Annotated in this window: 55 protein-coding genes (1 of these 55 running past the window's edge); 38 read left to right on the plus strand and 17 right to left on the minus strand. The window is 39.5% G+C overall.

What is annotated here, in order from left to right:
• Positions 1–244: 244 nt before the first annotated feature.
• Positions 245–916, minus strand: a complete 672-nt coding sequence (locus AEA09_RS18990) for a LytTR family DNA-binding domain-containing protein (RefSeq protein ID WP_053585539.1) — start codon at positions 914–916, stop codon at positions 245–247.
• Between the two features lie 211 nt (positions 917–1,127).
• On the opposite strand from AEA09_RS18990, the gene aceA reads away from it, so the two are divergent.
• From aceA to AEA09_RS19030, 8 genes are all read left to right on the plus strand, one after another.
• A complete protein-coding gene (gene aceA, locus AEA09_RS18995; RefSeq protein ID WP_053585540.1) occupies positions 1,128–2,411 on the plus strand; it encodes an isocitrate lyase in 1,284 nt (427 codons plus the stop codon).
• Between the two features lie 114 nt (positions 2,412–2,525).
• Positions 2,526–4,124 carry a malate synthase A gene (gene aceB, locus AEA09_RS19000; RefSeq protein WP_053585541.1) on the plus strand — a complete coding sequence of 533 codons (1,599 nt, stop codon included), beginning with the start codon at positions 2,526–2,528 and terminating at the stop codon, positions 4,122–4,124.
• Between the two features lie 312 nt (positions 4,125–4,436).
• Positions 4,437–5,606, plus strand: coding sequence for a pyridoxal-phosphate-dependent aminotransferase family protein (locus AEA09_RS19005; protein WP_053585542.1), 1,170 nt, complete (start codon positions 4,437–4,439; stop codon positions 5,604–5,606).
• Positions 5,607–5,703: 97 nt separating this feature from the next.
• Entirely contained in the window at positions 5,704–6,099 is a 396-nt protein-coding gene (locus tag AEA09_RS19010; protein ID WP_053585543.1) for a GntR family transcriptional regulator, read from the plus strand.
• Between the two features lie 6 nt (positions 6,100–6,105).
• A complete protein-coding gene (locus AEA09_RS19015; protein ID WP_053585544.1) occupies positions 6,106–7,203 on the plus strand; it encodes a DUF1648 domain-containing protein in 1,098 nt (365 codons plus the stop codon).
• Between the two features lie 55 nt (positions 7,204–7,258).
• Positions 7,259–7,930 (plus strand): response regulator transcription factor, encoded by a 672-nt coding sequence (locus tag AEA09_RS19020; protein WP_053585545.1) that lies wholly within the window; start codon positions 7,259–7,261, stop codon positions 7,928–7,930.
• Complete coding sequence (locus tag AEA09_RS19025) at positions 7,930–9,300, plus strand: HAMP domain-containing sensor histidine kinase (protein ID WP_053585607.1); 1,371 nt, start codon at positions 7,930–7,932, stop codon at positions 9,298–9,300. The genes AEA09_RS19020 and AEA09_RS19025 overlap by 1 nt, the downstream gene beginning before the upstream one ends.
• 81 nt (positions 9,301–9,381) lie before the next feature.
• A complete protein-coding gene (locus AEA09_RS19030) occupies positions 9,382–9,786 on the plus strand; it encodes a hypothetical protein (RefSeq protein WP_053585546.1) in 405 nt (134 codons plus the stop codon).
• Between the two features lie 43 nt (positions 9,787–9,829).
• Here AEA09_RS19030 and AEA09_RS19035 read toward each other — a convergent pair whose 3' ends face one another.
• On the minus strand, positions 9,830–11,794 hold the full coding sequence (locus tag AEA09_RS19035; RefSeq protein ID WP_245622915.1) for an SEL1-like repeat protein: 1,965 nt from the start codon (positions 11,792–11,794) through the stop codon (positions 9,830–9,832).
• Between the two features lie 223 nt (positions 11,795–12,017).
• Here AEA09_RS19035 and AEA09_RS19040 point away from each other — a divergent pair, with 223 nt between their 5' ends.
• The 4 genes from AEA09_RS19040 to AEA09_RS19055 all read left to right on the plus strand — a co-directional run bounded on the left by AEA09_RS19040 (position 12,018) and on the right by AEA09_RS19055 (position 15,998).
• On the plus strand, positions 12,018–12,731 hold the full coding sequence (locus AEA09_RS19040) for a glycosyltransferase family 2 protein (protein WP_053585547.1): 714 nt from the start codon (positions 12,018–12,020) through the stop codon (positions 12,729–12,731).
• A gap of 87 nt (positions 12,732–12,818) precedes the next feature.
• Entirely contained in the window at positions 12,819–13,079 is a 261-nt protein-coding gene (locus AEA09_RS19045) for a metal-sensitive transcriptional regulator (protein ID WP_053585548.1), read from the plus strand.
• 246 nt (positions 13,080–13,325) lie between these two features.
• Positions 13,326–14,513 carry a transglutaminase domain-containing protein gene (locus AEA09_RS19050; protein ID WP_053585549.1) on the plus strand — a complete coding sequence of 396 codons (1,188 nt, stop codon included), beginning with the start codon at positions 13,326–13,328 and terminating at the stop codon, positions 14,511–14,513.
• Between the two features lie 183 nt (positions 14,514–14,696).
• Positions 14,697–15,998, plus strand: coding sequence for a transglutaminase domain-containing protein (locus tag AEA09_RS19055; protein WP_053585550.1), 1,302 nt, complete (start codon positions 14,697–14,699; stop codon positions 15,996–15,998).
• Between the two features lie 74 nt (positions 15,999–16,072).
• On the opposite strand, the gene AEA09_RS19060 is transcribed toward AEA09_RS19055, so the two are convergent.
• The 7 genes from AEA09_RS19060 to AEA09_RS19090 form a co-directional block, all read right to left on the minus strand.
• Complete coding sequence (locus AEA09_RS19060; RefSeq protein ID WP_053585551.1) at positions 16,073–17,026, minus strand: N-acetylglucosamine kinase; 954 nt, start codon at positions 17,024–17,026, stop codon at positions 16,073–16,075.
• Entirely contained in the window at positions 17,023–18,537 is a 1,515-nt protein-coding gene (argH, locus tag AEA09_RS19065) for an argininosuccinate lyase (RefSeq protein WP_053585552.1), read from the minus strand. Before argH ends, AEA09_RS19060 begins: the two co-directional genes overlap by 4 nt.
• A 25-nt stretch (positions 18,538–18,562) precedes the next feature.
• Positions 18,563–20,284 (minus strand): ABC transporter permease, encoded by a 1,722-nt coding sequence (locus AEA09_RS19070; RefSeq protein WP_053585553.1) that lies wholly within the window; start codon positions 20,282–20,284, stop codon positions 18,563–18,565.
• 12 nt (positions 20,285–20,296) lie between these two features.
• Positions 20,297–21,367 (minus strand): ABC transporter ATP-binding protein, encoded by a 1,071-nt coding sequence (locus AEA09_RS19075; RefSeq protein WP_053585554.1) that lies wholly within the window; start codon positions 21,365–21,367, stop codon positions 20,297–20,299.
• Between the two features lie 93 nt (positions 21,368–21,460).
• Positions 21,461–22,552 carry an extracellular solute-binding protein gene (locus AEA09_RS19080; protein ID WP_053585609.1) on the minus strand — a complete coding sequence of 364 codons (1,092 nt, stop codon included), beginning with the start codon at positions 22,550–22,552 and terminating at the stop codon, positions 21,461–21,463.
• Between the two features lie 205 nt (positions 22,553–22,757).
• Complete coding sequence (locus tag AEA09_RS19085) at positions 22,758–23,651, minus strand: EamA family transporter (protein WP_053585555.1); 894 nt, start codon at positions 23,649–23,651, stop codon at positions 22,758–22,760.
• A gap of 17 nt (positions 23,652–23,668) precedes the next feature.
• Positions 23,669–24,232 carry a GNAT family N-acetyltransferase gene (locus AEA09_RS19090; protein ID WP_053585556.1) on the minus strand — a complete coding sequence of 188 codons (564 nt, stop codon included), beginning with the start codon at positions 24,230–24,232 and terminating at the stop codon, positions 23,669–23,671.
• A gap of 236 nt (positions 24,233–24,468) precedes the next feature.
• On the opposite strand from AEA09_RS19090, the gene AEA09_RS19095 reads away from it, so the two are divergent.
• The 5 genes from AEA09_RS19095 (at position 24,469) to AEA09_RS19115 (ending at position 28,041) form a co-directional block, all read left to right on the plus strand.
• Positions 24,469–25,416: a carbohydrate kinase family protein gene (locus tag AEA09_RS19095; RefSeq protein ID WP_053585557.1), complete on the plus strand. Its 948-nt coding sequence runs from the start codon at positions 24,469–24,471 to the stop codon at positions 25,414–25,416.
• A gap of 17 nt (positions 25,417–25,433) precedes the next feature.
• Positions 25,434–25,868 (plus strand): protein-tyrosine phosphatase family protein, encoded by a 435-nt coding sequence (locus AEA09_RS19100; RefSeq protein WP_245622916.1) that lies wholly within the window; start codon positions 25,434–25,436, stop codon positions 25,866–25,868.
• A 300-nt stretch (positions 25,869–26,168) separates the two neighbouring features.
• Complete coding sequence (locus tag AEA09_RS19105) at positions 26,169–26,372, plus strand: PLDc N-terminal domain-containing protein (RefSeq protein WP_053585558.1); 204 nt, start codon at positions 26,169–26,171, stop codon at positions 26,370–26,372.
• Positions 26,369–27,262 carry an ABC transporter ATP-binding protein gene (locus tag AEA09_RS19110; protein ID WP_053585559.1) on the plus strand — a complete coding sequence of 298 codons (894 nt, stop codon included), beginning with the start codon at positions 26,369–26,371 and terminating at the stop codon, positions 27,260–27,262. The genes AEA09_RS19105 and AEA09_RS19110 overlap by 4 nt, the downstream gene beginning before the upstream one ends.
• On the plus strand, positions 27,259–28,041 hold the full coding sequence (locus tag AEA09_RS19115; protein WP_053585560.1) for an ABC transporter permease: 783 nt from the start codon (positions 27,259–27,261) through the stop codon (positions 28,039–28,041). The genes AEA09_RS19110 and AEA09_RS19115 overlap by 4 nt, the downstream gene beginning before the upstream one ends.
• Positions 28,042–28,072: 31 nt before the next feature.
• On the opposite strand, the gene AEA09_RS19120 is transcribed toward AEA09_RS19115, so the two are convergent.
• From AEA09_RS19120 to AEA09_RS19130, 3 genes are read right to left on the minus strand one after another with little or no spacing between them, the layout of a single operon-like run.
• On the minus strand, positions 28,073–28,765 hold the full coding sequence (locus AEA09_RS19120; RefSeq protein WP_342667640.1) for a LutC/YkgG family protein: 693 nt from the start codon (positions 28,763–28,765) through the stop codon (positions 28,073–28,075).
• A complete protein-coding gene (locus tag AEA09_RS19125) occupies positions 28,762–30,189 on the minus strand; it encodes a LutB/LldF family L-lactate oxidation iron-sulfur protein (RefSeq protein ID WP_053585561.1) in 1,428 nt (475 codons plus the stop codon). Before AEA09_RS19125 ends, AEA09_RS19120 begins: the two co-directional genes overlap by 4 nt.
• Before the next feature lie 20 nt (positions 30,190–30,209).
• A complete protein-coding gene (locus tag AEA09_RS19130; protein ID WP_053585562.1) occupies positions 30,210–30,926 on the minus strand; it encodes a (Fe-S)-binding protein in 717 nt (238 codons plus the stop codon).
• A 495-nt stretch (positions 30,927–31,421) separates the two neighbouring features.
• On the opposite strand from AEA09_RS19130, the gene AEA09_RS19135 reads away from it, so the two are divergent.
• Complete coding sequence (locus AEA09_RS19135; protein ID WP_245622917.1) at positions 31,422–32,132, plus strand: CBS domain-containing protein; 711 nt, start codon at positions 31,422–31,424, stop codon at positions 32,130–32,132.
• A 23-nt stretch (positions 32,133–32,155) separates the two neighbouring features.
• On the opposite strand, the gene AEA09_RS19140 is transcribed toward AEA09_RS19135, so the two are convergent.
• Positions 32,156–32,875 carry a DUF421 domain-containing protein gene (locus AEA09_RS19140; protein WP_082332736.1) on the minus strand — a complete coding sequence of 240 codons (720 nt, stop codon included), beginning with the start codon at positions 32,873–32,875 and terminating at the stop codon, positions 32,156–32,158.
• Between the two features lie 106 nt (positions 32,876–32,981).
• Between AEA09_RS19140 and AEA09_RS19145 the strand changes: the two genes are divergently transcribed.
• Complete coding sequence (locus AEA09_RS19145) at positions 32,982–34,187, plus strand: MFS transporter (protein WP_053585563.1); 1,206 nt, start codon at positions 32,982–32,984, stop codon at positions 34,185–34,187.
• 54 nt (positions 34,188–34,241) lie between these two features.
• Here the strand turns inward: AEA09_RS19145 and AEA09_RS19150 are convergent, their stop codons facing one another.
• On the minus strand, positions 34,242–34,928 hold the full coding sequence (locus AEA09_RS19150) for an adenine nucleotide alpha hydrolase family protein (RefSeq protein WP_053585564.1): 687 nt from the start codon (positions 34,926–34,928) through the stop codon (positions 34,242–34,244).
• A 614-nt stretch (positions 34,929–35,542) separates the two neighbouring features.
• On the opposite strand from AEA09_RS19150, the gene AEA09_RS19155 reads away from it, so the two are divergent.
• The 9 genes from AEA09_RS19155 (at position 35,543) to AEA09_RS19195 (ending at position 44,648) form a co-directional block, all read left to right on the plus strand.
• Positions 35,543–37,957 carry a Na+/H+ antiporter subunit A gene (locus tag AEA09_RS19155; protein WP_053585565.1) on the plus strand — a complete coding sequence of 805 codons (2,415 nt, stop codon included), beginning with the start codon at positions 35,543–35,545 and terminating at the stop codon, positions 37,955–37,957.
• Positions 37,944–38,366: a Na(+)/H(+) antiporter subunit B gene (locus AEA09_RS19160; RefSeq protein WP_053585566.1), complete on the plus strand. Its 423-nt coding sequence runs from the start codon at positions 37,944–37,946 to the stop codon at positions 38,364–38,366. Before AEA09_RS19155 ends, AEA09_RS19160 begins: the two co-directional genes overlap by 14 nt.
• A gap of 3 nt (positions 38,367–38,369) precedes the next feature.
• The gene (locus AEA09_RS19165) at positions 38,370–38,708 is read left to right on the plus strand and encodes a Na(+)/H(+) antiporter subunit C (protein WP_053585567.1); all 339 of its coding nucleotides are present in this window, start codon (positions 38,370–38,372) and stop codon (positions 38,706–38,708) included.
• Positions 38,701–40,206, plus strand: coding sequence for a Na+/H+ antiporter subunit D (locus AEA09_RS19170; RefSeq protein WP_053585568.1), 1,506 nt, complete (start codon positions 38,701–38,703; stop codon positions 40,204–40,206). Before AEA09_RS19165 ends, AEA09_RS19170 begins: the two co-directional genes overlap by 8 nt.
• A complete protein-coding gene (locus tag AEA09_RS19175) occupies positions 40,206–40,688 on the plus strand; it encodes a Na+/H+ antiporter subunit E (RefSeq protein WP_053585569.1) in 483 nt (160 codons plus the stop codon). Before AEA09_RS19170 ends, AEA09_RS19175 begins: the two co-directional genes overlap by 1 nt.
• Positions 40,688–40,972, plus strand: coding sequence for a Na(+)/H(+) antiporter subunit F1 (locus AEA09_RS19180; RefSeq protein ID WP_053585570.1), 285 nt, complete (start codon positions 40,688–40,690; stop codon positions 40,970–40,972). Before AEA09_RS19175 ends, AEA09_RS19180 begins: the two co-directional genes overlap by 1 nt.
• Entirely contained in the window at positions 40,950–41,309 is a 360-nt protein-coding gene (locus AEA09_RS19185) for a Na+/H+ antiporter subunit G (RefSeq protein WP_053585571.1), read from the plus strand. The genes AEA09_RS19180 and AEA09_RS19185 overlap by 23 nt, the downstream gene beginning before the upstream one ends.
• A 308-nt stretch (positions 41,310–41,617) precedes the next feature.
• The gene (locus AEA09_RS19190; RefSeq protein WP_053585572.1) at positions 41,618–42,433 is read left to right on the plus strand and encodes a metallophosphoesterase; all 816 of its coding nucleotides are present in this window, start codon (positions 41,618–41,620) and stop codon (positions 42,431–42,433) included.
• A 217-nt stretch (positions 42,434–42,650) separates the two neighbouring features.
• On the plus strand, positions 42,651–44,648 hold the full coding sequence (locus AEA09_RS19195) for a methyl-accepting chemotaxis protein (protein WP_053585573.1): 1,998 nt from the start codon (positions 42,651–42,653) through the stop codon (positions 44,646–44,648).
• Positions 44,649–44,730: 82 nt separating this feature from the next.
• On the opposite strand, the gene AEA09_RS19200 is transcribed toward AEA09_RS19195, so the two are convergent.
• The gene (locus AEA09_RS19200) at positions 44,731–45,918 is read right to left on the minus strand and encodes a serine-tRNA(Ala) deacylase AlaX (protein WP_053585574.1); all 1,188 of its coding nucleotides are present in this window, start codon (positions 45,916–45,918) and stop codon (positions 44,731–44,733) included.
• A gap of 137 nt (positions 45,919–46,055) precedes the next feature.
• On the opposite strand from AEA09_RS19200, the gene AEA09_RS19205 reads away from it, so the two are divergent.
• The 6 genes from AEA09_RS19205 to AEA09_RS19230 all read left to right on the plus strand — a co-directional run bounded on the left by AEA09_RS19205 (position 46,056) and on the right by AEA09_RS19230 (position 51,849).
• Positions 46,056–46,343 carry a DUF6509 family protein gene (locus AEA09_RS19205; RefSeq protein ID WP_053585575.1) on the plus strand — a complete coding sequence of 96 codons (288 nt, stop codon included), beginning with the start codon at positions 46,056–46,058 and terminating at the stop codon, positions 46,341–46,343.
• 356 nt (positions 46,344–46,699) lie between these two features.
• Positions 46,700–48,037 (plus strand): FAD-dependent oxidoreductase, encoded by a 1,338-nt coding sequence (locus AEA09_RS19210; protein ID WP_053585576.1) that lies wholly within the window; start codon positions 46,700–46,702, stop codon positions 48,035–48,037.
• Between the two features lie 133 nt (positions 48,038–48,170).
• Positions 48,171–48,644 (plus strand): glutathione peroxidase, encoded by a 474-nt coding sequence (locus AEA09_RS19215; RefSeq protein WP_053585577.1) that lies wholly within the window; start codon positions 48,171–48,173, stop codon positions 48,642–48,644.
• A 221-nt stretch (positions 48,645–48,865) separates the two neighbouring features.
• Complete coding sequence (locus AEA09_RS19220) at positions 48,866–49,633, plus strand: ABC transporter ATP-binding protein (protein WP_053585578.1); 768 nt, start codon at positions 48,866–48,868, stop codon at positions 49,631–49,633.
• Positions 49,620–51,488 (plus strand): FtsX-like permease family protein, encoded by a 1,869-nt coding sequence (locus tag AEA09_RS19225; protein ID WP_053585579.1) that lies wholly within the window; start codon positions 49,620–49,622, stop codon positions 51,486–51,488. Before AEA09_RS19220 ends, AEA09_RS19225 begins: the two co-directional genes overlap by 14 nt.
• 1 nt (position 51,489) lies before the next feature.
• A complete protein-coding gene (locus tag AEA09_RS19230; RefSeq protein ID WP_053585580.1) occupies positions 51,490–51,849 on the plus strand; it encodes a YxeA family protein in 360 nt (119 codons plus the stop codon).
• Positions 51,850–51,946: 97 nt separating this feature from the next.
• Here the strand turns inward: AEA09_RS19230 and AEA09_RS19235 are convergent, their stop codons facing one another.
• Positions 51,947–53,341: a HAMP domain-containing sensor histidine kinase gene (locus AEA09_RS19235; protein ID WP_053585581.1), complete on the minus strand. Its 1,395-nt coding sequence runs from the start codon at positions 53,339–53,341 to the stop codon at positions 51,947–51,949.
• 15 nt (positions 53,342–53,356) lie between these two features.
• On the minus strand, positions 53,357–54,073 hold the full coding sequence (locus tag AEA09_RS19240; RefSeq protein ID WP_053585582.1) for a response regulator transcription factor: 717 nt from the start codon (positions 54,071–54,073) through the stop codon (positions 53,357–53,359).
• Between the two features lie 527 nt (positions 54,074–54,600).
• On the opposite strand from AEA09_RS19240, the gene AEA09_RS19245 reads away from it, so the two are divergent.
• From AEA09_RS19245 to AEA09_RS19260, 4 genes are all read left to right on the plus strand, one after another.
• Positions 54,601–55,167: a sigma-70 family RNA polymerase sigma factor gene (locus tag AEA09_RS19245; RefSeq protein ID WP_245622918.1), complete on the plus strand. Its 567-nt coding sequence runs from the start codon at positions 54,601–54,603 to the stop codon at positions 55,165–55,167.
• Positions 55,164–56,195 carry a DUF4179 domain-containing protein gene (locus tag AEA09_RS19250; protein ID WP_053585584.1) on the plus strand — a complete coding sequence of 344 codons (1,032 nt, stop codon included), beginning with the start codon at positions 55,164–55,166 and terminating at the stop codon, positions 56,193–56,195. Before AEA09_RS19245 ends, AEA09_RS19250 begins: the two co-directional genes overlap by 4 nt.
• A 186-nt stretch (positions 56,196–56,381) precedes the next feature.
• A complete protein-coding gene (locus AEA09_RS19255) occupies positions 56,382–56,996 on the plus strand; it encodes a PH domain-containing protein (protein ID WP_053585585.1) in 615 nt (204 codons plus the stop codon).
• Between the two features lie 117 nt (positions 56,997–57,113).
• Positions 57,114–57,671, plus strand: partial view of an acetamidase/formamidase family protein gene (locus AEA09_RS19260; protein ID WP_053585586.1) — the beginning only. 804 nt of this gene lie beyond the right edge of the window; the window shows 558 of its 1,362 coding nt (coding positions 1–558); it begins with the start codon at positions 57,114–57,116; its stop codon lies off the right edge, out of view.

Genomic DNA, 57,671 nt, shown 5'->3' on the forward strand with positions numbered 1-57,671 from the left:
CACATGAAACAGTCAACTATATGTTGGCTGTTTTTTTGCGTTCTATAATAATTATTAGGGTGTTCATACAATTTAGTGTATAAAGAATGATTTGTATTTTATCATTATTTTGGCGTTATTAATGAGAAAAAAGCAGGGATAATTTATCCTTATTCCCCTGCTTTATACTACATAATAGGAAATTTTAATCTAAATAAATGGCCAAGTACCTATTCTATTTAATTACTATTTAATAGAGGTATTTCTAGAATTCCAATACTGTTCGAAGATTATTAATATACGATTGGCTTATTGGTAGCTCAGTTCCATTTTTTAGCACCACTAGGAAATTAGAAGACAGGTCTCGAGTTATTTTTTTTATGAAATGAATGTTAATGATATAGGATCGATGGATGCGAATAAAAATACTTGGCAATCGTGTTTGAAGTTCTTTTAATGTAATTGTTGTTTTATATTGTTCTTCATTTACATAAAACCATGTTCGTTTTTGAAGACTTTCAATATAAGTTATTTCATTAATTGGGACAGGTGTCCAATCCTCATTTTGTTTACCAGTTAGAAACTGATAGGGCCCTTGTTTAGCCTTGATAAAATTTGGCGGAAGTACAATAACTAAGGCAGCGGGTTGCTGCGCAATTTCGATAGGGTAGCCTATCCCATAGTAAGGTGCATCAAATAATGAATTATCCATCATTGCATCTGTTTTACTTCTTGTAGTTAAAACCTTCTGTGCAATACTGTCCTCTTTCACTTTCTCCCCCACGGCAAGTTTTATCTGATGGTGACCTGAAGAAAAGAAAATGTACGCATCGTTAACGGCAATAGCTATCGATGCTGTTGCTGGAATCCAATCTTCTAAAATAATTTTGTATTGTTGAAGTACATCTTTCTCGAAATTTATATCATTGATCTCCATAACACAACTCCCCTTTAATTGAGTGTTTTACCATTTTTTATCCTGTCTATTCTTATTTCGTCATTATTTTCCAGTGTTTTATCTAAAAATAATGAAAATTTAGAATATCTGTTATATAGTAATTTACAACAAGTAGACCTGTTATGGAACAGTTATTAGGGAAGTTTTTTAACAGAGTATATTTAACACAATTGGAAGGTGGAAATTAAAAATGTCAACACGTCAAGAAAACATCAAAGCTTTAGAAAAACAATGGGCTGAAAACCCACGTTGGGCGGGTATTGAACGCGCTTATACTGCAGAAGAGGTAGTTAAATTACAAGGTTCTGTAGTAATTGAACAAACATTAGCAACTAAAGGTGCAGCTCGACTTTGGAATTCTTTACACACTGAAGATTTCATCAATGCACTAGGTGCTCTAACTGGTAACCAGGCGGTTCAACAAGTAAAAGCAGGTTTACAAGCAATTTATTTATCAGGATGGCAAGTAGCTGCTGATGCAAACCTTTCAGGCCAAATGTACCCTGACCAATCATTATACCCAGCAAACTCTGTACCAGCTGTAGTTAAACGTATTAACCAAGCGTTACAACGTGCAGATCAAATCGACCACACTGAAGGTCGCGACGATAACTTTGATTGGTTTGCTCCAATCGTAGCGGATGCTGAAGCTGGTTTCGGTGGTCCACTTAACGTATTCGAACTTGTTAAAGGTATGATCGAAGCTGGTGCTGCTGGTGTTCACTTAGAAGACCAATTAGCTTCAGAGAAAAAATGCGGTCACTTAGGTGGTAAAGTATTATTACCAACTCAAAACGCTGTTCGTAACTTAATCGCTGCTCGTCTTGCAACAGACGTAATGGGCGTTGATACAGTATTAATCGCTCGTACAGATGCTGATGCTGCTGATATGGTAACATCTGATATCGATCCACGTGACGCTGATTTCATTACTGGCGAACGTACACCAGAAGGTTTCTACCGTACAACTCCAGGAATTAAACAAGCAATCGCTCGTGGTTTAGCTTACGCGCCATATGCTGATTTAATCTGGTGTGAAACTTCTAAGCCATCACTTGAGGAAGCTCGTGAGTTTGCAGCGGCAATCCATGCTGAGTTCCCAGGTAAAATGTTAGCTTATAACTGCTCACCTTCATTCAACTGGAAAGCTAACCTTTCAGAAGCAGAAATCGCTGAGTATCAACGTGAGCTTGGCAAGTTAGGCTACAAGTTCCAATTCGTAACTTTAGCTGGTTTCCATGCATTAAACCATGCTATGTTCGAACTTGCGCATGACTACAAAGATAACGGTATGGCTGCATACTCTAAATTACAACAAGCTGAGTTCGCTTCAGAATCTAAAGGTTACACAGCAACTCGTCACCAACGTGAAGTTGGTACTGGTTACTTTGATGACGTATCACAAATTATCTCTGGTGGTACATCTTCTACAACAGCAATGGCTGGTTCTACAGAAACAGAACAATTCGTATAAGTCGTTAATTAGTACGTCAACTCCTAAATTCATAATCATAGATCAGTCTCCTCCGCCCCTCCTAAGCGGGGGATGACTGTACTTAGAAAACACAAAGGGTGGGGGATTATACTTATGGAACAAGCAACAACAGGCAAGCTTAAAATTGTTGGTGAACAAAACGAACAGACAAGAGAAGTGTTAACACCGGAAGCCCTTGAGTTTGTTCTTGCCCTGCATGAAAAGTTCGATGCGCGCCGTAGAGAACTTTTAGAAGCTCGTCAAGTACGTCAAAAGCGTCTTGATGATGGTGAGAAACTCGACTTCTTATCAGAAACAAAGGATATTCGTGAGGGAGATTGGACAATTGCGCCACTTCCTGCAGATTTACAAGACCGCCGTGTAGAAATTACAGGGCCGGTTGACCGTAAAATGGTCATTAACGCACTAAACTCTGGTGCGAAAATGTTCATGGCTTGCTTTGAGGATGCATCTGCTCCGACATGGGAGAACATGATTGGCGGTCAAATTAATATGCGTGATGCTATTAATAAGACGATTGAATTCAAACAAGAGTCAAATGGTAAAACGTATGCGTTAAATGAAGAAACGGCTGTGTTATTAGTACGTCCACGTGGTCTTCATTTACTTGAAAAGCACGTGCTTATTGATGGAGAGCCTATTTCTGGTAGCTTCTTTGACTTCGGTCTATACCTTTTCCACAATGCGAAAAACGCACTAGCAAAAGGCACAGGTCCATACTTCTACTTACCAAAGCTTGAAAGTCATTTAGAAGCACGCCTGTGGAATGATGTGTTTGTCTTTGCACAAGATTATATCGGAATTCCACAAGGTACGATTAAGGCAACAGTTTTAATCGAAACGATTTTAGCAGCATTTGAAATGGATGAAATTTTATATGAGCTACGCGAGCATTCGGCTGGTCTGAACTGCGGACGTTGGGATTATATTTTTAGCTATATCAAGCGCCTGCGCAATCAACCAGACGTAATCTTACCTGACCGTGGTCAAGTAACGATGACGGTACCATTTATGCGTGCCTATACGTCTTTATGTATTCAAACATGTCACAAACGCAACGCACCTGCGATGGGTGGTATGGCAGCGCAAATTCCGGTTAAAGGTGATGACGAAGCGAATGCTGTGGCATTTGCGAAAGTTGCTGAAGATAAGCGTCTTGAGGCAACGAATGGTCATGATGGTACTTGGGTAGCACACCCAGGCATGGTCGCAACAGCTATGGAGCAGTTTGATGCGATTATGAAAACACCAAACCAAATCGATAAAAAGCGCGAAGATGTAAATGTATCTGCGGCAGATTTAGTAGCTGTACCAGAAGGCACAATTACACTTGATGGTTTACGTATTAACTGTAGTGTTGGGGTTCAATATATTGCTTCTTGGTTACGAGGCAATGGGGCTGCACCGATTAACAACTTGATGGAGGATGCTGCTACTGCAGAAATCTCTCGTACGCAAGTATGGCAATGGATCCGTCATCCTAAAGGCATTTTAGATGATGGACGCGGTATCACACTAGCATTCGTGCTAGAAATCTTGGAAGAGGAACTTGTGAAAATTAAAGAGGCTGTTGGGGAACAAGCTTATAATGGTGGTCGCTACGATGAAGCTGCTGAACTATTTAAATCTTTAATCTCGCAAGATGAGTTCGTGGAATTCTTAACACTTCCAGGCTATGAAAGATTAAAATAATTGATTCAAATCTACTGATTTACATGCCTAACTTTCCATGATCACAGTGGACTGAACTCGAATGCAGTCCACCTTATTCCACCAATGTAACGAGCAGGGTCTGTTCCCCTGTTCCTTACTGAAAAAATGAGCGCTTTTTCAAAAAAAGGGGTTACTGATATAACGTAAGTAAGAGATTTAAAAAGGGGTGAAGGATGTCTTGAGAGCTCAGATGGGGAGCTTGCAAGGCATCTTTTATATTTAGAAGGATTTTGTTGGATGGTAGAGAATACATACAGAGGATGGACTAATAACACATAAGGGGGAGAAGAAATGCGTAATAAAGAAATGTTGTTAATTCCAGGACCTACACCGGTGCTAGATGAAATTTATGATGCACTAGCAAGTGAGACGAGAGGACATACGGACCCTCGCTTCGTGGCGATTTACAAAAATGCGATAGCACAAACGAAGGAGCTATTCCAAACAGACGGTGAGGTTTTTGTCGTGGCAGGCTCGGGAACGCTTGCGATGGAAATGGCGATTGTCAATACAATAGGCAAGGGCGAAAAGCTATTAGTCATTAGTCATGGCTACTTCGGCGATCGTTTTACACCGTTAGCAAAAGCTTTTGGCATTGAAGTAGAAGTATTACAGGCTGAATGGGGTAAACAGGTAGATGTTGCAACAGTTGAGGAAAAGTTAGCAGAAGGTGGCTTCAAGGCTGTTACAATTACACATGCAGATACATCGACTGGTGTTGTATCTGATTTAGATGCGTTAGTGCCAGTTATTAAAAAGGCGGGCGCACTTGTTATTTTAGATGGTGTCGTGGCAACTGCAGCACTTGATGAGAATATGAGCAAGGAATACGGAAATCCTAACTATACATTAGATGTGGTGTTAACGGGTTCACAAAAAGCAATTGGTGTACCACCTGGATTAGCTATAATTGCCTTCAATCAAACTGCATTAAATGCACGCAAGGCACTAGATACAATTCCTGCGTACTATAACGATATTTATAATTGGATTCCAGTTATGAATGATCCAGGGAAATATTTTGCAACACCACCAGTGAATTTAATCTATGCATACGATGTGGCAATGAAAATTGTGTTAGATGAGGGCATCAAGGAGCGTGAGGTGCGTCACTTTGCGTACGGACGTGCAGTACGCGCAGCACTTGCTGAATACGGCATGACGGCACTTGCTGAGGAAGCGGTGGCTGCACCGACGCTTAGTTGTATTTTATATCCTGAAGGGGTAGAAGATGCGAAATTCCGTGGGAAGCTAGCCGAGAAAGGTGTAATTGTGGCGGGCTCGCTTGCCCACTTAGCTGGCAAGGCGTTCAGAATTGGGCATATGGGCAATACAACTGAAGCAATGCTTGAAGAAGCAGTGAAACTGATTGGTGACTCGCTAAATGAATTAGGCCATAATGTAAATACAGAAGTAGCTGTTACTCGTTTGAAAGAAGAGTTAGCAATTTTAGTTAAATAGATAATATACGATTCGTCATTAGGCGGGTCGTTTTTTAATATGCATTAATGATAATTTTTGTTATACTTAATATATAACAAAAATGGAGCTGATTAAAATGCTTATCCAAATAGAGCCGCAATCGGATGTGCCGATTTATGAGCAAGTAACGAGACAAATTATTGAAGGTATTGCAAAAGGCGAGATGAAGCCTGGTGATATGTTACCATCCGTGCGTAATTTGGCGGCAGATTTAGGCGTTAACATGCATACAGTGAATAAAAGCTATCATGAGCTTGAAGCAAAAGGCATTTTAACGATTCGTGCCAAATCTGGGGCGATTATTCGATCGGCGGAGGAACGTACATTAACGCCTGAACAATTGAAGCAAATTGAAAAAAACTTAAAGCCTGTTGTGGCAGAAGGAATGGTGCTCGGCGCAACAGCAAATCAAATTGAGCACATGATGAAAAAGGTATTTGCCGATTTACAGGTGCTAACAGAAGGGATGTAAAGAGCGATGCTGCTAGGGGTTATTACTGTTATTTACATCATTGTATTGGCTTTACAAGTTTGTATACCATATGTAGTGCGTGAAACGATTGTTTTTGGTGTAACAGTACCTGAACAACATGTGAAGCATCCTTCACTTCAGAGGGCGAAAAAGCATTATACTCGAATAACGGGGATTGTGGGTATTACGTTGTTGATTATCATGCTTATTACCAATTGGACGGTGGCATTTTCAGAACTTACACAAAGTATTCTATTAAGCTGCTTTTTATTTGCAATGATCGCAGTAAGCATGGGAATGTACTGGGTGAATCATCAAAAAGTTTTGAATCTAAAAAAACATGAACAATGGGGCAAGAATTTAAAGCAAGTGCGTGCGGTAGATTTAACGGCACGTAATCGAGATGAAATGTTGCCTTGGCCGTTTTTCGTGGCACCAATGGGTGTAACAGCCTTCATAATAGCCTTTACATTGTTCCGTTATGAATTAATGCCAGAGAACATTGCTGTACACTGGGGGCCAACTGGAGCGGCAGATGATTGGGTAGAAAAAACATATTTCACAGCAATTTTACTGCCATGCGTCATGCTGATGATGCAATGCATGATGTGGGGGATTGCGGATTCAATAAAACGTTCAGCTATTAAATTGTCTGTCAATCATAAAGAAGAGTCCTTGGAGAGCCAACTGAAAATACGTAAATTCGCAAGTTGGAGCGTGATGCTTCTAAGCTATGGTCTAACTATAGTATTGACAGTACTACAGTTGAGTAATATTTATCCATCGTTAGCTGAAGGGGAAAAGCTACTTCCATTGCTTATACTGTTCTTAGTGTTAGAGCTTGGAGGGACGCTTGTTTTTGTGTGGAAACTACGGGAGTGGCGACTCGATTATACAGAAAATGTGACATCGGAGATCACGGATGTCGATGAAGACCGTTATTGGAGAGGTGGGCTTATCTACATAAATCGTGAAGACCCATCGATCTTTGTGGAAAAACGATTCGGTATTGGCTGGACATTGAACTTGGGTAATCCACGTGGCTATATTGTGATTTTTTTGCCACTAGTTATATTACTGTTGATTTCCATTTTTTCATTATAAAATGAAAGGGTTACTACATAGGGTAGTGGCCCTTTTTGAATGGAGGGAAAAGTGAGTGAAAATTTTGGTTGTAGATGATGATGTGCATATTTTGCAATTAGTAAATATTTATTTAACGCGTGAAGGCTATCAAGTAATGCAGGCAGAGAACGGGGAGCAGGCATTGCAATTGCTTGAGGGGAATTTACCGGATTTAGCTGTTGTTGATGTAATGATGCCTGGTATGGATGGATTTACGTTGACGAAGATACTGAGCCAGGATTATGACATTCCAGTATTATTACTAACTGCAAAAGGGGAGCTTGAAGATAAGGAGCGCGGCTTTTTAGCGGGCTCGGATGATTATGTTGTGAAGCCATTTGAGCCAAAGGAGCTACTTTTCCGTATTGCAGCCATTTTACGTAGGCTCGATAAAACAAATCAGGTGACGATGCAGGTTGGAAAACTAACGATTGATCGAAAAAGTTTTGAGGTCATGATAGGTGAAAGTACACTTATTTTGCCGTTAAAGGAGTTCGAGTTATTAGCTCTTTTAGCTTCACGTCCGAATCAGGTATTTACACGCGGAATGATTATGGAGAAGGTTTGGGGCTATGATTATGATGGGGATGAACAGACATTAAACACGCATGTGAAGCGGGTGCGTGAACGTTTACATCGTTATGATACCGGTGTTGAAATTACGACCGTACGTGGAGTTGGCTACAAGCTTGAGGTCTTAGCATGATAAAAACGTTATATAGCAGATTTGTAGTCACAACAATTCTTATTATGATTGGAAGCTTTTTTATCGGTTTTTTACTAACGAATATGTATTATCATCAGGTGATTAAGGAACAAAATGATGAGAAAAATGTGAGAATTGCACAAGATATTGCTGAATATATCGAAAAAGCAACGCCAAGTGATTTAGACAATTATTTAATGACCCTTGGTGAAATTGGCTATCAAATTTATGTGACAACAGGCGAGGAGGAGCATTATTACGGTGGTGAATATCGTGATAAAGCGTTACCACAAAGCGTCGTTCAACGTGTACTAGGCGGTGAAATTTATCACGGCATGCGAGATTTCCCAAATGAGACATTTATAACGGGCTTTTTTGCTAATGAACTTATAAATACAATTGGTGTGCCGTTTACGTATGAGGACAAGCAGTATGCACTATTTATTAGACCGGATATTCGATTATTATTTTCAGAGGTGCATACGATTTTAGGGGGTCTTATTCTTGGGATGGCGATTATTAGCTTGTTATCGATGCTGTTATTTGCGAAGGCGTTAATTCGTCCGATTACGCAGTTAACTGAGGCAACCCATCAACTAGCCCATGAGAGATTTGATACACTTCTTGAAATTGACCGAGCGGATGAAATCGGGCAACTTGCAGATAGCTTTAATGTGATGACGAAAAAATTACAGGAAAATGATGTGATTCGTAAAGAATTTATTAGCAATGTTTCGCATGATTTTCAGTCCCCTTTGTTGAATATTCAAGGGTATGTCGACTTGTTAAAGAACCCGCAGTTATCCGAGCAGGAGCGGCAGGAGTATGCGACGATTATTGAGATGGAAACGAAGCGGTTGTCAACGTTGACGAAGCAGTTACTACTCTTAACATCTCTTGATCAATCGACGCGACTATTAAAGCGTGAGCCGTTTCGTTTGGACGAGCAGTTAAAGGATACTGTGCGAAAATATCGCTGGCAGTTAGAAGAAGCAAATGTACAGTTATCGTATCAGCTAGAGCCGACGACATTTAACGGTGATGCTGGTTTGCTGCAAAATGTGTGGGATAATTTACTGACGAATGCTATTAAATACAACGTGGAGGGCGGAGAAATCCACATTCACTTGCAGGAGCAGACATCTTGTATGGAAGTACTGATTGAAGATAGTGGTATTGGCATAACAGAAGATCAGTTATTAAAAGTGTTTGATCGCTTTTACCGTGCAGATGAGTCGAGAACAAAGCAGGGGACAGGGCTTGGGCTTGCCATCGTAAAGAAAATTGCTGAATTGCATGGGGGAGAAGTGCAACTGGAAAGCGCTATTGAATTAGGGACGAAGGTAGTGATTCGATTACCTAAACTATAATGAGCAGTTCATATGAAGTTCATGTTCGCACTATAGACTACTAAGTAACAAGTTTGAAAATAATTTAGGGGGTCATATAGTATGGAACAGAAATGGAGTCTACGTCTGATTCGATTAGCGGCGATTTTTGGGTTGCTCGGTACGTATTTAGGATCACATATGTCAGGGTCAGGTAGCTATGAATATCGACCACTTCACGCACATATTTTACTGGTCGGATGGTTAAGTATGTTTGCATGGGGTATTTTCTACCGAGTATTCAAAGTAAAATCAACAAAATTAGTTACGGCACATGGATGGACAGCTATTTTAGGTGTATTTGGTTTAACGATTGGTATGTGGTTATACAATATTAATCCATTTAATTTAAATGAAACCTTTACAATGATTTTCTTTATCGTTGGTGGCACAACATTATTAATTAGCTTTGCTTTATTTATCTGTGTGACATTTATGATTAACCAAAAAGAAGAAGCAAAAAATTAAGTAAAAACCGCGTCAGTCTGTGCTAGACTTTGACGCGGTTTTATTATTTTTGTTCTTCTAATGATTTTTTGAGCCAGTGGGTTGCTTCGTTGTAATCTTGTGCGACACCTTGTCCTTTTTTATAGAGCACTCCGAGTTGGTACTGTGCTTTTTTATGATTTTGCTTGGCAGCCAGGCGGTATAATTGTGCCGCTTTTGCAAAATCTTTTGGCACGCCTTGTCCGTATATGTGCATTTGTGCGAGTTGAAATTGTGCCTTTGGATGACCTTTTTCTGCTGCTTGTTCGATCCATTTGGCAGCTTCAGTATAATCTTGTTCGACACCTTTTCCTTTGTCATATAAGTTCCCCAGTTGATATTGTGCGCCAGTATGTCCTTGTATTGCTGCAAGGCGATAGCAGCGTCGAGCCTCTTCTAAATCTTGTGCTACACCTAGTCCTTGTTCATATAAAAGGCCAAGCTGATACTCAGCGTGGAGATGCGACTGGTCGGAAGCAGCCCGCCACCATTTCACGGCTTCGGTATAGTTTCGCGCTATCCCAGTGCTAGTTGCGTAAAGTAAGCCAAGTTCATATTGTGCGTCAGCTAAGCCCTTTGAAGCTGCTACTTTAAAGCATGGTAGCGCTTTTTCTATCTGTTCAAGCTGATGAGCATATAAAAGCCCAAGTTCATAGTTCGCACTTATATGCCCTTTATTAGCCGCAAGCTCAAGCCATTTTTCCGCTCGTTCGCTACTTTTTTCTTTCGCATAAAGTACGCCGAGGCAATACTGGGCATTCGTGTGACCTCCATGGGCAGCTAACTTAAACCACTTGATCGCTTCTTCAGTATTTTGCTGTAAGCCTTGCCCGTTATTATAGAGCATAGCTAGCTGGAATTCTGCGTTCGTATGGTTTTGCAGTGCCGCAAGATGAAACCATTTGGCAGCTTCCTCAAACCTCTGTGTGACTCCGCGTCCCTTTAAATACATATAACCAAGATTATACTGTGCACTGGCATCTCCAGCAGTGGCGGCTTTTTCAAAATAGGCTGTTGCTTCCTCATAACTTTGCGGCACGCCATCACCGTTATGATAAAGGAACCCAAGATTGTTTTGTGCACTCGTATAGCCTTGATTTGACGCTAATATATACCATTTTGCAGCCTCTGCAAAATTTACAGGCATGCCAAGACCTTGATTGTAAAGCACACCAAGATTATATTGTGCCTCTGCGTTTCCTAAATCTGCTGCGATTTTATAGTAGTGAGCTGCCTCTGCGTAATTTTGTATTACGCCATTTCCTAGATGATATAAGACAGCTAAGCTATATAGCGCATTTGCATCGTTTTGTACCGCCGCTTTCTCATACCACTTTTTCGCCTCGACATAATCTTTTTTTACACCTCGTCCATGATTATAAAGTACGCCTAAATTGTACTGTGCACTCGCATTACCTTTCGCAGCAGCTAATTCAAACCAATTTGCTGCTCGTTCATAATCTTCAGAAGGTTGATCATCATGAGTAAGTACATTGATAGCAAAAGGAGGTATTAAATCCTCAATAGAAGAATGGTTTTGGGCTGCAACAGAGGCCTTAAAGCTACGATCATAACGTTTAATGAACCACTCGACAATATCACTCACATAATCAAGTACGATTTTAGCGGCCTTTGACTCAACCACATCATTACTCCCACCACTTGTCATCTTACGTACAAGATTCATCAATAAATAAATGCGACGCGGATGAATTCTTGCCACGAAATCTCTGTTATTGAGTAAAGTTCTAATATTTTTCAATCTCGGCTCTGAGTGCATTTCAATTTTATATATTTCAAATAAAATATCCTCGAGTACAAGACGACTCTTTTGCAAGCTAATAGAAGGCTTCGAAACTGCATATGAACTTGCATCCTGTAGGTTTTCAGCTAGGTCACTGAAGGATAATGTATGTAATTTAATGCATTGCTCACGTAGTATTTCATATTGAATGACGATGATACTCACTCCTTTTCTAACGGCTATCATGGAAACAGTCTCTTTTCATCATATATCGGGATAATATAGAGAATATTGATGCTTTTAAGATGAACAGGCCAAGGACAATTTCTTTGAATTGGCAATGTCTACGGAACGTTCATTGAATTGCGTACATAACATGATAATATTTAAGTAAAGGAAAGTTTAACAGGATGTTCGATAGGCACAATTACGGCGAGACGTAATTGATAGACGTTTGGGGGATTGAGTGATGAACAAAATTGCGGCAATTATTCCAGCTTTTAATCCACAACAATCATTTGTACTTTTTGTGCAAAAACTTTTTACACTAGATATTGCACATATTGTGATCGTCAATGATGGTAGTGATGATAAGTATGATACGATTTTTAAAGAGTTGGCGACCCTTGAGAATTGCCATGTTATACAGCATGATCAGAACTATGGCAAAGGACATACGTTAAAGACCGCTTTTACATATATGCTAACACAAAGGGAGAAATATCAAGGAATTATAACAATAGGCGCACACGGGCAACATACCTTGGAAGATGTGAAGTTAGTCCTTACAATGACGAAAGTGTTCTCTGAGGGAATTGTATTAGGTGTACGAGATTTCCATTCACCGGATAGTACATTTTCTACGTATTGGGGTAATTGGGCGACTAGTCTATTTTTTGAAGCATTATTTCACCGGAAGCTATTAGATACGCAAACAGGTTTACGTTATATCGGGATGAAGGAATTAACATGGCTACTGGACGTTAAGGGGGAGCATTTTGATTATGATACAAATATGCTTGTCGCAGCACTTAAGCGAAAATGTCCAATTTTTGAAGTAGAAATGGGTAAACTACGTTTAAAGAAAAATTCAGTGATTCATTATGATGAAGTAACCAATGCTAGGGAAATTATTGCGCAGATGCTCACGAATTATTTACACCCATGGAAAAAACAGCGTTAAATCCATGTCCTTATGATAATATATTAGGATAAATATGATCGTAAGGTAACTGAATGTGGTGATTATTTCAGTGAAGGAGTCATGAAAATGGAATATACAGATCAAGTGAAAAATCGTGTCAAACGAATGGAAGGCCAGCTTCGTGGTATTTTAAAAATGATGGAAGAAGAAAAGGATTGTAAAGCAGTCATTACACAATTATCGGCTGTCCGTTCGGCAGTCGACCGTACAGTTGGTGTTATTGTCAGTACAAATCTTCTTGAATGTGTGCAAAATGCAGAAGGTGACGATGAAAAAATGAATGAAGTTATTCAAGAAGCTGTTAATTTAGTTGTTAAAAGTCGCTAAAGACAATGAATATAGATAAAAACAGAAACTCACTGAAATTGGTGGGTTTTTTTATTGCTCTAATTCAGATAAAAAATAATTTTTTTATGATGATTTAAATTGATAACTGGTCTTAAAGTCTGTAAATTATTTAAAAATTCTAAAATATACACCTTGTGTAGTGAACTTGCCTTATAGATTAATAGATATTATTTTTTTATAATTGTATATATGAAGATAGTGCGGAAAATGAAGGGAGTGTTAAAAATGAAAAAATGGTTATTAAGTAGTGCAATATTATTAATGTTAAGCCCAACAGTAGCAGATGCGCAGAGTAAGGATGCATCTGAAAAGGAAGGCGCATCAAAAGTTACTTATAATGTAGTAGCTAACTCAACAATTACAACATGGGATCAAGTAGTAAAAGAGATAGAAAAACAAATGAATGCATTTGAGACAGACATTAACTTATCCTACAAAGGTTCAATGACTAACTTTAATGATAATGTACTAGCAGCTTTTGACAAGGCACAGAAACAGGCAGTGTATGCGGGCGGGCATATAGAGAGTACATCTATTTCGACTGATTCAGCAGGTGATATTAAATTCAAAATAAAATATTTAACGACTAAAACACAAGAAGTGACTGTACAAAAGAAAGTAGACCAGGTATTAGCGAACATCATTACCCCTTCAATGACGACATTTCAAAAAGTGAAGGCTGTGAATGATTATATTGTTTCAAATGCAAAATATGGGGAAAGTACAAAATCGAGTCCTCATAGTGCTCATGCATTGTTAATGGAAGGACAAGCAGTATGTCAGGGCTATGCCTTATTAACTTATAAAATGCTCGATCAGATTGGTGTGGAAGTGCAATATGTTGTAGGTGTTGTCAATGGGAATGAGGATCATACATGGAATTTAGTGAAGGTGGACGGCAAATGGTATCATCTTGATACGACTTGGAATGACCCACTACCAAACCGTACAGGTACATCTTCGTACGATTATTTCTTAGTGACAGATGCACAACTGAAAAAAGACCATACATGGGTAACCTCAGATTATCCGGCTGCAACGAGCACAATCTACAGCTATATGCAAAATGTTCATTACGCGCAACAAATGAATAATTCGCTATATTTTAGTAATAAAGCGGATAATAATAAATTATATAAGCTAGATTTAGGGACTGCCAAAAAAACGAAACTAGCAGATACACGTGTGCTTTATATTGTCGGCGCTGGTGATGCAATTTACTACAGTGATTTCAGCAATAGTGGTTACTTAACTAAAATGAATATTAAAACGTTAAAAACAGAGGTGCTAGTGAAAAAAGCAGTAACGGATTTAACGATAACTGAAAATAATTTAGTCTATAAAGTTGGTTCGAAAGAACAAAAAATTAAAATTGATGTACCGGCACTAACAAGTACAACACAAAAGAAATAACGGTAATTATTGAATACTTTATGGCAAATCGATTCATAAAATTTCATAAAGATTTCCGAGCACAAAGGAGCTTCCAATGGATTTCTTTGTGCTTTTTTTGTATATAATGAAGGGGAGAGTTAGAATGTCCTTAGAGGGCAGGGCAGCCTAGATATATGGGAAATGTTTGTGGGGGTGAGGGGTTTGTGGAAAAGACTAGCACTAATATTCATTATTGTTATTTTTATCGAACCGATTTATTCTTTTGGTAAAACGACTGTTCAACAGATTATGGATTGGACAGATCGCGAAGAAGTGGCTACTGTATTAACAGCTACAAAAGAAAAAATTGCTGAAGTAACAGCTTCTTTTTCAGAGGATACCTCGATTGAAACCGCAACTCTGTCAGAAAGTAAAGATGCCGTTGCACAATTGGCTGTTCCTAATGCTCCTGTAGAAGCACCGGTTGCAAAGATTACTGTGACGAATGAAAAAGAGTTAGCGGATGCGATGTATTCATACTTTAGTAGTTTTTCACCTACGTTCGAAATTCAGTATAACGGTAGCACCAAACGCATAGAGAAAATTATTGAAGAAGCGTATGAAGAGGCAATTAAGCGTGATGGTTATGTATATGGTCATATTAGTCAGCATGCGATTCGGTATGAATATAATAAAATAACAGCGACGATTTACGGAGAACAAAGCTATTTAATGACACCAGAACAGGCAGCATACGTGGAAATGAATGTGCAAGATATTTTAGAATCCATTGCGGAGAGTTCGATGTCAGACGTAGAAAAAGTGAAGGCAGTTAACGACTATATAGTGTCACATACAGCCTATACAAGTGATACCAAATCAAGTCCACATAGTGCTTATACAGTGCTAGCAGAACGTGGTGGCGTTTGTCAGGGCTATGCATTACTTGCGCATTCGATGCTACAAAAGCTTGGTATTGAGACACAGTATATTGTCGGCTATGTTGGTGAAATTGGACATGCATGGAATTTAGTGAAGCTAGGTGGTCAGTGGTATCACTTAGATACGACATGGAATGACCCAGTGCCAGATCGTAAAGGAGCAGTGCGATATCAGTACTTTTTAGTAGATGATCGTACTATGGCTAAAGACCATTCATGGATTGCCTCAGATTATCCAAAAGCGACAAGCACAAAATTTAACTATTATCATAATGTTGATTTTCCAGCACAGGTTGGGAAGCAGTTATTTTATAGTAATGATGCAGATAATGAGAAGTTGTATGTACTCGATATGGACACAGGTAAGTCCGAGCGTTTGACAGATTCACGTGCACAGTACATTGTGTATGCTAACGGCTGGATTTATTTCAGTAATTACTCGCGCGGAGCCTATTTGGCGAAAATCCGTCCAGATGGAAGCGGTGAGGAAACTTTAAATCGAGAAGACACGAAAGATTTATATGTGAAAGATGACTATTTATATTTCACGACGAACGAACTTAAAAAGATGGCGCTAAAATAACGATAACTAGGATTGTACTGTAAATAGTATAATGCGCTGTCAGTTTCGCTTTTTTCATAGAAAGAGGAGGTATCTCAAGAGTTTTGAGATGCCTCCATTTTTGTTCGTTTAATAATATATTCAATCGGGGCTTGCTGGCATAAAGAAATGCGGATTTTCGGATACATGGATGTCATCTCTTTTGTGAATGTATGGAGAATGAATGGATTATGCTTGATGGCACCTCCATTGCAGTACAGCGTAAATACTTCACCACTATAATTAATTTGCTTTAAGACTGCACAGGCAAGTAAAACTAATTCATGAGCCGCTCTTGTGGAAATTTGAATAGCACAGGTGTCATTTTTGGCGGTAGCTTCTGCTAAAAATGCTCCCATTTTTGCAAGTTGTGCATTTGTATAAGAAGGGCGGAACAGCCATGTAGCTAGCTCTGTCGCATGTTGAATACGTAAATAATTGAATACGGCATTTTTTAATAGTGTCGGTTCACCACGTCCATCTTCCATTTTAAAAATTGCCCGTACGACTTCCTGTCCTAGCCAGTAACCACTACCCTCGTCTCCTGCACGATGCCCCCAGCCCCCAGCACGTACGATGTTCTGCTTACCATCACTCGCATAAGCAATTGCACCAGTTCCAGCAATAAGGAGTGCGCCAGCTTGTCCGGCAGTGACGCCGTATAATGTTGCTTCTGCATCATTTTCTATAATGAGTGTGTCAATGTCTAGCTGCTGTGTAGTGATTGCCTGATTGACAATCGTTGTTACGATGTCACGATCCCTCAATGAGTCGATCCCGGCCATAGCAAACGTCGCAACTGATATTTTTTGTGTAGTTTGTTGTTGTAAGAATCCGCGAACGTGTGTTAACAGTGCTTGCAAAATCTCTAGCGCATTCTCTACGCCAATTGCTTGGTAGTTCGATCCACTAGCCGTTTTTATAAATTGTATTTCACCAGAGTCTGCATGTACGACTGCACATGCAGTTTTCGTTGCGCCACCATCAATGATCAGTAGCCATTTTGTCATTGATTCCATTCCTCCATAAAAGATGTAAGTTGTTTTTCAGCATTTACAATAGAGGATTCTTTTTGGTTGATCCATTCATAAAAGTGCTTTGCGTTCTCTTTAGCTCGATCAAGAGATGCCTGCATGGTTAAAGGTGAAGGGCCACCAAGTAATGTTCGGACACTGACGAAAAACTCTGGTTTTAATGCATTATAGAAATCATCTTCAGAAATTACTAATGCTTTGCCAGTAACAATTTTGGCCTGTGTATTAGCTAGGCCCCATGTAAGGCTTGCGAGGGATTCCTCACCATGTGCAAGCAATACTTTGATACATTTACTCACAATGTTATGCGATTGGCGAAATGAAATCCCTTCTGAACGTACCAATGTATCGGCAAGTTCAGTTACATTAGCAAAGCTGTTTTCAGCACGATCTAGCAATTTTTTCTTGTTCACATCCATTGTTACAACGAGCGAGCCAAATAATTTGTAAATACCAATTAATCGATCGATGGCACGCCATAAATAGGGCTGCATATCGTCCTCTGTGTCTACGATGTCGCCAAATGGTGTGTTATGTACCATTTGTAGTACTGTGCTCGCGTCACCGACAACTGATGATAGCAATGAACGCGTATGTTCAATGGAAACAGGATTACGTTTTTGCGGCATGATGGAACTAATTTGCACGTATGGACTCGCTAAAATAAAAGCATTGAATTCTTGTGTCGCCCACAATAAGAAATCCTGTGATGTACGACCAAGATTTAATGCGGCAAGCTGCACTGTACTTGCTGCTTCAGCGATATAATCAGCACCTGCAACAGCATCCCAAGCGTTTTCAATAATATCGTCAAAGGCAAGTAAATCTCGCATACGCTCACGACTAATGTTAAAGCCAGTTGTCGTCAAGGCTGCTGCCCCCATACTACTTCTGTTAACGGTTTTGTAGACATGCTGCATACGTTCAAAGTCACGGTCAATTTGATCTATCACGGCTTTTAAATAATGTGCAAAGGTTGTGGGTTGAGCCTGCTGTGTATGTGTATAGCCAATCATAATGGTATCGACGTGCTCCTCGGCAGCGGCTATTAAATCATCTCGTAGTGTAAGTAACTCGCGCATGAGCTCTAGTAATTTTTTTCGCAAAGTCATACGATAAATGGCGATCCCCATATCATTACGGCTTCTACCAATGTGAAGATTTCCAGCAACATCTCCAGCAAGCTCTATTAATTTATTTTCTATACGGAAAAACAAATCCTCATATTGCGGGCTATAATCTTGTATACGGTAATAGTTTAAATCTAGTTTTTTTAGTGCTACGCCGATTTGAGTGGCTTCCTCTTTTTTTACAAGACCTTGTTCTTCCAACATTTTCAAATGAGCGATATTAATTTGTAGCATGATCGTTAAAAAATTTTTCTTTGCTTCATCATAGGCCGGCTGTAAAACAACCTTTCGATAAATATTAGAAGGGAAAATCATTCCATCTTCTTGTTGAGTCTTGTTGCGGAAATCTTCAAACATATACTTTCCTCCTATAGATTGACAGCTAAATGGCCGAACCAGCACTGCCTTTTGATAACTTTTCAGAAATAATAAGTACGATTAATATTAAACAAATTTGTAATACGCCATAGGCACAGGCTGTTCCAAATTTAAATGCATATAATTTTTGAAATATTGCTACAGATAGTGGAATGGTAGAAGTACTATAAATAAGAATCGACGCGACGAATTCACCTAAACTTTGGACAAGTGCTAATAGTGTACCTGCTAAAATCCCTGTAAACGTCAGTGGTATAACAATACGTCTGAATGTATACCACCAAGAAGCGCCTAAGCTCCGCGATGCTTCTTCAATTGATTGATCTAGTTGCACAAGTGATGCTGAGGTAGAACGGAAAATAAGCGGTAAATGTCTAATAAAGTAAGCTAACGGTAAAATCCAGAATGTGCCGATTAATACTTGATTGAAAGCGAAAATATTCTCAGTACTGAAGGCAGCGATTAAATTTACTGCTACAACAGTCCCTGGTAACGCCCAAGGCACCATGATTAAAATATCGAGTAATGTTTTACCTTTGAAATTCAAGCGTACCATTGCATAAGCCGCTGCGACCCCGAAAATAATGTTGCCGAACGTAGCGACAACCCCCATTTGAATAGAATTCCAAATTGGCCGCCATGTTCGTTCATCCGTAAACAGTGCAATATAATGGTCAAGTGTATAGTCGGTAGGAAGAATTTGTGTTTTCCAAGCGCCATCGACCGAAAACGAAATTAATATGAGCACTAATATCGGTAAAATTAAGATTAATGTGCTGATGAAAGAGGCAACTGTTGCGACAATTTTCATCCATTTTGAAGATACTTCAGAGCGATGAACGCTAACACCTTTGCTCAAATTTTGGTAATTGCGGCGATTTTGATACCAACGCATAATGATTAAAAATGAGATAGAGACAAAGGATAAAATCATCGACTGTGTCGCCGCCATCTCTAAATTCCCATTGGTACGCGATAAGTATATTTGCATTGTCATCGTACGCTCCACACCAAACATCAATGGCGCTGTGTAAGATGCCATCGATACCATAAATACAAGTAGAGCTGCAGCAATAATAGAGGGGGTCAGCATGGGTAAAATCACCTTTGTCCATACGCGAATACGCCCTGCACCTAAGCTGGTAGCGGCTTCTTCTAAAGAGGGGTCAAGACCTTTAATGGCAGCGGAAGCGGTTAAGTAGAAGTATGTGTACATGGTGAATGTATGTACGACGACGACCCCCCATATACCTTTCAGTGAAAAAGGTACTTGGTCCAGTCCAAATAGATGCTGAATAGCACGTGGGAAAATACCACTTTCCCCGTATAAAAATGTAAAAGATAATACCCCTACAAGAGGTGGAAGAGCCATTGGCACCAACACTAAAATAGTAAGTATACGTCTACCAGGAAAATCATATCGTTCTAATAAAAATGCCATTGTCACCCCGACGACTGCACAGGTAATGACACTAATGACAGAAATATAAATACTAGTCCAAAGTGCTTCTAAATTTGCAGGACTGGCAAGATTGAAAAACTTTTTATAGTTATAGAGCGCATCATCCCCTGAAAAACTTTGTACAAATGTTTGATAGAAAGGGAAGACCACATAGGCAAACAAGACTAAAAATAATGGTGAAATTAAGACGTAAACAAACCACTTTGATTGGGTTAATCGTGTCCAGGCATTCTCTTGATAAGAATTCACAGGTGGTTTTTCCATGTTGGTTCCCTCCTATTCTCCTAAAAAGTACAGTGATTCATTGGCAATATTCAAGGTGATGTCTTCGCCAATACTTTTTAACTGTCCATACGTATTGATGATCATAACTTTCAACAAAAAATCTACAAAATCTACGATGTAGTTCACACTTACTCCCGTAAATTCGACAAATGAAATTTTTCCCGTAAGTGTATTATCACCAGTGCCTTGGTTAATGGACTCAGGACGAATGGAAATAAATACTATGTCACCAATCATATGCGATAGTGCAGGAGAGCTATTATGTTTTTGCCCAGTAAATACGATGCCATTTATTGTTTTGGCACTAATTACGTCGTCAACAATGGATTCTATAGTCGCTTCAATTAGATTCGTTTCCCCGATAAAATCAGCGACAAAGCGATTTACAGGTCGATTATAAATTTCTTGGGGTGTGCCTATTTGTTTGACGTATCCATTTTCCATGACCATTATACGGTCGGACATGGCCATAGCCTCCATTTGATCGTGTGTCACATAAATTGTTGTAACACCAAGCTCTGATTGAATACGCTTAATTTCAATACGCGTTTCTTCACGTAATTTAGCATCTAGATTAGAGAGAGGTTCGTCGAGTAATAAAATATCTGGCTCAATAACAAGTGCTCGTGCTAAAGCCACACGCTGCTGTTGACCACCTGATAGCTCATTGATTTTACGACTTCCGTATTGTGTCAAATGCACAAGCCCTCGAATACGATCGACTTTTTGTTTTATTTCGGATTTAGGAAGCTTTCGTACTTGTAAACCGAAGGCGATATTTTCGTCTACAGTCATATGTGGAAAGAGGGCGTAATTTTGAAACACCATCCCGATATTGCGTCTATTTGGCTGGAGCAAGGTCACGTCACGGTCATCAAAGTGAATTTTCCCTTCGCTGGGGTAATAAAAACCAGCAATCATACGTAGCGTTGTTGTTTTCCCACAGCCACTTGGGCCAAGGAAAGTAAAAAATTCGCCGGCTTTAATATCCAAATTTAAATCTTTTACACCATGCACTTGCCCAAATTGCTTAGAAACATTTTCGATTTTGACACTTTTCATATGAAATGCTCCTTCCTTGATGATGCCTAGTTGTATAGGAAACCTCGAGTAAAAAAATCACTCGAGGTTGTAAGAACGCTAATTATACAATTATCATTTACCTCGACCTTTTACATTTGTATCCCAGTACTCCATCCACTCAGCTTCTTTTTCAGACATAAGTTCCCAGTCAATATCAAACGTTTTTAAATCTAACTCCTTATACCATTCAGGCATTGTAGCCTTATCGATATCTGAACGTGTTGGGATTTGGTAATAGTCATTCGCTAATTTAGTAACCATCTCTTTTTCAAATATAAATTCTACAAATAGCTTTGCATTTTCTAAGTTTTTGGCATTGTTTACAACACCGACACCATCCACTAAAATTGGAGCACCGCTCTTTGGATAGATGTAATCAAATGGGTAGTCTGTTGTATGTTTCTTTAACAAAATGTCTTGAAGGTTCCATAGAGAAACACTGCCTTCTTGACGCGTTAGTTTTAAATAGAGTGCATTAGGGTCTTGTGTATATTCTTTCGTATTAGCATCTAGCTTTAATAACCAGTCATAGCCTTTTTCAGGTGTATCGGCATCTTGACGAACAATCATGGATGAATAAATTGTACGCATTGTGCCAGAGGCTAGTACGCCACGAATTAAAATTTGATCTTTCCACTTAGGATCTAATAACTCATCCCAATCTTGTGGTCCTGTTTCTTTTGTTAATGTGTCGCTGTTAATCATAATAACTTCCGGTAATAGCATTTCACCAAACCAACGGCCTTCAGCGTCTTTATGAGTCGCATCAATTGCACTAGTAAAGCTAGGATCCCATCCATGCAGTAAATCTTCATTCGCTCCTACAATAAGAGCGGATTGTGTGCCACCCCACCAAAAATCTGCTTGAGGGTTTGCTTTCTCACCACGTAGACGTTCTAAGATTTGCTGTGCGCCCATTGTTAAAAAATCCACTTCAATGTCCGGGTACTTCTCATTAAACTGATCGATTACGCCTTGCACCATTTCTTCATCACGCCCTGTGTAAATCACAAGTTTTCCTGATGGTGCCACTTCAGCATCTACTTTCGTTTTATCGCCATCATCTGCATTACTTGTAGAATCCTTGTTGTCATCACTACTACAAGCCGCTAAAATCATAACCATAAAGACAAGTAAAAGGCCGAAAATACGTGTTTTCTTCATAATCATCTTCCCCTTCCTTTATCGTGAGCAGCATACATATTAAAGTATAATAAATACGCCATCCATTAATGTTAGAATAATTAAAAAATTCAAACATTAATACTATCATAAACGAAGTAAATAATGGATATCAATGGAAATCGTTCGAAAGTAAAAAAAACTCCTTATAATGGATTGTTTCCATTCATAAGGAGTTTCGTAATTCTTATATTTTTTGACGCCTTTGGGCAAGTAAAGTCGGAAGCATCATGCCTAGTATGACAAGAATGATGCCGGCAACTTGTACCATTGTTAGTGGTTCATGTAGAACGATAACTGAAACTGTCACTGCAACGGGTAACTCCATTGCACTTAAAATTGAAGCTAACGCACCACCAACTTTTGGTACCGCGATTGAAAATAAATAAATCGGTAAAATAATACCGAGTAGGCCAAGTGCTAGTCCATATTTCCATAAGCCTTCACTAAATAATGTACCATTCCATATAATTTCAGGATTAAGGAAAATGCTTATCACAACTAGGGCGACAAAAGACATAATCAGCACACGCGATGTTGTTGTAACGCCTTCAACATGGCGAGAATTGAACTGGATGAAGCAGGCGAAGCTAAATGCAGCCGCTAAACCAAATGCCCATCCTTGCCATGGAATGCCGCTTAAATCGACATCAAGTACACCTGCAGCTAAAATTGTTCCGGCGAATAAAATAATTAGTGAAAGTACTTCGGGTCTACTTGGTAGACGTTTATGCAGTATACAATCTATAAATAAGCCGATCCATGTAAATTGGAATAACATTACTACAGCAAGAGAAGCTGGTAAATAGCGTAATGACTCTCCGTAGACAATACCTGTAATGCCGGTAAAAATACCTGCACAGGTTAATAAAAGTAGCCCCTTTTTAGAAAGCTTCGGTAATTGTCTTTGTGTCACGACAAAAATCGTCGCAATCAACATAAAGCCAATAATATATTGACTCGATATCGCCTCTGCTGACGTAAAGCCGTGTAACATCGCAACTTTGACAATCGTCGATAAAATTCCGTAACTACTAGAAGCAATGACAATCAGTAGAGGGTAAAGTAAATTGGTTTTCATAATCTATTGTTCACATCCTAAATCTTTTTCACCATATGATGAAACGGTTCGTCTATAATCGACCAGGGTTCTGTAATGACAAAGCCTGTACGTTCATAAAGGCGAATCGCTTGTTCCTTTTTTGTTTCGACATTTAACGATAATTTGTTAAAGCCTCGTTTTTTTGTTTGGTCAATCGCAAATTGTAATAACAATGTACCGATACCCTTTCCACGAGCCTCAGGGACAACGCAAATAGTATCGACGTAGTATTCATCTTCGTGTGCTTCTTTGTCGATGATGATGTTTGGTGCATTTTTAGCGGCAAGCCAATTCACTAAATTAGCGTCCATTTCTATAGCTTGTTCGCCATTATAGTAAACGAGAATACCTGCTATTTTTTCGTCCTCCACGGCAACGAATGTATTTAAATAAGAATGACGGTTATCCTCACGTTTGAAAAGGACCGCAAGTTCACGTTCAATAGCTTCAGGTTCTTGTTCACCTGTTAAACGATTGGCGATATCACCAATCGCATCGATAATTAATGGCACGACGGCCTGGGCATCTTGTGGTTGTGCTTGTCGAATTGTAATACTCATAATCAAAATCCCTACCTTTCTATAGGAAAGTATAGCAGAAATAAGACAGTTACATTAGTAATCGTTAAATTTCAGAAAGTTGTAAATTTAACATTTTTTATCTTACGTACTAATGCAATTACATAGTGTTAACGCCTCTGATGAATGTCGTAGATATCAATTCCACTAGTACGAATTTGATATGTAGTGAATTTTCATGTTAATCTAGAGTTGAACAGACTTTCGGAGGGACTACAATGACACAGAAAGATAAAGATTTGATATTAGTTTATGGAGATGCCTTTATTGACTATATCGCAGATGATGTGACTAACACATCTTTTACTAAATTTATGGGTGGCGCAACAGTGAACGTAGCTGCTGGCATTAGCCGTATCGGTGCTCCATCTGCACTGATTACAATAACAGGAGACGACGAAACGTCTCAATTTGTACGTGATGAACTCGCTAAAGAAGGCGTGAATATGGATTATGCTGTATTAGATCCTGCAAAACGAGTAAGTGGCGTATATGTACATTTAACAGAGGCGTGTGAGCGCATTTTTAAAGATTATGTCGACGAGACACCAGATTTACAAGTACAAGCTACGCAATTAAACGAAGCGGCGTTTAAACAAGCTTCCCTCTTAAATGTGTGCTCAGGCACAATGTTCCATCCGACTGCCCTAGAAACAACGCGAGCTGCTGTTGAAATGGCGAAGGAGAAGGGTGCTATTATTGCAATGGATGCCAATATTCGCCCATTACGCTGGAGCAGTGAAGAAGTCTGCCGAGAAACAATCGTATCTTTCTTTGAGGATGTTGATATCTTAAAAGTAACGGATGAAGAATTATTTTTCTTAACAGAAGCGACTTCAATAGAAGAGGGAATTGAGAAATTAGACAGCTATTTAGTCCCCATTATTCTAGTGACAGTTGGTAAAGACGGTACCTATGCAGTTTTAAACGGTGAAGTAGTACATGTACCGACAGTACAAGTAGTGCCAGTTGATACAACAGGTGCTGGGGATGCCTTCATGGCAGGCGTGTTACGTGATGTGCATTACAATGGCTTACCGACGACAAAAGATGAGCTAGTGCGATGTGTTAGTTTTGGCAACAAGTTAGGTGCTATGGCAGCAACAAAAGCAGGTGCATTAACGGCACTTCCATACTACGAGGATATTAAACATTTATTGAAATAATAGTTCGGAGCGTGCATATGGTGGAGAAAAACTATGATGTGTTAGTGAAAGATCGACTGTATTTTGGCGGTGCCAAGGATGCGGAAGCGGCTTTTGACAATGAAGCAGTGGACATGGTTATTGATGTGCGCGTGAATGGTTTAACTGATGAGGAACAGGAAGCAATCGGCTATATGTACAAGCATCTTCCTATTGTAGAAGAGGAGCAAGCAGTGGCGGCATCAATTGATACTGTGACGAAAGAAATTACAGCTGCGTATCATGCTGGGAAAAAAGTGTACTTCCATTGCGGTAGTGGTGGAGGTCGTGCTGGTGTTGCAGCTACTGCGGTGTTAATGGAGCTGGGCTTAGCGGCTTCTCTAGAGGAAGCGGAGTCAGCTGTGAAAGAAGTTCGTCCACAAGTGACAATCCGTCCGAATATGGCTGTTGCTTTGCGGGAATTGTATAAATGAGTAGAATGCGTTTCATCAACATAAATTGGGTTTGATTTTTGTTCTGGTTAGGCGCTTTCCGAGGGCGTCTGATAAGCCGCTTTACTCGTCTAGCCTCCACTCCAATCAACGAGCAATCTAAAATTAGTAGTCTCTTCAATTAAATATAATCGCTGATTTTGGGTGATAAGCCTAAAATACGACAGTTAGAACGTTTTGTTCTAGCTGTCGTATTTTTTTTGAATAAAAAGACATTTGTTCTATACATGTTAGAACAAATTCTGTTATAGTTAAATTATAACAAAGAGCGAGGTGTTTTGTATGATGGAAGAATTATCGGCGGTTCCATGGGCAGTCATTGCGCCGTTACTTGTTGTCCAATTTATTTTAGTGATTGTGGCGTTAGTTGATTTACGTAAAATTCATGCAACAAACGGCCCGAAGATTTTGTGGGTATTTATCATTTTATTTGTTAGTTTGTTTGGGCCAATTGCCTATTTCATCGTTGGGAGAAAACAATCATGACAACTTTGCTAGAAGTAACAGGACTGACAAAACGGTATGCGGAAAAAATTGTTGTAGATGCATTGGATTTTAAACTTGATGAACATACTTCAACAGCACTTATTGGACCGAATGGGGCTGGTAAAACGACAACATTGTCGATGCTAACTGGCTTGTTAAAACCAACGACGGGTAGTGTGAAGATGTCAGGTGGTGATTTACGAGCGATGATTGGCTTTTTACCACAATATCCACAATTTCAGCCGTGGTTAAGTGCACTGGAGTTTGTGGAAATGGCTGCAAGATTGAGTGGTGTACCTGCAAAAAAGGCGCGACTAGAGGCACAAAAAATGCTAGAATTTGTAGGTTTAGAAGATGCACTACATAAAAAAATAGCTACCTTTTCAGGAGGTATGAAGCAACGTCTTGGTATTTCCCAGGCAATAGTGCATAAGCCCAAATTACTATTACTAGATGAACCAGTATCGGCGCTGGATCCGGTGGGACGAAGAGAAGTGCTAGATTTGCTGAAAGGTTTACAGCAAGAAACGACAATTTTATATTCCACACATATTTTAAATGATGCAGAGGAAATGACCGACCAGCTCTTGTTTTTACGTGATGGCAAGTTGGTCGAGCAGGGAACTTTACGTGAGGTACGACAGCGCTTTGATGAGCCGATGTACGTAGTTGAATTTGGCTCTGAAGAGGAGGCGAGGCTGTTTGCTGACCAGTCAGAGAAATATACAAAAGCAGCTGGCTGTTATGTACACGTAGAAATTCATGAGAAAAATTCAAACATGCAACAACTTTTAGAGCGACTTAGTGCGTCACCATATACGGTACGCAAAGTAGAACGTAAAACAGCTTCACTTGAAGAAATTTTTATGAAGGTGGCGAAAAGGGCATGAGTGAATTTAACGTACTTCTTCAGAAGGAATTTCGTGAGGCATGGCGAAGCTGGAAATTTCTATGGATTCCACTTGTTTTTGCATTGTTTGGAATGAGTGACCCATTAACAAACTATTATATGATGGATATTTTGAATGCTGTTGGTAATTTACCAGAGGGTTTTGATATAACGATGCCGAATCTCGTGCCAGCAGATTTGTTACAAGCTTCGATTGGGCAATTTCAATTGATTGGTTTACTCGTATTAATAGCATCTTTTGTAGGGTCGATTAGTAAGGAACGTGCAAATGGTATGGCGACGTTGTTATATATACGCCCAATTTCGTTTGCATCATATTTTATGAGTAAGTATGTTGTGATGAGTGCAGTTGGACTAGTCAGTATTGCAGCAGGCTTTACAGCAAGCGTCTACTATACATTTATATTATATGGAAAGTTTGAAGTGACAATGCTTTTAGCTGCTTTTGCAACGTATTTCGTATGGTTATTATTTGTGAGTGCGATAACGTTACTAATGAGTGCAGCCTTTAAAACTGGCGTAGCAACTGCTGGTGCTTTCATTATTATTTTTGGTGGACAAATTGTAGATGCAATTGTGGGGGTATTTTGGACGGTATCTCCGTGGAAACTACCTGTGTATGGTGTTCAACTTATTCGAGGAACGATGGAGATGCCTGATTATTGGTGGAGCATGGCTTTGACTGTCGTATTGCTGCTTATTTTTATCGTCATAGGTATTTATGCAATGAAAAAAAATGCAGCGATGGCGAAAATATAAAGACGGAGCAAGAGAAAGCTGCTCCGTCTTTTTATATGTCTTCAATTACAATATAGGTAACGCGTACTGGGCCGTGCACTCCGACAACGAGATTCATCTCAATGTCAGCGGAGTTACTTGGTCCTGTAATAAAATTAATGCAGGACGGCGTATGATCTTGCTCACGTAAAAATTGTGCGGCTTGTGTAAGACGTGGCACGATTGTACTTTTTGGAATGACAATAATAGAATTCGTCGGTAAAAAAGAAACAGTACGTCCTTTATGTGCTGCGGATAATAAGACAACCGTACCGGATTCTGCTAATGTGAGGTCACTATAAGTAATACCGATATTTGCTTGTTCAACGATGGTGATATTGTCTTGGTGAATAGCAGGGTTCCATGTGTGAAGCGTTGTATTGTCGAGTTGTTCAATTGTTTCACTAACGTGTAACGTCTGTAACCGTTCGTCTGCCCATTGCATAATAGAGCCACTACCATACTTTTCGATGGTCGCTCGTAAAGTTTCAGAAAAATGTTCAGAAGATATGACGGCAATATCTGTGTGGATATTTTTGCATTGCTCCATTAAGATTTCAACGAGCTCATCTTGTGTAGTATCTTTTAAAACTTCGTATTGTGGACTGTATTGCCATTTACGCTCAAGCTTTTCTGCAGGTATGGCATTTCGTCCGAGGCGCTGTGAAATAGTAGCTAAAAAGGATTCGCGATTTGTAATCATCATTGCTTGCCTCCTTTTTCACGTGCTTCGAACCAATCACGGAATCGTTCTTTTTCTGGTGCTGGAAACTCTCGAATGTCGGTCCATGCTTTTAGTGGGCCAGGTCCTTTAGAAATAGCATTATTTTGTGTGAATGGATTCATCATGCTTGGCGCCATTTTTGAGCCGAATTTGTAGAGCATGGAGGATGCTGCACCGAGTCCGAATGCCTTCATGGCTAGTTGTTCAGATATCGGTGCGCGGCCTTCTTTTTCTACAATTACTTCACGGTGCTTGTGTAAAAGTTCATGTAATGGAATTTTTACCGGGCAAGCTTCCGTACAGGCCCCACAAAGAGTGGAAGCGTAGGGTAATTCCTTGAAATCATCATAGCCTCCGAGAAGTGGAGACAGTACTGCACCAATCGGTCCGGAATAAATGGAGCCGTACGCATGCCCACCAACATGACGATAAACCGGACAAATATTAATGCAAGCAGCGCAGCGAATGCATTGTAGTACTGACTGAAACTCAGTACCTAAAATATCTGAGCGCCCATTATCGACAATAACAAGATGGAATTCCTCAGGACCATCCACATCGAGCTCTTCACGCGGGCCTGTCAAAACCGTTACATAGCTTGTCAGTTTTTGGCCTACTGCGCTACGTGTAAGGAGACTAACCAGAATATCCAATTCCTCAAAGGTTGGTACCATACGTTCCATGCCCATTACTGTAATTTGTGTTTTTGGTAAAGATGTTACTAAATCAGCATTGCCCTCGTTTGTGACAAGGCAAATAGATCCGGTTTCTGCTACCGCAAAGTTACAACCTGTAATGCCAATGTCTGCCGTTAAGTAATCTTCACGTAATAGCTTTCTTGCATGTAGAGCAAGTTCTTCAGGTGCAGAAGAAGCGGTATAGCCGAGCTTTTCCGTGAACACATCACGAATTTGCTCTTTGTTTTTATGGAGCGCCGGTGTCACGATATGGGAAGGTGGGTCGTGGTCATCCACCTGTAAAATATATTCACCAAGATCTGTCTCAACGACTGTACAGCCCATTTCTTCTAAATGTGCATTTAAGTTAATTTCTTCTGTTACCATGGATTTTGCTTTGACAATTTTTTTGGCTTGTTTTTCACGTGCAATATTTTTAATATACGTCGTTGCTTCTTCAGCGGTGGCTGCAAAAAAGACGTGCCCTCCACGACTCGAAACATTGTCACTAAGTTGCTGTAAATAATAGTCGAGGTTTTCTAGGACATGCTGGCGTATTTCCTCGCCGTGTGAGCGCCATTCCTCCCAGTTGCCAAGCTCATCTGAAGCAAGCTGTTTACGTGATTGGAAGCGGCCTTGTGCTTGAGATACAGCATTACGCATAAAGGAATTTTGTAAGCTTTCATCGAGCCTATCTTTAAAGGGCTCATCTTTAATTTTCATCGACATTTAGTTATCCCCCTTTGTGATTAAAGACTGTTGAGCACTTCAGCAATATGCAATGTTTGAATAGGCAGACCTTGCCGTGTTAAACGCCCACCGATATTCATAATGCAACCAGCATCGGCGCCGATTAAATACTGTGCGCCAGTTGCAACGGTACTAGCAACCTTCTCATCTACCATTTGCTCGGAAATTTTGCCCATCTTCACGGAAAATGTTCCCCCGAACCCACAACAATTATGGCTTAGTGGTAAGTCTACAAGAGTTAAACCCTTCACATTTTCAAGAAGTTTGCGTGGTGCATCTTTTACACCAAGTAACCGAGTCATATGACAAGAGGGGTGGTAAGTTACGGTACCTTCAAACTTGGCGCCAACATCAACTACATCGAGCACATCGACGATAAATGATGTTAATTCATATGTTTTATCGGCAAGGGCCTGTGCTTTTGGTCCCCAAATCGTATCCTCTTTAAAAATAGTTGCATATTCATGTAGCATATATGCACATGATCCTGAAGGGCTGACAACATACTCAGAATGCTCGAATGTGCGAATGATATGTTTCATTGCTTCCTTGGAACCTTTTACATAGCCGCTATTATAGGCAGGCTGCCCACAGCAAATTTGGCCATCTGGAAAGTCGACATCACAACCGAGCCTTTCTAGTAACTCGACCGTAGCTTTCCCGTAACTACTATGAAATAAATCCACAAGACATGTGGCAAAAAGTGAGACTTTCATAATCGTTTCCCCCCATCTAGTAAATCAGTTATTACTAATGTACGAAAATTCTGAATAATAATCAACAGGTCGTCAGATGACCAATGGGAAAATTGAGCAAAAGATGTATAGGATGATTAAGTACGTGCAAAAGCTCTTCATCATAATTTAAGTGGGTTATACAGCAGTAGTTCCACCTTCAAGGGTTTTTCGTACTGTATGCTTTGAATGTCTACTTGGGCCAATAATGCACAATGTAGAGTATCCGATGTTAAGGTATTTGGATTTAACTCTTTAATATATGTACCTTCGCCTTGTCTCATTATATAAAGCTTGTCTCTAATTGATTGATAATGGTTTTTTATTGTCTTTTACATTTCAAGATAGAATTCGACTATATGAAATCAGTGCACTAACTTTTCTTGGAATATTCATCACTAAAGAATATAATGTAGCTATAGCTCGGAATTTGTCTAATAACTCTGAAAAGTAAGTAGTTTAAGAGGGGAGTAGGTGTTGCGATTGGCTACACAAAATTCTGATCGTTTTCTCACAGCGTTTAATCGAATTGATCATCGGTTACGAGATATTATTGGAGCGAAGGATTTTCTGCCATTTTATCGACTCGTAGATCAGGCGAAGAAAAAGGATGTATTAGTGCGCAAATACGAGGACGATTTACGTTCATATGCGGATTTACGTAATGCGATTGTCCATCATCGAACATCGATGGAATATGTTATCGCTGAGCCACATGTAGATGTTGTGGAAAAAATTGAATTAATGGATTCTACGCTTGCGAAGCCGACACTTGTTGGGCAGATGTTTCGTAAAAAAGTGTATGTTTTCCAAGAGAAGGATTCCTTAAAGTATGTACTGAAGGTTATTCGATCTCGCAGATATACGCAGTTTCCTGTGTATAGTAACAACCAATTTAAAGGACTTGTAACGACGGTGGGCATTACAAACTGGCTTGCGACAACGATGGCTGGAAATCAGTTACCAAAACATATTCCGACTATGCATGATATTTTATTGCATGAAAAAAATAAAGTGAATTACAAATTTATTAGTAGATACATAACGATATACGAGGCGGAAGAGATTTTTAAACAAGGGGTGGAACGAGGTCGTCGTTTTGAGGCGTTGTTAATTACTGAGCATGGGAAACCGCAGGAAAAGTTAATTGGTATGATAACGCCGATTGATATTATGAAGGTAGATTAACATAAAAAAAACGGGACAAGCTATTAGGGATGGGCTTGTCTCGCTTTGTCTTTTAGGCTGATATATAATGAACCGTTTGATTGAACTTGTGCAAAATAGACATCTGTCACAGTATGGATATTTTGTTTTTTTAACTTTTTCATGAGCCAGTCCTCTGTTAAATCAAGTTCCACTAAATTTTCATAGATGAGCTGGCCATCTGAAACCACTTCTGTGGGTATATAAGTTGCTGGCGTAATATCGGCCTTTACATCTTGTTTTGTTGCAGCTTGCTCAGCCTTTTTTGAAAGTACACTTAGCTTGCCGTTTGTTTCAAAAAGTGCGTATTGCACGTCTTGTACAGAAAAAATGGATTGTTCTCGAAGTAACATTGTTAGCTCATCCATATGAAGGCGGGATTTTTTCAAAGCAGATTCGAGTAATAAGCCATTTTGGATGACAATGGTCGGCTTATCATCAATAAGTACACGCGCTTTTTTTGATTTGATGGTGATGACAGTCATAAGATAAGTTAAAACACTCCACCAAATAACGGAAATGAGACCATCTAAAAAAGGTGTTTCGGCCTGTGAGGCAATCTCAGATGCGATAGATCCAAATGTAATACCCGTAATGTAATGGAAAAAGGTAAGTTGGCCGAGCTGTTTTTTACCAAGTAAGCGGCACAAAATTAGTAGTGCGAAGAAGGAAAGCGTCGTTCGAAGGATCATTTCCCAAAAATTCGCATGAAAAAAACTTTCCATACATATATCAACTCCTTTTACTGCTGTCGACTTTTAGCTTGTGCAAAAAGGATAATAGTATGCGACAAGTACTAATAATTAAGTAATGCTAAGAAAGTGTGATGTAATGAATAAACAAGTAGCTAATTTTAATAATCCTGTCTATCCAATTATGATTGCTATTGGCATAGCTCATTTAATCAATGATACGATGCAGGCAGTTATTCCAGCGATGTTTCCCCTATTGGAAAAGGATTTAGGATTAACCTTTACACAGCTCGGGCTCATCTCATTCGTGTTAAATATAATCGCATCTACCTTACAGCCAGTCATTGGATTTGTTAGTGATAAAAAACCGATGCCATATGCATTACCAATTGGGATGATGAGCTCATTTATCGGCATTGCGATATTGGCGTTTTCGACACAGTATGAGGCAATTATAGTTGCGGTTTTATTTCTCGGCTTTGGTTCAGCTGTCTTTCACCCAGAGGGATCGCGTGTATCGTTTATGGCGGCAGGTTCAAAAAGGGGACTTGCACAATCTATTTATCAGGTTGGGGGAAACTCGGGACAAGCGCTTGCCCCTTTAATTAGCGCCTTTATTTTTGATATTTATGGTCAGCGTGGAGCTGCACTAGTGCTACTTGCAACTTCAGTGGGCATTGTTGTATTGGCGAATATTTCAAAGTGGTATAAAAAGCAATTAGAGCAAGAGCGTACTTCTAAGAAAAAAAGGATTTTAGTGTCATCCTTGCCACCGTTGACAAAAAAACAGGTGGGTACTGCGTTAACATTACTTTTTATTATTATTTTTGCACGATCATTTTATACAACAAATATTACGAGCTTTTATGTGTTTTATTTGATGGATCATTATGATGTGAGCTTACGTATAGGACAAATATTAATTTTTACATTTATGGCGTTTGGCGTTATCGGGACTTTTTTCGGAGGTTCATTATCAGATCGTATTGGTCGAAAAAATGTTATTTTACTTTCTGTCGTGGTGCCTCTACCATTTTGTTTGGCATTGCCGTATGTGCCGTTATGGGCAGCTATTATATTTTTAATTATTATTGGAGCCCTTATTATGATTAGCTTTTCGGTGACGGTTATCTACGCGCAGGAACTAGTTCCAACAAAAATCGGTACGATGGCAGGTTTAACGACAGGCTTTGCTTTTGGTATTGGGGCAATTGGCGCGATTGTGATCGGTGTGTTGATGGATCATAAAGGCATTGATTTTACGATGATTGTCGTATCGTTATTGCCGTTACTTTTATTAGTTGCATTGTTCTTACCAAAGGATAAGCCAGCCTCGACGTTGTAATGTATAGACTGATATGAAAAACACGCCCTTTTATTAAAAAGGGCGTGTTTTTATTTATTGACGTAATGGTGATAAAAATCCCTCGGGCAAAAGCTTCACATCGACAACGAGCCCCTCGGTAATGTGGACTTCGTGCATTTTGTCATTGTAGGTGAATTTGAAAATACCGTTATCAAAATCGGTCCCAATTTCTTTGAAGAAAATCCCTTCGATTGAAACATATTTTGGACAAGTAAATGCTACATTAAAGTTTTCATTTTCTTTAATCAGGTAAGCACGTACGCCTTTTTCATATGTATCATAGATTTCGTCTTCAGTTGGGCGTTGTACGGCAACGATGTGGAAATCAACAAATGGCACTTCTTTTAACAACACATTTAAGAATGAACCCTTCGTAATCTCCTCCCAGCGACTTTGTGCGCTCTGACCTACGATAATTTGAGAAATGCGGTAATTTTTTGCGACTTCACTAATAACTTTTTGAATAGGTCGTTTTTCGTCATCTAGTAAAATGAACTTTTCAACCTCAAGTTCTTCTGATAAATTCTTCCATTGTTCAATATAGCGTGATTTTTCTGCATCGAATGTATCGAGTGGCTTTGAATCAACGGAAAGAATGTAAAGTGGACAATCTAGCATTGATGCTATTTTATGACCTCGACGAATTAAACGTTCGCCGTTAAGTCCGTAGTACACACAAACCAAAATACTTTCGTCCAATCTCCCTTTTACATGTTTCATAAAAAAATCACACCTCTTATCTTGTCATTATTTTGTTTATTTATGCTTTACTATGAGGAATTTATCCTAAAACAGCTAAAACCGATACTGTTGCAGTGCATAGTGCTTACTTATAATGTATACTTAAAAATGTATAATATTATATTTCTATATCTCGGTTACACCTTTAAAAATAAGGGATACATTTAGGCTTTCTAGTTATTTAATTTATGCATGGCATGCATTTTAGATGTTCTACCCCTATATGCCACATTATTATGCAGTGAGATAAAAAGATAGTCAAGTGTCTTCACTAAAATCTGGTATGTAAGAAATTTTTTTAAATGTTAGTTATGGCTCTACACCAAAATTTGTTCTTGATAGCACATTACACTCATGGCGGACACTTTCCGTTGGCGTCTCCGCTTTCCGTTCCATGTGCGTATAAAATAGTAGATTTTCTTTTAAAGTTAAGGACATGTTTTGGTAATGATCCTAAATTATTTTAACTTAATTCAGCAAATGTTTTAATGTACGGAAAGCAAAGTGACAGATACCTAAATGCCTGCTGAATTAAGTTAAACCCTTCGTTGGAGAAAGTGCGAAGGAAAATTTGATTTGTAGGAGGTTTTCGTTTGGTTACAGTTCTAATTGCAATAATTTTACCATTTGTCTGTGCTGCACTTATTCCGCTTTTATACAGGCGACTGAGGCGTATTGCGCATCTTGGCTGGTTTGTTTTGTCCGTTCCAATCATATTGTTTCTTTTACTTGCACGGCATATACCTCAGATTGCTGCGGGTAAAACGTTTGTCCATACATATGAGTGGATTCCCTCTTTTTATATAAATTTCACGACGTACCTAGACGGGCTCAGCATGATTTTTGGTTTGCTGATAACGGGTGTAGGTAGTTTAGTTATTTTATATTCCATTTTTTATTTATCAACGAAAGAATCACTTCATCATTTTTACTGCTACTTATTACTATTCATGGGCGCTATGCTTGGCGTCGTATTTTCAGATAATTTAATGGTGCTTTATATGTTTTGGGAACTAACGAGTGTTTCGTCATTCCTATTAATTGCATTTTGGCATCACCGTAAAGCTTCCCGTGCAGGGGCACGAAAAGCAATGACGATTACAGTCTTCGGTGGACTGTCGATGTTAGCTGGTTTTTTAATGCTATACGTGGCATCTGGAACATTTAGCATTCGAGAAATTATTGCGAACGTAGCTACTATAAGCGAGCATACATTATTTGTGCCTGCATTACTGCTTGTTTTGCTAGGGGCTTTTACAAAGTCGGCACAATTCCCATTCCATATTTGGCTACCTGACGCGATGGAAGCACCGACACCAGTTAGTGCGTACTTACACTCAGCAACGATGGTGAAGGCTGGGATTTATATCGTGGCACGTTTCTCACCAGTGTTTGGCGGAGAGCTGCTATGGTTCTGGCTTGTGAGTGGGACAGGCTTAGTGACACTGTTTTGGGGCTCATTTAATGCCGTGCGTCAAACGGATTTAAAAGCGTTACTTGCCTATTCGACAGTTAGTCAGCTCGGGTTAATTATGAGTTTATTTGGTCTTGGATCAGTGGGGCATTATTTCGGTTATGCAGATAGCTCCATTATTTATACGCAGGCTAGTTTTGTAGCATTGTTTCATCTCATTAACCACTCCACGTTTAAGGGCGCGTTATTTATGATGGTCGGTATTGTCGATCATGAGGTGGGAACACGTGATATTCGTCGTTTAGGAGGATTAATGGCGTTGATGCCAGTAACGTTTACGATAGCTGTTATTGGTGGCTTATCAATGGCTGGGCTACCGCCGTTTAATGGGTTTTTAAGTAAGGAAATGTTCTTCACAGCTGTTTTAGCTATTCGTGATGTTGAGGCGTTCTCAATTTCAGATGTTGGGGTTTTGTTCCCAATTATCGCGTGGGTGGCAAGTATTTTCACATTCGTCTATAGCATGATTCTTATTGGTAAAACATTTTTCGGGAAATTACAGCCAGATAAAATGGATAAAAAACCGCATGAAGCACCAATTGGCATGCTAATTTCACCACTTGTGCTCTGTACTTTAGTAGTGGGGATATTCTTCTTCCCAAATGTCTTAGGACATTATATTTTACAGCCGGCAATGGCTAGCATTTATCCTACATTTCCATCTGCTAGTGAGTTGACGCCACATATTTATGCATGGCATGGCATTAATACCGAGTTACTGATGACATTTGGTGTTGTTATAGTAGGTGCAATCTTGTTTAAAACGTTGAAAAGTTGGAAGCCATTGTACAGGATATTCCCACAAAAATATTCGTTTAATGCGTACTACAATAGCATGATTACATTCGGTGAAAATAGTTCAGAAAAGTTCACAAATCGCTATATGACAGGCAATTTAACACATTATTTTGTTTATATTTATGCGTTCTTTGTTGCACTGATTGCAGGATTCTTCATTTGGTCGGAGGCATATGCATTTAATTTTGCGAAGGATTCTGCAGTAGAGTCCTATGAGTTGATTTTAATTTTCGTCATGATGTTCGCTGCTGTCTTTATGCTGTTTGCCAAAGGGCGTATTACCGCAGTGTTGTTAAATGGTGTACTTGGCTATTCCATTGCGTTCTTCTTCGTAATTTTCCGCGCCCCTGATTTAGCATTAACACAGCTTGTGGTGGAATCAATAACGACCGCATTGTTTTTATTATGCTTTAAATATTTACCGGATTTAATGCCGGAGAATTCACGAAAGCGTGTGATATGGTCAAATGCCATTATTTCGATTTTTGTTGGAGCTACAGTAACGTTGATTGGCTTAGCGGTCGTGCATTACGACAAGTTTAAGCCGATATCACTGTACTTTAACGATGCGTATGAATTAGCGGGCGGGTCGAATATTGTAAACACGATATTGGGGGATTTCCGTGCGTTGGATACGATGCTAGAAGTTGTTGTGCTTCTCATTGCGGGCTTGGGCGTGTATACGCTGACGAAGTTAAAGCCACGAAAGGAGGAGGCAGAACATGAAAATAAATGATGTAATTTTACGTACCGTGACGAAGGCGGTCGTGTTTATAATTTTAACGCTCGGCGTGTATTTGTTCTTTGCAGGACATCATGCGCCGGGCGGGGGGTTTATCGGAGGGCTTGTTCTTGCTTCTGGTATCGTCCTTTTGTATTTAGCTTATGACATTGAGACGGTGCATAAAGGGATGCCGTTTGATTTTAAAAAGGTCGCTGCGCTTGGGGTGCTTCTGGCTACTGGAACAGCAGTTGGTTCACTTTTCTTTGATGCACCTTTTTTGACACAGGTCTCTAACTATGTGGAGGTTCCGATTTTTGGCAAGATGGGCTTTTCTACCGTAACAATTTTTGAAGCAGGTGTTGCATTAACGGTTGTCGGTGTTGTGGTGACAATAATTTTAAGTATAAGTGAGGATGAGTAGCCTATGGAATCGTTAATACTAATTTTAGTTGGTGTATTAGTAGCTGTAGGGACATATTTAATCCTTTCGAAGCAGTTATTACGTGTTATTTTAGGCACAGCTGTATTATCGCATGCAGCGCATTTACTCATCTTGACGATGGGTGGATTGAAAAAGGGTGATGTACCGTTACTTGGTGAATCAGAAGGACCATATACAGATGCATTGCCACAAGCCTTAATATTAACAGCGATTGTTATTAGCTTTGCAGTGACGGCGTTTGTGCTCGTTCTCGGCTACCGTACATATAAAACAAATGGTACGGGTGACTTTGATGAATTGAGGGGTACGTCGGATGAGTAATATAATTGTTTTACCATTAATTGTACCGGTCATTACGGCGATTTTACTTGTATTTATACGTGAGCATGTCATGCTACAACGAATTATTAGTTTGGTAACCTTTGTATTTGTGGCGATTGTTAGCATGGTGTTACTGAATGAAATTCAAGTGCAGGGTGTACTACGTATTGACTTTAGTGGCTGGCTACCGCCATTCGGTATTTTATTTGTTGCAGATTCATTTGCCATGTTGCTCGTTTTAGTGGCGAATATTGTTTCAGCCATCTGTGTGCTATATGCAATTTTCACAATTGGTGAACGTGCTGAAAAAATGTATTTTTATCCATTTGTATTGCTTATGGTAGCGGGGGTTAATGGTTCATTTTTAACAGGTGATATTTTCAATTTATTTGTGTGCTTTGAGGTCATGCTTTTGGCATCTTACGCCTTAATTAGTCTCGGTGGAGAGAAAATCCAACTACGTGAGGCGTTAAAATATGTACTCATTAATATTGTCGCTTCATGGATTTTCCTTGTGGCGTTGGCTTTTTTATACGGCACAATTGGCACATTAAATATGGCGCATATATCCGTGCGTGTTACGGAAACAGGTGCAGATCCTCTTATAACAACGGTAGCGCTTATTTTCTTAGTAGTATTTAGCTTGAAGGCTGGTCTTTTACTATTCTTCTGGTTACCAGGTTCATATAGTGTACCGCCAACAGCGGTGGCGGCATTGTTTGCGGCGCTTTTAACAAAGGTTGGGATTTATGCACTTGTGCGTACGTTCACTTTATTATTCCCGAATAACACGGAAGTAACACATACGGTGCTCGCGGGTATGGCTGGAATAACAATTATTGCAGGTTGCATGGGCGCATTGGCCGGTCGCGATGTGCGTACGATTGCTTCTTATAATGTCTTAATTGGAGTTGGCTTTATTGTGGCGGGTCTTGCCATTGGCACAGAGTCGGCATTACAAGGAGTAACGTATTATTTAATGCATGATATGGTGGCGAAGGCGATGTTATTTTTAGCAGTGGGCACGATGATTTATGTAACTGGAGAAACAGTGATCGACAACATGAGTGGACTTATTCGAAACTATCCGTTATTTGGGTGGCTGTTCTTTTTGGTTATGTGTTCTCTTGCTGGAATTCCACCGCTTAGTGGCTTTTTAGGCAAGGTGTTAATTGGACAAGGGGCGATTGAAGGCGGTAATTTCGTTCTTTTAGGGCTAGGTTTCTTATCGAGTTTAGTCGTATTGTATTCACTATTACGTATTTTCCTTTCGTCGTTTTTTGGAGAAACGATTATTAGCTTGGAAGATGAAAAGCCATTACCGAAGCGGATTGTGCTGCCATTGGTGTTACTTGCGGCTTGTACAATTGGTTTAGGTGCTGGGGCAGAATTAATGGCACCTTATGTCACCGATGCTGCTGAAACGCTCTATACGCCATCTATTTATATTGACGCAGTGTTAGATGGTCAAATGTGGCAAGGTGAGGTGAATGAATAATGGCAAGTCAATTTCTATTGAATTTATTTATCGCAACGCTCTGGCTATTATTACAAGATGAGGTCGTGCCGCAATTTACAACGTTTTTAATGGGCTTTATAGTGGGTATCGGCATATTGTATGTGATGCACCGCTTTTACGGTACGCAGTTCTACTTACGTCGAGTATTTTCGATAGTGAGGCTAATGCTGTTGTTTAATTGGGAGTTGCTGTTATCCAGTTATAGTGTGTTAAAACAAATTACGACACCGAAGTTAACTATTACACCAGGAATTTTCACGTACAAGACGGAGCTAAAGGGTGACTGGGAAGTGACTGCACTTGCGTTATTGTTGACGCTGACACCAGGTTCGGTCGTGATGGAAGTGTCAGAAGAAGGCGACTTATTTTATATTCATGCAATGGATATGGAAGAGTCAAAGGATGCTGTAATCCGTTCGATTGGGAAGTTTGAGCAGGCGATAATGGAGGTGACACGCTAATGATTGATAAAATTTTGCTACTAGCTCTTGCGCTGTTTAGTATATCGATTGCGCTGTCCTTGTACCGGGTGATTCGTGGGCCATCGATGCCAGACCGTGCCATTGCGCTTGATACAATTGGCATTAACTTATTGTCTTTGATTGCGATTGTGTCGATTGTGTTAGAAACGAAGGCGTATTTAGAAGCTATTTTGATTCTTGGGATTTTAGCATTCATAGGGACGATTGCCTTTACGAAATATATTGAAAGAGGTGTGATTGTTGAACGTAAATCAACTGATTGAATGGACAGCTGTCATCCTCATACTAATAGGCTCGATTGTTAGTGTTATTAGTGCATTCGGCATGATTCGCTTGCCGGATGTATATACACGTTCGCATGCAGCGACGAAAAGCTCAACATTGTCGGTGCTGACATGCTTACTTGGTGCATTTATTTATTTTTGGGTGCATGATGGGTATGTTAGTGTACGTTTAATTTTAGGTATATTATTTGTCTTTGTGACAGCACCAGTAGCAGGGCATTTAATTTGCCGTGCTGCTTACCGTTCACGTGTACCGTTAGCTGAAGGTTCTGGTGAAGATGAGCTCAAAGAGAAACTATTTCCAAGCGAAAAATAATGTATGCAGATCTTCTTATATGGAGGTCTGTTTTTTTTGAATTATTCATAGTTTAGGAAATGATTACGTACAATTGGCTTCAATAAGTAGAAGCTAATCTAAGAAAAATATCTTAGCTATTTGATTAGATGAAAGGATGAAGTTTAACATTTTTTCAAGTAACAACGGGAATTGTAGCGTAAATAATATACATATAAAAACTAAAACAATAGATTTTCTATGTATAACGCTTACAATGGGACGCTTTTTTGCTTATAATAAAAGGGGACGTATGTCTTAAATAGAAGTCGTGAAATGAGCGATTACGAGTGAAAAAATTATTATATTTATGTTTACTTGTTATTTTTATAGTCATTTTTTTGTACGTAAACAATCATTGGATTGTTGTGAGTGAGCATGTTTACGAATCAGAGCGTGTTCCTTCGAGCTTCGATGGCATGCGTATTGTACAGGTATCAGATTTGCATGATGCTCTTTTTGGTAATAAACAGGAGAAGTTAGTGCGGAAGGTGAAGGCTGCGAATCCAGACGTAATATTTATTACAGGCGATTTAGTAGATAGTAATCGATATAATTTAGAACAGAGTTTGCAGGCAGTAAGGCAGTTTGTAAAATTAGCGGATGTATATTATGTACTAGGCAACCATGAAGTAGCGACGAATAAGGTGAATGAAATTTATGAGGCGTTGTCATCGTTAGGTGTACATGTGATGGCCAACACATCGACTGTGTTAGAGCGCAACGGGGAGCGCTTGTCGATTGTTGGTATTGAAGATCCGTTAACGGGTATGGAAACAAAAGATATGCTTGCAATGGCTACTGCACATATTCCGCAAGACAGGTTCACATTGTTGTTGGCGCATCGACCTGAGGTTTTTGATGTTTATGTAGATCAAGGAATTGATGTTGTGTTTTCTGGTCATGCCCATGGCGGACAAATTCGTATTCCTGGTGTTGGTGGGCTTGTAGCGCCAGGACAAGGACTTTTTCCAAAATATACAGCAGGTGTTTACGAGGAAAATGAAACAAGGATGGTTGTTAGCCGTGGATTAGGCAATAGTTCAGTGCCATATCGTATATTCAATTTGCCAGAAATTGTTGTGTTTGAATTGCATAATAAATGAAAAAAGCACTGCATGGGTGGATTTCTATGCAGTGCTTTTTCGTTGTCCACTTCGCCTTTATGTAAACCCTGTGCACGTAGTGTAAAATACATTTTAATCCATATATTAAATTGATTGGTAAAGTTCTATTGACAACCTATTCTAATAGACCTACTCTGAATAAGTGAGAAGTGAGCAATATTTTACATAATTCAGAAGAGAAGTGGGCGGAGCGAATATGTGGATAAAAGGTATTGGTGGTAAATTAATTGTTGCAATTATCGCACTCGTATTAGTGACTTGTGGCGCGCTCGGGATATTTACATGGATAAACAGTACAAATGCGGTAGGTGAACAAGTAAGATCTAACTTAGAGTCGAGAGCAGAAGACGTTTCAAAATACATAGAAGAACATTTCCAATTAACATTGGTGGAGGTAGAGGCGATTGCTGAGCAAGCAACGATTCAAAGTATGGATTTTGAAGAGCAAAAAAAATACTTAAATAGTCGCCTAGAAGATAATGAAAATTATTTGAGTTTTGGCATCATTACAGCTGATGGTACAGCACATTATTTAGATGATACAACTGCAGATTTAGGCGATCGCGATTATGTGAAGGCTGGTTTTACAGGAAAGTCTGTTATGTCGGAGATTACAATTAGTCGAGTGACAGGTGAACCAGTTATTTTAATCGTGACACCAATTGAGACCGTGACAAACGAGGACGCATTGTTACTAGCTCGTATTGATGGTTATTATTTGTCAGAAATTGTCGAGGATATTACGGTTGGCAACAGCGGTTACGCAATGATGTTAGATGCTAAAGGCACAGTCATTGGTCATAAAAACCATACTCTTGTGAAAGAGCAAAGTAATGCCATTTTGGCTGCTAATGAGTCAGGTGAAAAGACGGGAGAAGCGTTAGCTGTACAAAAAATGGTTGATAATACGAATGGGTATTTTACTTTTGATACGAAGGAAACAGGCACGAATTTAATGGGATATCATACATTGAATAATGGTTGGAAAATGGGTGTTATTGCGATTGAAGACGAAATGTTCGCAGGACTTTCACGTTTGAAAAGCGATTTTTTAGTAATGACAATTATCGTTTCAATACTTGGAATGTTGATTTCGTTTGCTATTTCTCGTTCTGTGAGTAGACCAATCCGCCACGTTGTACGTATTAGTGAAGGCTTATCTATAGGTGATTTCACGCAAGAGATTCCTGACAAGTATTTAAAGCGTATTGACGAGATGGGCACAGTGACGCGTGCGCTTGATCGCATGACAGATAATATGCGTGAGATGATCGCACAGGTAGGGAAGGAAGCGACAGCAGTAAGTGAGGCATCCTGTGATTTAATGGGGGATGTACTAGCTGTGACCAATCATTCCAAGCACATTGCAGGTGCGATTGAGGAAGTGAATCGCGGTGCACAAAGCCAAACAGCCATGTCTGAAGAAAGTGCTTCGGCTATGGAGCAAATGGCTTTAGGTATTCAAAATGTAGCAGAAGTAGCTTCTTCTGTTGCCTCAAATACAGAATTTATATCTGAAAAAATTAGTGAAAGTAATGGTGCGGTACAACAGTCGATTTCGCGTATGAATGAGATTCAAGCAGGTACGAATATTGAGTTAGACGTTATTCGTAAGCTAGCGCAAGAATCGAAGGAAATTGGCTTGATTTCAAAAATGATTACCGATATTTCCGACCAAACGAATTTACTTGCACTTAATGCATCGATTGAGGCAGCTCGTGCTGGCGATGCAGGGAAAGGATTTGCAGTTGTTGCAGATGAAGTGCGTAAATTATCTGTGCAAACAGCAGAATCTGCAGCAAAAATTAATATGTTAATCGATAAAGTACAATTGTACACATTAGAAGCTGTGAAGGCGGCCGAATCCGGTGAGGAGAACGTAGGACGTGGCCTAACATCGATTCAAGCAGTTGGTGAACGTTTTGAGGAAATGGTGAGTGCGGTAGGTGCAATTGCTAGCCAAATTGAAGAGTTGAATGCTTCGGCGGAGCAAATGTCTGCGAATACGGAAGAGGTCTCAGCTTCGATGGAAGAAATGGCTGCAACAGCACATGCGGCAAGTAATCACGTCCATGAAGTTAAAAATGCAACAGAAGAACAGATTACAACGGTTACCGCAATGAATGAACAAACTGTAGAGCTTTCGGAAATGGCGAAGCGCTTAAACAGTGCTGTACAGAAATTTAAATTATAAAATAGAAGAACCTCGCAAATTTCGAAGTGCGAGGTTCTTTTTTCATTTTGTAAGGTTTATGTCGATAAATCATAAAATAGCATTAATAACGATGTGCATCCTGCATAGCAATAAGTAGCTGTGCGGCAGACATAGTTTTTTCGCCGCCACCTTGCACCATCTGATCGCCACCGCCACCTTTACCATTTATGAGTGGCAACACGTTTGCAGCAATAGTTTTCATGCTCATATCCACTTGTGCACCGCGTGCTGCGACAAATTGCAACTTGTCTTCGTTATCAGAGGCAACTAATACAATAGCATCTGGACGTTCTGTAACTGTGAAGCGAGCTAGCTTTTGTAGTTCTTGCACAGAGCGTTGACTAAAGTGCGCTGCTAAGACTGGGCTATCTGAGAGAGCTAGCGCCTTCGCTTCAAAAGATAGTAGTTCTTCTTTTGCCGCAGCAAGTGCTTTTTCGGTCACTTTTTGGGCATTCAATACTTTTGTCAATGCTGTTGCTGCATCGATTTCTGGCACGCTGAGCTGACGAGCAACATCGGATAATACCGTTTTTCGCATTGCCAGCTCAGCTAGTACGCGACGACCACAGACAAATGAGATACGAATATTACCTTTCATTTTTTCAGTACCAAGAATTTTAATGGCACTGACTTGGCCCGTAGATGTCGGATGTATACCACCACAGCCGTTGTAATCATAGTCGGGAATAATAACGAGGCGAATATCACCAGTTACTGCAATTTCCTTACGTAAGTTATAATCACTGAGCTCGTCCTCCTTCACCCATTTAGTGTGAATTGGACGGTTTTCTAAAATAATATCATTCGCACGAGCCTCTGCTGCCGAAAGCTGTTCATTTGATAAGTGATCGACTGCAATATCGATTGTTACCTGTTCGCTACCTAAATGAAAGCTTACAGTTGGCGCATCAAATAATTCGACGAAAGCCGCTGTTAAAATGTGTTGGCCAGCATGTTGCTGCATATGGTCGAAGCGGCGTTGCCAGTTCAGCTTGCCGTGTATCTCACCTGTTAAAGTAGCGGTATCCCCTTCTATATAATGACGGATTTCATCGTCAATTTTTTCAACATCTATCACGGCAATTTCGTTTAATGTGCCTGTATCATGCGGCTGGCCGCCACCTGTTGGATAAAAGGCTGTGTTTGATAGCACGACGTATTTTCTGCCGTCTTCTTCTATTCCTGTATGACTCACTGTTGCATCAAATTCGCGTAGCATTGCGTCCTGATAGTATAAGTACTCTTTCACTATGAGATGCCTCCCTTTTAGTACGTAGTGTTTCTATTTTGGCATAATTGCTAAAGGCTGTATATGAGTTTTCAATTGACCAAAGCTGAAATTGCTTTATTATTAAAAGGACAGGTCAAGATAAAGGAGCTAGAAAAATGGACATTACACAATTTTCAGTTGAAGAAATTTTAGATCCAACAAATATTATTGAAGGCAAACGTTATGAATTTATTCTAGATGTAGAAATCGATGAGGAAGATGAGCTATATCATGAAGCTGGCATCGAAATTCGCGTCTTACTTGGAGAAAAAGACGGCGAGTCATTTATTTTAAATTATTTTATCATTGAAAAAGCAGAGAACGAGTATTTGGACTTTGCATTAGAAGATGAAGAATTAGCAACGATTTTGACGTTCTGCCAAGAGGCATTAACAAAGAAATAAGTTGAAAGCTATTATATAAAAACCGTCTCTATTCATAGAGACGGTTTTTTATTACGTGAATTTGGGAATATGATTGTTGAGGAAGGGACAGAATTGAAGTGAATTTGCTTCAATTGTTACGTCGCGATTTTAGTGCGGTTTTTGATTAGTATTGTCACGGGGTATGATGATATGCTTAGAATTATCATGGCAGTTATTTCATATTGTAATAGTCCGGCTGATGGATGGGAGATAACGGTGTGACACTCAGTGCTAGGGATACGCTTTAAATAACGATTATGAATGCTAGTCGTTTTGTACATATTGTACATATCGGAAAACTTGTTTGTACCAAGAAACTTAAGGGGGCATGTAGGATGAAATACGTAATTATCGGGGGAGATGCGGCTGGTATGACAGCTGCAATGGAAATATACCGTAATGTACCGGGGGCAGAAATTACATCGGTAGAGCGCGGATTTATTTACTCGTACGGGCAATGCGGGCTACCGTATGTGGTGGATGGACGGATTTCATCGACGAAGCGCTTAATTGCAAGAGATGTAGCAACGTTTCGTGATAAGTATGGCATTGATGCACTTGTTGGACATGAGGTAGAGCGTATCGATGTGGAAAAGCAATGTGTAATAGGTACAGACTTAGCATCTGGTGAACAATTTGAAATTCCCTATGATAAGCTCCTTATTGCCACTGGGGCAGATCCTGTAATGTCAGTGAAAAAGGGTGCAGATCTAGCGGGTGTGCATATGGTCAAAACGATTCCGATGCTGGAAGATTTATTGGCCGATTTAACACCAGATATTAAGCATGCGACGATTATCGGTGGGGGCTATATTGGTCTTGAAATGGCGGAAACGCTGCAAGCAAGTGGTAAAAAAGTACGACTGATTCAACGTAGTGGCTATGTGGCCAAGTTTTTAGATAAAGAGCTTGCACAGCATGTCCATGAGGAAGCGAAGAAGCAGGGTGTCGAAGTACTATTAAATACATCGGTAGAGGCGTTTGAAGGCAAGGTGCGTGTCGAGCGAGTTGTTACGAAGGAAGGTACATTTGATACCGATTTAGTCATTGTGGCGACAGGGATTCAACCTAATACACAATTCTTAAAAGATACAGGCATTGTGCTAGCGAAAAATGGAGCTGTCATTGTTAATCGTCATTTAGAAACATCAATCGAAAATATTTATGCAGCCGGTGACTGTGCGATGCATTTTAATATTGTGAAGGATCGTTTAGATTATGTACCGCTTGGAACAACGGCAAATAAGCACGGTCGTGTAGCGGGACTCAATATGTCAGGGAAATTTGCTTCGTTTCGCGGTATTGTCGGAACGTCGATCATGAAGTTTTTTGATTTGTCAGTTGCTTCTACAGGCATTAATGAGGACACTGCGAAGCAACTTGGTTTTGAATACGAGGCGTTTAAATATTCGGCGCGCCATATTGCGGGCTATTATCCTGGTGCTCAGCGGATGTTCATCAAAATTGTAGTGCGAAAGCGTGACCAACAGCTACTAGGAGCACAAATTATAGGTCCTGCTGGTGTCGATAAACGCATTGATGTGTTTGCAACGGCTTTATATAACAAGATGACATTACCAGATTTACTCGATCTTGACCTAGCGTATGCCCCGCCATTTAACGGTGTGTGGGATCCATTACAACAAGTGGCGAGGATAAACGGACGGTTATAATGAGTGAACGCCGTAATCGTAGGGGTTATGGCGTTTTTATGTAGGCGTATGCTCTTAAAATTGAAGCATAACAAGTAGAATGGCTATGATTAAATGAGCTTTTAACGGAACTGAATGATACGGGGGGAACTAGATGAGTATATATGATATCTCTGCCAAATTAGAAGACGGTACACAATATAGTTTAGAACGCTACAGGGGTCAAGTGATGCTTATTGTGAATACGGCGTCAAAATGTGGCTTTACACCACAATTCGAGGAATTAGAAGCGCTGTATAAGAAATATAAGAACGAGGGTTTTGTCGTACTTGGCTTCCCATCGAATCAGTTTAAGCAAGAAGTGGCAACAGCAGAAGAGGCAGCGTCACAATGTCGCATGTCATATGGTGTGACGTTCCCGATGCATGAAATTGTAAAGGTCAATGGCAAGGACGCGCACCCTGTTTTTGATTTTGTGACGTCCCATTCAAAAGGTATTCTCGGAAAGAGTGTTAAATGGAATTTCACAAAGTTTTTAGTGGGTCCTGATGGTGAAGTTGTGGCTCGATTTGGCTCAACAGATAAACCTAGCAGCTTTGAGGATGAAATTAAAAAAATATTGGGATAGATAATCGAAGAAAGGATTCATGCACAGCTTGTGCGTGAATCCTTTTTTGCTGTTCTTTGTAAGGTTGATGTCGATAATTTTACAAAGTTAGGCGATAAACCCGGGAAGTATTCTAATAAACAGAAATTATTTAAGGTTTTTGTAAGCTTGCGACAAATTTACTGTAAGTTTGTGTAGCTATACTGTAGTCAGAAGTATTTCAAAGAAGAGGTGAGCTACAAATGACTGCATTATTAAAAGTACAAAATGTGAAAAAAGTATACGGAAAAGGCGCAAATATATTTACGGCGCTTTCAAATATAACGTTTGAGGTTGAAAAGGGTGAGTTTGTGGGTGTGATGGGGCCTTCGGGTGCCGGGAAATCGACGTTACTGAACGTCCTTGCAACGATTGATACGCCAACATCAGGCGACATCGTCATTGGCGATGTGAATTTGGCACGTATGAAGGATGCTGAGTTAGCCGATTTTCGCCGTGATAATTTAGGATTTATTTTTCAAGATTACAATTTGCTCGATTCGTTAACGGTACGAGAAAATATTGTGTTACCACTGGCTATAGCAAAGGTACCAACGAAGGAAATTAACAAACGAGTAGAGCACATTGCAAGGCTATTTGGTATTAGCGATCTATTGGATAAATATCCTTATCAAATATCAGGGGGGCAAAAGCAACGTACCGCATCATCTCGCGCGCTTGTTACAGAGCCACAGCTCATTTATGCGGATGAACCAACAGGTGCGCTCGATTCAAAATCAGCAACCGATTTACTGGAAAGTCTGAGTGATTTAAATAAATCACAATCCTCAACAATTATGATGGTGACGCACGATGCGTATGCGGCAAGTTTCTGTCAGCGCATTCTATTTATTCAAGACGGGCAGTTATCGAAAGAAATCCACCGTGGGACACAAACACGCAAGCAATTTTTCCAAGAGATCCTACAGGTGCTAGCGGGCATCGGAGGTGAGGTTAATGACGTTATTTAGTTTAGCTCAGAAAAATATTCAACGGAATTTATCGAATTACTTTTTATATATTGCCTCCATGGTGTTCAGTATCGTTATTTACTTTACGTTTGTGACGCTGAAATACAATGATGAAATTTCGACATTGACTGGTACATCGCAAAAAATCCAAGGACTGATGAATGCATCGTCAATTATTTTACTGTTCTTTATTGTCATTTTCATTGCTTATTCGAATTCGTTTTTCATGAAGAAACGTAAAAAAGAAGTGGCGCTCTATTCATTACTAGGTGTGCGTAAGCAAAAAATTGGCTTAATGCTATTTTTTGAAAACCTTGTCATTGGGTTTATGTCACTTGTACTAGGAATTATTATTGGATTTTTAATGTCGAAAATTTTACTTACAATTTTAGTACGCTTAATGGGCTATGAGGTCGTGGCGAATTTAACATTTTCGGGACAGGCTGTACTAAATACTTTAGTAGTTTTCGCTATTTTGTTCCTATTCACATCGTTGCAGGGTTACCGTGTCATTTATCAATTTAAGTTGATTGATTTATTTCACGCGGAGAAACAGGGCGAAAAAATGCCTCGTTCGTCTATTTTTACAGCAATAGTAGGTACTATATTTGTCGTATGTGGCTACTACACTTCAATGTCCGATATTTTCACAAGTCCAATTTGGAAGCTCTTTGGAATCAGTACGCCATTATTGGTTATTGGGGTAACAATTGCTGGAACGTATTTATTGTTCCATAGTGTGAGTGTATTTGTGTTAACGGCGCTGAAAAAGGCGACAGCGTGGTCGTGGAAGGGACTTAACTTAATCGGTGTATCTCAACTACTTTATCGAATTCGAGCAAACGCAAAGTCGCTATCGATTATAGCGATTTTAAGTGCGACGACGATTACAGCTGGTGGTGCAGCATTTGGTCTTTACTATAATGTTGAGAATACGGTACGCCAGGCAATGCCGAATACTTTCATGTGGAAGGGAGATTCAGTCGATTTTTCACAAAAGGATGTTGTATATAATGAGGCATTAAACGTGAAAAATTTACGCGTGGATAATGAATATGCCTTTTTTGAATACACATTAATGAGGGAATCAGATTACAATCATTTAGCAAAGTTACAGGGATTAGACCGCCAGCTGAGCATAGACGAAGGCAAGGCGATTTTATTCGATTCTACTTATGATGAACGTTTCTCATATGATTTTACGGGTGAGGAATTCAAATTAGAAAGTGGAGAGTCTTTCTATGTTGAAAAAATGTATACGGATAGTGTATTGAACTTTATTCCGGCGGGTACGGTGCTTGTCGTGAATGATCATGAGTTTACTAAGGCCACTGCTGAGGATGTTGTTATGCGGGTTGTTGGCATGAATAATGATTTGAAACAACAAGCTGTATCAAAGGACATTTACAATCAATTATCATCAGAGCAACAAGAATGGTTTTCTAGTGTGCCTCAAAGCTATGAAGAGAGCATGGCTGGCATTGGTTCATTACTATTCGTGGGTAGCTTCTTAGGGCTTGTATTCCTAACGGCTACAGGGAGCATTATTTATTTTAAAATTTTAACTGAAGCGGAAGAAGATCAAGCGAAATATGCAATCTTAAATAAAATTGGTGTTAATGGAAAGCAAATGGTCAAAACAATTGCTGGGCAGGTAGCTGTTATTTTCGGTGCACCACTCATTGTCGGCATACTGCATGGCGCCTTTGCGTTAACGGCATTTTCACAGCTATTTGACACGGACATTACAAAACCAGTAATCATTTGGATGCTGGCATACACAGCGATCTATGCTGTTTACTACACCTTTACAGTGCGTTCATTTTATAAAATTGTAAAACAAGGAGCAAACTAATATGAAAAAAGTATATTTCGGGGTTGGCGCCTTATTTATCCTATTTATAGCGGGGCTAATGACATTAATGACAGTCGATTTTAATCGTTTAAATAAGGATTACTATTATTTGCAAATTACGACAGAGGGCGAAGTAGAAGAATATAAATTAGACTCAGGTGAGATAGCTAAGACGTATTGGTACGAGCTACCGTCTTATAATGAGGACGGGAAGGAGCATACATTGAAATTTTCTGCCACCAAAAATTTACGTAACGATGCTTATTTAAAACTGTATGTGAAAGACGGCAATGAAGTAACTTCTTACAATGAAGTACAGTTCGATGAAATCCCCAAAAAAGCTCAGGAACAATTAAAATAGTACATTAAAAAGCCTCGGAGATTCCGAGGCTTTTTTAATGGGATAGAATGAACGAATTATTTATTACAGTGACAATGATAAAGCAGTGGTGAATCCGTTAAGATTCCCTCTGCTTTGTTGTTAAATGAATACTAACAGTAGTGCCTTCGTTTTCCTTTGAAGTAATAGAAACAGAACCTCCATGTGCTTCAATAATATCGCGGGCAATAGCAGTACCGAGTCCTGTACCTAAGGTATGCGCTGTATTCGTGCCACGATAATATCGTTCGAAAATATGTTCAAGATCGTCTGCTGCAATACCATTGCCATTATCAGAAATGATGATGGAATTTGTATCAACATGTACTTTTACCTCAACATCTTGTGCGTTGTGGAGCAATGAATTATATAAAAAGTTCACGATAGCTCGTCGCATAAAATGAGCATCAATACAATGTGTAATGCTATCAGCGGAGGCGTCAAATTCAATATTAGCATGCTCGTACTGCGGCATATTGAGCGTATCAATTACGATTTCTCGTGTGAATTGCACGATATTGATGTTACTTAGCTGCAATGGTAGTTGCTTGTGGCGAAGGCGCATCGTTAAATTTAAGTCATCCAGTAGATTTTGCATATGAAGTGATTGTTTTTCGATAATGCATGCATATTCTTCTTGTTCGTCCTCTGATAAATTGCCATCGCGTAAAAGTTCAGCATACCCACGAATCGAGGCAAGTGGTGTTTTCATATCATGTGACACATTACTAATCCATTCTTCGCGCATTACTTCCAGACGCTTTCGTTCCATTTCATGTGCGGCCAGTTCGCTAGATACCTCATTTAAATTAGAGATAACGGGTTTATATAGACCTTTTGGTGTTTTTACTTGTGTATGCTTGCGGTTTTTTAAATGTTGAATTTGTTCGATTAGCGCATAGAGCGGCTTCGTCAATGCACGACCAAAAAACCAACCAACGAGCGCTGTCACGAGCAAATCAGCAATGATAATAGCTAAGCCGAACTTCCCAAGTAACTGTAAAAAGGATGAAGTTGAAAGGTGCCATACCACGCGCGTCACATTGCTATTTTGAATACCAATTAAATAGCTTAATTCATCCTGTCCTCCAACATAAACAGTTGTTGTCGGATCAATTTCTCGGTATTTATAAGTTTGGATTAAATCGATCGGCGAGTAGTGTGCTAAGGCATTATCCGGCACATTATGCCCGCCAATCATGTCCCCGTTTTGATTGAGGACTTGTATCCATGCCTTCTGTTCCCTTAATAGCTGTAAACCCTTGTCATCAAAGAAAACCTCGCCGTTTTGAAGGTGAATGTATTGCCCGAAATCTCGTGCAAATTGCTCGTTATTAGTGATTTCTGGAGATTGGAAATTCGTCGTTTGCTGATACACGATAAGGCCGATAAAAATAGCTGTGTTGACGAAAATGACAATGATAGCAATGGATAATACAGATAGTAAAAATTGTACAGTGAGTCTCCATTTCACAACAGACGGACCTCCTTATTTTGCAATAACAAATTTATAGCCCAATCCTTTAACAGTAGTGATGAAAACAGGGTTAGAAGGTTCATTTTCCACCTTTTCACGTAGTCGCCGAATATGCACCATGACGGTATTATCGGAGCCGTAAAAATCCTCACCCCATACACGTTCAAATAAAGTTTCCTTACTTAAAATTCGGTTCGGATTGTGCATAAAGCAAGCCATTAAGCCGACTTCCTTGGCCGTGAGCTCAAGTAAAACGCCGTCTTTATGTACTTCCGTTTCATCAGCGTTCATCGAAAATGGGCCAACTTCTATTACGTCTTTTTCTGTATCAAGAATAAGCGTGGTGTCTTGGGCCTGGTAACCAGCTCGGCGCAGTTGTGCCTTAACGCGATAAGCGACTTCTTTCGGGCTAAAAGGCTTAGTGATGTAATCATCACCGCCGATTGCTAGTCCTAAAATTTTATCTATTTCCTCTGTTTTGGCTGACATAAAGAGCACCGGCACATGTGAATTCTCACGAATACGGCGACATAAATCATAACCTTCACCGTCTGGCAGCATGACGTCGAGTAATACAATGTCTGGGTTTTTCGTTTGAAAGAGTGTCCATGCCTCAGAAATTGTCCCCGCGGTGAAAATATATTTGAAACCTTCTTTTTGAAGGCTTACTTTTAGGAGATTGGCTAAATCCGCCTCATCGTCTACGACTAAAATGATTGTTTCTTGCATATTGTTTCGCTCCATTCTTTAGTAAGTTTGATTATAAATGATAATTTCCCTAAAGACGAAAAGTAGACAAAGCAAGGGATTCCTGATTTAAGCAAACTTTAGCTGTTGTACTTATCTCTATAATAAAGAATATCCAACTTATGGGTAATTACCAAATCATGTACTTTACTTATAATAAACCCTACTTTATGCAAGCGCATGGAACGGAAGGCGGGGACTCCTAGGGGATTAGCGAGCAACTTGAGACCCTGCAGGAGCGTAGCGACGAAGCGGCTCAAGGCTCGTCCCCTGGAAAGCGTCCGCCTGTAGTGGAATGTGCTATCAAGTACAGATTTTGGTGTAGAGCCCAACTTATACATAAAGATTTTACAAAATAACTGAGAGTTTTTGCTAGCAAGCTTCGATATAGTAAGTGAAAAAGCTTNCAACTTATACATAAAGATTTTACAAAATAACTGAGAGTTTTTGCTAGCAAGCTTCGATATAGTAAGTGAAAAAGCTTTTTCGACTTAAATAAAGGAGGCGAAATGATGCGATGTCATACTAAAAATTTCATTAGCCGTTTACAAAAACAAAAAGAAGATGCGCTTGAATATGTGATTGAGCATTATTCAGGTTTTGTGCATGCCATTGCCTATAAGGTTCTCTCTAGCATTAGCAAGGACGCGATTGACGACTGTGTCAATGATGTGTTTTTAGCGGTTTGGCAAAATGCCAAGCAATTTAAAGGAGAACCGGAAGATTTTAAAAAATGGATGGGGATGCTGACGAAATATAAAGCGATCGATCTATTTCGCAAGCTTGAAAAACAACAAGCACGAGAGCAAGGGGACGAGGAGCTTACGCAAAAGCCAGGTCAAAGAGATGTGCAGGAAGAGCTTGTGAATAAAGAGCAAAGAAATGATTTGCTACTGGCAATTAGTCAATTAGAAAGTATTGATCGGGATATTTTCATGATGAAATACTACTTACAACTATCCAATATTGAAATTGCAGAGGCACTTCATTTATCGAAGGCGGCTGTTGAAAACCGACTATACCGTGGAAAGAAAAAGTTAGCAACGAAGATTCAGTTAAAGGAGGCATTAACATGACGAAAACTCATAAAGATTGGTTGGATTTAAATGTGGATAACATTGAGCCAATGGATTTATCCACAGTTCAAAAGGTACATCTTAAACAAACGATTTTAAAGAAGACAACGAAAAAGCGTATGCCGAAATGGGTTCGTCATATAGCAGCAGCTGCAATTATTGGTATTAGTACTGTGACAACCATTAATTTCGCTTTTCCAACGCTAGCTTCACAAATTCCATTTATGAAAAATATTATTAGCTATTTTGATAATACAGGTACGATGTTTGAGAATTTTGGGAACTACGCAACAGAAATAGGACAAGTGCAAACGAGTAATGGTATATCTATGATGATTGAAAGTGCTGTGTATGACGGCACATCTGTGACGATTTCTTATGCACTTGAAACAGACATTGATTTAGGCATCCATCCGTTTATTGGTGGGGATTTTATGGATTTCAAAGGCTCTGTAGGGAGTGGTGGAGGTAGTCGCCTTGAAAAGGTAAGCGATACTAAATATGCTGGATACGCTAATTTAACACCACATTTTAATAAGGAGGCACCTGATGAAATTGAAATATCGTGGAAGCCTCAATCATTTATTAATATGACGACAAATGCAGAGGTGAAAGGCGAATGGGCATTCCAATTTTCAGTGTCAAAGCTTACAGGAGCAATACAGCTAGTGAATGAAGTTGTGACAAATTATGATGTGACAGCTAAATTTAAAACGCTTGTAAAAAACGATATGACAACAGTGATTCATTACGAGTATGCTGTTAAATCAGACTTACTGAAAGAATGGCCATTCATTTCTATACATTTTGATGAACTCCGGGACAATCTCGGCAATTTGTATACTGTTAGTGGAAATGGAGCATTTAGTAAGGATGATGGAATTTCTTATCAAACAAGTGCTACAGTGCAAGCTATCGACCCAGCAGCTACATCTTTAACATTTGTTCCTGAAATCTACTTCTCCTTGGGTTCAGGAAAAGGTATGGAAATAAAGGAAATGGACCCAGTGACAATTAATTTAGAATAACCACTCAAAAGGACCTTGTGCGAGTTACTGCACAAGGTCCTTTAATATTCTACTCGCTCAACAGGGTCATCAAGAAGCTCAACTTCAGCAGAAAATGGTTTTATTTTAAGGTATTAATAGTCTTTAATGAAACTTTCCCTAAATACAAAACGTATCATTGGTAATGATAATTTAGGAGGAATGGCAATGTTTAAAAAACTAGCAGCTGATGCACTTGGGCTTTCGGATATAGGCGTAGTAGTACCGCGAGAGGATTTTGATAAAACCGATGCAGATGATTTTATTTTGCATGAGCTTGATGAAAAGATTTATTTTTTGATCAAGACAAAGGCAGATGAATACTGCTTTACAAATCGTGCACTTATTCATGTGGATGGTGCAAATGCGGTGAGCAAAAAACGTATGCTACGCCGTTACGACTATTCAGTTTGTAAAATTAGTGATGTTTTCCTAGAAACGGCAGGAACTATTGACCTTGATGTCGAAATTAAGTTTATAATCGATAAAAATCCATTGTCGATTGATATTCATAAGCGTTTTATTAACGAGATTAAAGACCTATACAAGGCGTTACATGCTATTAGTTATGAACAACAGCAAAATGCTTACAAGCTTGGGATAGCGGAGAAGAGCCTAAACATTGCGTCAGCATCAATGGGGCGCATAGGGAATGACTCCATTTCACCGGCTTCGTCATTCAAGGAAATTACGAGCTTCGCAAACAAATGGATGATCGACCACAAGGACAAATATGTAAAAGAAGATTTCTCACATGTCTTCGACTTGTACATTAATAATTAATGGCTATTGCTCTCTGCTCATTAAGTAGAGAGCTCTCTTTTATCCTTGTGTAGGGAACAAATAACTAGATAGTAAAATCATTACATAAAAAATATAGGATTAGGAGCGATTGAAAAAATGACAAACGGATTGCAAGTGCTTGAAGGGACTAAACAAGTTGAAAGCGAAGAAATAGTAGATAAACCGCAAGCCGTCGAAACATTATTTGTGAATGAATATATAGATGGCATTTTAGATCCACAAAAGGAAATGCTAGGCCCTTTAAAGGATGGTGGCACGATTATCGCTAATACTGCACCGGGGTGTTGGGGACCGATGATTACACCGACAATTCGTGGTGGACATGAGGTAACAAAGCCTGTGTTTATTGAAGGAGCAGAAGTGGGCGATGCAATAGTTATCAAGATTAAGTCTATACAGGTAACTTCAATGGCGACTTCTTCGGGACATGATGAAGCGATTATTGATCGTTTTATTGGTGATCCATTTGTATCGGTGAAATGTCCTGGCTGTGGAAAATTACATCCACGTACAGTTGTCAGCGGCATTGGCGCGCAGGCAATTCGCTGTGCGACATGTAACACAGAAACATCTCCATTTAAAATGACGAATGGTTACACAATGGTGCTCAATCATAAAAGCGATTTAGGGATAACGGTTGGGCGTGAAGGTGCA

Source organism: Lysinibacillus contaminans, assembly GCF_001278945.1.
Taxonomy (GTDB): Bacteria; Bacillota; Bacilli; order Bacillales_A; family Planococcaceae; genus Lysinibacillus; species Lysinibacillus contaminans.

Excerpts from the sequence above, each read along its gene's own strand:
- AEA09_RS19050 (WP_053585549.1), top strand. The coding sequence starts at position 13,326 with ATGAAAAAATGGTTATTAAGTAGTGCAATATTATTAATGTTAAGCCCA.
- AEA09_RS19035 (WP_245622915.1), bottom strand. The coding sequence starts at position 11,794 with ATGATAGCCGTTAGAAAAGGAGTGAGTATCATCGTCATTCAATATGAA.
- AEA09_RS19095 (WP_053585557.1), top strand. The coding sequence starts at position 24,469 with ATGACACAGAAAGATAAAGATTTGATATTAGTTTATGGAGATGCCTTT.
- argH (WP_053585552.1), bottom strand. The coding sequence starts at position 18,537 with ATGTTTGAAGATTTCCGCAACAAGACTCAACAAGAAGATGGAATGATT.
- AEA09_RS19195 (WP_053585573.1), top strand. The coding sequence starts at position 42,651 with ATGTGGATAAAAGGTATTGGTGGTAAATTAATTGTTGCAATTATCGCA.
- AEA09_RS19115 (WP_053585560.1), top strand. The coding sequence starts at position 27,259 with ATGAGTGAATTTAACGTACTTCTTCAGAAGGAATTTCGTGAGGCATGG.
- AEA09_RS19175 (WP_053585569.1), top strand. The coding sequence starts at position 40,206 with ATGGCAAGTCAATTTCTATTGAATTTATTTATCGCAACGCTCTGGCTA.
- AEA09_RS19010 (WP_053585543.1), top strand. The coding sequence starts at position 5,704 with ATGCTTATCCAAATAGAGCCGCAATCGGATGTGCCGATTTATGAGCAA.
- AEA09_RS19150 (WP_053585564.1), bottom strand. The coding sequence starts at position 34,928 with ATGAAACATGTAAAAGGGAGATTGGACGAAAGTATTTTGGTTTGTGTG.
- AEA09_RS19220 (WP_053585578.1), top strand. The coding sequence starts at position 48,866 with ATGACTGCATTATTAAAAGTACAAAATGTGAAAAAAGTATACGGAAAA.
- AEA09_RS19090 (WP_053585556.1), bottom strand. The coding sequence starts at position 24,232 with ATGAGTATTACAATTCGACAAGCACAACCACAAGATGCCCAGGCCGTC.
- AEA09_RS19085 (WP_053585555.1), bottom strand. The coding sequence starts at position 23,651 with ATGAAAACCAATTTACTTTACCCTCTACTGATTGTCATTGCTTCTAGT.
- AEA09_RS19100 (WP_245622916.1), top strand. The coding sequence starts at position 25,434 with ATGGTGGAGAAAAACTATGATGTGTTAGTGAAAGATCGACTGTATTTT.
- AEA09_RS19040 (WP_053585547.1), top strand. The coding sequence starts at position 12,018 with ATGAACAAAATTGCGGCAATTATTCCAGCTTTTAATCCACAACAATCA.
- AEA09_RS19245 (WP_245622918.1), top strand. The coding sequence starts at position 54,601 with ATGATGCGATGTCATACTAAAAATTTCATTAGCCGTTTACAAAAACAA.
- AEA09_RS19180 (WP_053585570.1), top strand. The coding sequence starts at position 40,688 with ATGATTGATAAAATTTTGCTACTAGCTCTTGCGCTGTTTAGTATATCG.
- aceB (WP_053585541.1), top strand. The coding sequence starts at position 2,526 with ATGGAACAAGCAACAACAGGCAAGCTTAAAATTGTTGGTGAACAAAAC.
- AEA09_RS19110 (WP_053585559.1), top strand. The coding sequence starts at position 26,369 with ATGACAACTTTGCTAGAAGTAACAGGACTGACAAAACGGTATGCGGAA.
- AEA09_RS19105 (WP_053585558.1), top strand. The coding sequence starts at position 26,169 with ATGATGGAAGAATTATCGGCGGTTCCATGGGCAGTCATTGCGCCGTTA.
- AEA09_RS19005 (WP_053585542.1), top strand. The coding sequence starts at position 4,437 with ATGCGTAATAAAGAAATGTTGTTAATTCCAGGACCTACACCGGTGCTA.
- AEA09_RS19125 (WP_053585561.1), bottom strand. The coding sequence starts at position 30,189 with ATGTCGATGAAAATTAAAGATGAGCCCTTTAAAGATAGGCTCGATGAA.
- AEA09_RS19120 (WP_342667640.1), bottom strand. The coding sequence starts at position 28,765 with ATGATGATTACAAATCGCGAATCCTTTTTAGCTACTATTTCACAGCGC.
- AEA09_RS19225 (WP_053585579.1), top strand. The coding sequence starts at position 49,620 with ATGACGTTATTTAGTTTAGCTCAGAAAAATATTCAACGGAATTTATCG.
- aceA (WP_053585540.1), top strand. The coding sequence starts at position 1,128 with ATGTCAACACGTCAAGAAAACATCAAAGCTTTAGAAAAACAATGGGCT.
- AEA09_RS19160 (WP_053585566.1), top strand. The coding sequence starts at position 37,944 with ATGAAAATAAATGATGTAATTTTACGTACCGTGACGAAGGCGGTCGTG.
- AEA09_RS19045 (WP_053585548.1), top strand. The coding sequence starts at position 12,819 with ATGGAATATACAGATCAAGTGAAAAATCGTGTCAAACGAATGGAAGGC.
- AEA09_RS19075 (WP_053585554.1), bottom strand. The coding sequence starts at position 21,367 with ATGAAAAGTGTCAAAATCGAAAATGTTTCTAAGCAATTTGGGCAAGTG.
- AEA09_RS19015 (WP_053585544.1), top strand. The coding sequence starts at position 6,106 with ATGCTGCTAGGGGTTATTACTGTTATTTACATCATTGTATTGGCTTTA.
- AEA09_RS19210 (WP_053585576.1), top strand. The coding sequence starts at position 46,700 with ATGAAATACGTAATTATCGGGGGAGATGCGGCTGGTATGACAGCTGCA.
- AEA09_RS19165 (WP_053585567.1), top strand. The coding sequence starts at position 38,370 with ATGGAATCGTTAATACTAATTTTAGTTGGTGTATTAGTAGCTGTAGGG.
- AEA09_RS19230 (WP_053585580.1), top strand. The coding sequence starts at position 51,490 with ATGAAAAAAGTATATTTCGGGGTTGGCGCCTTATTTATCCTATTTATA.
- AEA09_RS19215 (WP_053585577.1), top strand. The coding sequence starts at position 48,171 with ATGAGTATATATGATATCTCTGCCAAATTAGAAGACGGTACACAATAT.
- AEA09_RS18990 (WP_053585539.1), bottom strand. The coding sequence starts at position 916 with ATGGAGATCAATGATATAAATTTCGAGAAAGATGTACTTCAACAATAC.
- AEA09_RS19145 (WP_053585563.1), top strand. The coding sequence starts at position 32,982 with ATGAATAAACAAGTAGCTAATTTTAATAATCCTGTCTATCCAATTATG.
- AEA09_RS19070 (WP_053585553.1), bottom strand. The coding sequence starts at position 20,284 with ATGGAAAAACCACCTGTGAATTCTTATCAAGAGAATGCCTGGACACGA.
- AEA09_RS19240 (WP_053585582.1), bottom strand. The coding sequence starts at position 54,073 with ATGCAAGAAACAATCATTTTAGTCGTAGACGATGAGGCGGATTTAGCC.
- AEA09_RS19130 (WP_053585562.1), bottom strand. The coding sequence starts at position 30,926 with ATGAAAGTCTCACTTTTTGCCACATGTCTTGTGGATTTATTTCATAGT.
- AEA09_RS19170 (WP_053585568.1), top strand. The coding sequence starts at position 38,701 with ATGAGTAATATAATTGTTTTACCATTAATTGTACCGGTCATTACGGCG.
- AEA09_RS19205 (WP_053585575.1), top strand. The coding sequence starts at position 46,056 with ATGGACATTACACAATTTTCAGTTGAAGAAATTTTAGATCCAACAAAT.
- AEA09_RS19060 (WP_053585551.1), bottom strand. The coding sequence starts at position 17,026 with ATGACAAAATGGCTACTGATCATTGATGGTGGCGCAACGAAAACTGCA.
- AEA09_RS19080 (WP_053585609.1), bottom strand. The coding sequence starts at position 22,552 with ATGAAGAAAACACGTATTTTCGGCCTTTTACTTGTCTTTATGGTTATG.
- AEA09_RS19255 (WP_053585585.1), top strand. The coding sequence starts at position 56,382 with ATGTTTAAAAAACTAGCAGCTGATGCACTTGGGCTTTCGGATATAGGC.
- AEA09_RS19030 (WP_053585546.1), top strand. The coding sequence starts at position 9,382 with ATGGAACAGAAATGGAGTCTACGTCTGATTCGATTAGCGGCGATTTTT.
- AEA09_RS19250 (WP_053585584.1), top strand. The coding sequence starts at position 55,164 with ATGACGAAAACTCATAAAGATTGGTTGGATTTAAATGTGGATAACATT.
- AEA09_RS19140 (WP_082332736.1), bottom strand. The coding sequence starts at position 32,875 with ATGGAAAGTTTTTTTCATGCGAATTTTTGGGAAATGATCCTTCGAACG.